At 51.9% G+C, this 57671-nt stretch carries 55 protein-coding genes (2 of these 55 cut by a window edge); 13 read left to right on the forward strand and 42 right to left on the reverse strand.

Annotation, left to right across the window (positions count from 1 at the left end):
- On the reverse strand, positions 1-1238 hold the 5' portion of the coding sequence (yfhM, locus tag A7Z29_RS12885) for an alpha2-macroglobulin (RefSeq protein WP_105290335.1). It extends 3724 nt beyond the left edge of the window; the window shows 1238 of its 4962 coding nt (coding positions 1-1238); it begins with the start codon at positions 1236-1238; the stop codon falls past the left edge of the window.
- 205 nt (positions 1239-1443) lie between these two features.
- Between yfhM and sseA the strand changes: the two genes are divergently transcribed.
- Positions 1444-2289, forward strand: a complete 846-nt coding sequence (sseA, locus tag A7Z29_RS12890; RefSeq protein WP_000108600.1) for a 3-mercaptopyruvate sulfurtransferase — start codon at positions 1444-1446, stop codon at positions 2287-2289.
- A 180-nt stretch (positions 2290-2469) separates the two neighbouring features.
- Positions 2470-2595 carry a small toxic inner membrane protein TimP gene (gene timP, locus A7Z29_RS23750; RefSeq protein WP_249940739.1) on the forward strand — a complete coding sequence of 42 codons (126 nt, stop codon included), beginning with the start codon at positions 2470-2472 and terminating at the stop codon, positions 2593-2595.
- 31 nt (positions 2596-2626) lie between these two features.
- On the opposite strand, the gene sseB is transcribed toward timP, so the two are convergent.
- The 11 genes from sseB to trmJ all read right to left on the reverse strand — a co-directional run bounded on the left by sseB (position 2627) and on the right by trmJ (position 11620).
- Entirely contained in the window at positions 2627-3403 is a 777-nt protein-coding gene (gene sseB / locus A7Z29_RS12895) for an enhanced serine sensitivity protein SseB (RefSeq protein ID WP_032225987.1), read from the reverse strand.
- Positions 3404-3543: 140 nt separating this feature from the next.
- Positions 3544-4827 carry an aminopeptidase PepB gene (gene pepB, locus A7Z29_RS12900; protein WP_032225961.1) on the reverse strand — a complete coding sequence of 428 codons (1284 nt, stop codon included), beginning with the start codon at positions 4825-4827 and terminating at the stop codon, positions 3544-3546.
- 57 nt (positions 4828-4884) lie between these two features.
- Complete coding sequence (iscX, locus tag A7Z29_RS12905; protein ID WP_000523619.1) at positions 4885-5085, reverse strand: Fe-S cluster assembly protein IscX; 201 nt, start codon at positions 5083-5085, stop codon at positions 4885-4887.
- A gap of 11 nt (positions 5086-5096) precedes the next feature.
- On the reverse strand, positions 5097-5432 hold the full coding sequence (gene fdx, locus A7Z29_RS12910; RefSeq protein ID WP_001124469.1) for an ISC system 2Fe-2S type ferredoxin: 336 nt from the start codon (positions 5430-5432) through the stop codon (positions 5097-5099).
- Position 5433: 1 nt separating this feature from the next.
- On the reverse strand, positions 5434-7284 hold the full coding sequence (gene hscA, locus A7Z29_RS12915) for a Fe-S protein assembly chaperone HscA (protein ID WP_001196584.1): 1851 nt from the start codon (positions 7282-7284) through the stop codon (positions 5434-5436).
- Between the two features lie 16 nt (positions 7285-7300).
- Entirely contained in the window at positions 7301-7816 is a 516-nt protein-coding gene (hscB, locus tag A7Z29_RS12920) for a co-chaperone HscB (RefSeq protein WP_000384413.1), read from the reverse strand.
- 95 nt (positions 7817-7911) lie between these two features.
- Entirely contained in the window at positions 7912-8235 is a 324-nt protein-coding gene (iscA, locus tag A7Z29_RS12925) for an iron-sulfur cluster assembly protein IscA (protein WP_000028953.1), read from the reverse strand.
- A gap of 16 nt (positions 8236-8251) precedes the next feature.
- Positions 8252-8638, reverse strand: a complete 387-nt coding sequence (gene iscU / locus A7Z29_RS12930) for a Fe-S cluster assembly scaffold IscU (RefSeq protein ID WP_000331707.1) — start codon at positions 8636-8638, stop codon at positions 8252-8254.
- 27 nt (positions 8639-8665) lie between these two features.
- Positions 8666-9880, reverse strand: a complete 1215-nt coding sequence (gene iscS / locus A7Z29_RS12935) for a cysteine desulfurase (protein WP_001295373.1) — start codon at positions 9878-9880, stop codon at positions 8666-8668.
- 240 nt (positions 9881-10120) lie between these two features.
- Positions 10121-10609 carry a Fe-S cluster assembly transcriptional regulator IscR gene (iscR, locus tag A7Z29_RS12940; RefSeq protein WP_001241355.1) on the reverse strand — a complete coding sequence of 163 codons (489 nt, stop codon included), beginning with the start codon at positions 10607-10609 and terminating at the stop codon, positions 10121-10123.
- Positions 10610-10879: 270 nt separating this feature from the next.
- Entirely contained in the window at positions 10880-11620 is a 741-nt protein-coding gene (gene trmJ, locus A7Z29_RS12945) for a tRNA (cytosine(32)/uridine(32)-2'-O)-methyltransferase TrmJ (protein ID WP_000940019.1), read from the reverse strand.
- Positions 11621-11738: 118 nt separating this feature from the next.
- Here trmJ and suhB point away from each other — a divergent pair, with 118 nt between their 5' ends.
- From suhB to csiE, 3 genes are all read left to right on the forward strand, one after another.
- On the forward strand, positions 11739-12542 hold the full coding sequence (suhB, locus tag A7Z29_RS12950; RefSeq protein ID WP_000553455.1) for an inositol-1-monophosphatase: 804 nt from the start codon (positions 11739-11741) through the stop codon (positions 12540-12542).
- 144 nt (positions 12543-12686) lie between these two features.
- Positions 12687-13547, forward strand: coding sequence for an alpha/beta hydrolase (locus tag A7Z29_RS12955; RefSeq protein ID WP_001207720.1), 861 nt, complete (start codon positions 12687-12689; stop codon positions 13545-13547).
- Between the two features lie 174 nt (positions 13548-13721).
- A complete protein-coding gene (csiE, locus tag A7Z29_RS12960; protein ID WP_000983033.1) occupies positions 13722-14996 on the forward strand; it encodes a stationary phase inducible protein CsiE in 1275 nt (424 codons plus the stop codon).
- Here the strand turns inward: csiE and A7Z29_RS12965 are convergent, their stop codons facing one another.
- Positions 14997-16136 carry a 3-phenylpropionate MFS transporter gene (locus A7Z29_RS12965; RefSeq protein ID WP_000244207.1) on the reverse strand — a complete coding sequence of 380 codons (1140 nt, stop codon included), beginning with the start codon at positions 16134-16136 and terminating at the stop codon, positions 14997-14999.
- 256 nt (positions 16137-16392) lie between these two features.
- Here A7Z29_RS12965 and A7Z29_RS12970 point away from each other — a divergent pair, with 256 nt between their 5' ends.
- Complete coding sequence (locus A7Z29_RS12970; protein WP_001094720.1) at positions 16393-16815, forward strand: DoxX family protein; 423 nt, start codon at positions 16393-16395, stop codon at positions 16813-16815.
- Between the two features lie 47 nt (positions 16816-16862).
- Here A7Z29_RS12970 and A7Z29_RS12975 read toward each other — a convergent pair whose 3' ends face one another.
- From A7Z29_RS12975 to A7Z29_RS13000, 6 genes are all read right to left on the reverse strand, one after another.
- A complete protein-coding gene (locus A7Z29_RS12975) occupies positions 16863-17735 on the reverse strand; it encodes an aldose 1-epimerase (RefSeq protein ID WP_105290336.1) in 873 nt (290 codons plus the stop codon).
- 11 nt (positions 17736-17746) lie between these two features.
- Positions 17747-18841: a zinc-dependent alcohol dehydrogenase family protein gene (locus tag A7Z29_RS12980; protein WP_171000940.1), complete on the reverse strand. Its 1095-nt coding sequence runs from the start codon at positions 18839-18841 to the stop codon at positions 17747-17749.
- A gap of 32 nt (positions 18842-18873) precedes the next feature.
- On the reverse strand, positions 18874-19872 hold the full coding sequence (locus A7Z29_RS12985; protein ID WP_001276660.1) for an ABC transporter permease: 999 nt from the start codon (positions 19870-19872) through the stop codon (positions 18874-18876).
- Between the two features lie 24 nt (positions 19873-19896).
- On the reverse strand, positions 19897-21408 hold the full coding sequence (locus tag A7Z29_RS12990; RefSeq protein WP_105290337.1) for a sugar ABC transporter ATP-binding protein: 1512 nt from the start codon (positions 21406-21408) through the stop codon (positions 19897-19899).
- 22 nt (positions 21409-21430) lie between these two features.
- Positions 21431-22414 (reverse strand): substrate-binding domain-containing protein, encoded by a 984-nt coding sequence (locus A7Z29_RS12995; protein ID WP_001124876.1) that lies wholly within the window; start codon positions 22412-22414, stop codon positions 21431-21433.
- A gap of 96 nt (positions 22415-22510) precedes the next feature.
- Positions 22511-25792, reverse strand: coding sequence for a DUF5107 domain-containing protein (locus A7Z29_RS13000; protein ID WP_105290338.1), 3282 nt, complete (start codon positions 25790-25792; stop codon positions 22511-22513).
- A 117-nt stretch (positions 25793-25909) separates the two neighbouring features.
- Here A7Z29_RS13000 and A7Z29_RS13005 point away from each other — a divergent pair, with 117 nt between their 5' ends.
- The gene (locus tag A7Z29_RS13005; RefSeq protein WP_105290339.1) at positions 25910-27103 is read left to right on the forward strand and encodes an ROK family protein; all 1194 of its coding nucleotides are present in this window, start codon (positions 25910-25912) and stop codon (positions 27101-27103) included.
- Positions 27104-27166: 63 nt separating this feature from the next.
- Here A7Z29_RS13005 and glyA read toward each other — a convergent pair whose 3' ends face one another.
- Positions 27167-28420, reverse strand: coding sequence for a serine hydroxymethyltransferase (gene glyA, locus A7Z29_RS13010; RefSeq protein ID WP_000919159.1), 1254 nt, complete (start codon positions 28418-28420; stop codon positions 27167-27169).
- Positions 28421-28747: 327 nt separating this feature from the next.
- On the opposite strand from glyA, the gene hmpA reads away from it, so the two are divergent.
- On the forward strand, positions 28748-29938 hold the full coding sequence (gene hmpA, locus A7Z29_RS13015) for an NO-inducible flavohemoprotein (protein WP_000883132.1): 1191 nt from the start codon (positions 28748-28750) through the stop codon (positions 29936-29938).
- Positions 29939-29981: 43 nt separating this feature from the next.
- Here hmpA and glnB read toward each other — a convergent pair whose 3' ends face one another.
- The 5 genes from glnB to purL all read right to left on the reverse strand — a co-directional run bounded on the left by glnB (position 29982) and on the right by purL (position 38548).
- On the reverse strand, positions 29982-30320 hold the full coding sequence (gene glnB, locus A7Z29_RS13020) for a nitrogen regulatory protein P-II (RefSeq protein ID WP_000717694.1): 339 nt from the start codon (positions 30318-30320) through the stop codon (positions 29982-29984).
- A 60-nt stretch (positions 30321-30380) separates the two neighbouring features.
- On the reverse strand, positions 30381-31715 hold the full coding sequence (gene glrR, locus A7Z29_RS13025; protein ID WP_000018522.1) for a two-component system response regulator GlrR: 1335 nt from the start codon (positions 31713-31715) through the stop codon (positions 30381-30383).
- Positions 31705-32418 carry a two-component system QseEF-associated lipoprotein QseG gene (qseG, locus tag A7Z29_RS13030; RefSeq protein WP_024212404.1) on the reverse strand — a complete coding sequence of 238 codons (714 nt, stop codon included), beginning with the start codon at positions 32416-32418 and terminating at the stop codon, positions 31705-31707. Before qseG ends, glrR begins: the two co-directional genes overlap by 11 nt.
- Positions 32419-32582: 164 nt before the next feature.
- A complete protein-coding gene (qseE, locus tag A7Z29_RS13040; protein WP_105290340.1) occupies positions 32583-34010 on the reverse strand; it encodes a two component system sensor histidine kinase QseE/GlrK in 1428 nt (475 codons plus the stop codon).
- A 650-nt stretch (positions 34011-34660) separates the two neighbouring features.
- Entirely contained in the window at positions 34661-38548 is a 3888-nt protein-coding gene (purL, locus tag A7Z29_RS13045) for a phosphoribosylformylglycinamidine synthase (RefSeq protein WP_105290341.1), read from the reverse strand.
- Between the two features lie 257 nt (positions 38549-38805).
- Here purL and mltF point away from each other — a divergent pair, with 257 nt between their 5' ends.
- A complete protein-coding gene (gene mltF, locus A7Z29_RS13055) occupies positions 38806-40362 on the forward strand; it encodes a membrane-bound lytic murein transglycosylase MltF (protein WP_032225974.1) in 1557 nt (518 codons plus the stop codon).
- Here the strand turns inward: mltF and tadA are convergent.
- Positions 40359-40862 (reverse strand): tRNA adenosine(34) deaminase TadA, encoded by a 504-nt coding sequence (gene tadA, locus A7Z29_RS13060; protein WP_024165055.1) that lies wholly within the window; start codon positions 40860-40862, stop codon positions 40359-40361. The two genes, mltF and tadA, sit on opposite strands and share 4 nt — an antisense overlap.
- Positions 40863-40919: 57 nt before the next feature.
- On the reverse strand, positions 40920-41555 hold the full coding sequence (gene yfhb, locus A7Z29_RS13065; protein WP_105290342.1) for a phosphatidylglycerophosphatase C: 636 nt from the start codon (positions 41553-41555) through the stop codon (positions 40920-40922).
- A gap of 208 nt (positions 41556-41763) precedes the next feature.
- On the opposite strand from yfhb, the gene A7Z29_RS13070 reads away from it, so the two are divergent.
- Together A7Z29_RS13070 and yfhL are read left to right on the forward strand one after the other, a co-directional pair.
- Positions 41764-42612: a MurR/RpiR family transcriptional regulator gene (locus A7Z29_RS13070; RefSeq protein WP_001013782.1), complete on the forward strand. Its 849-nt coding sequence runs from the start codon at positions 41764-41766 to the stop codon at positions 42610-42612.
- 55 nt (positions 42613-42667) lie between these two features.
- Positions 42668-42928: a 4Fe-4S dicluster ferredoxin YfhL gene (gene yfhL, locus A7Z29_RS13075; RefSeq protein ID WP_001196294.1), complete on the forward strand. Its 261-nt coding sequence runs from the start codon at positions 42668-42670 to the stop codon at positions 42926-42928.
- A gap of 193 nt (positions 42929-43121) precedes the next feature.
- Here yfhL and shoB read toward each other — a convergent pair whose 3' ends face one another.
- The 13 genes from shoB to rseD all read right to left on the reverse strand — a co-directional run bounded on the left by shoB (position 43122) and on the right by rseD (position 53189).
- Positions 43122-43202: a type I toxin-antitoxin system toxin ShoB gene (gene shoB, locus A7Z29_RS13080; protein WP_000128779.1), complete on the reverse strand. Its 81-nt coding sequence runs from the start codon at positions 43200-43202 to the stop codon at positions 43122-43124.
- A gap of 439 nt (positions 43203-43641) precedes the next feature.
- Complete coding sequence (gene acpS / locus A7Z29_RS13090; RefSeq protein ID WP_000986026.1) at positions 43642-44022, reverse strand: holo-ACP synthase; 381 nt, start codon at positions 44020-44022, stop codon at positions 43642-43644.
- The gene (gene pdxJ, locus A7Z29_RS13095; RefSeq protein WP_001297412.1) at positions 44022-44753 is read right to left on the reverse strand and encodes a pyridoxine 5'-phosphate synthase; all 732 of its coding nucleotides are present in this window, start codon (positions 44751-44753) and stop codon (positions 44022-44024) included. The genes acpS and pdxJ overlap by 1 nt, the downstream gene beginning before the upstream one ends.
- A gap of 11 nt (positions 44754-44764) precedes the next feature.
- On the reverse strand, positions 44765-45493 hold the full coding sequence (recO, locus tag A7Z29_RS13100) for a DNA repair protein RecO (RefSeq protein ID WP_000399395.1): 729 nt from the start codon (positions 45491-45493) through the stop codon (positions 44765-44767).
- An 11-nt stretch (positions 45494-45504) separates the two neighbouring features.
- On the reverse strand, positions 45505-46410 hold the full coding sequence (gene era / locus A7Z29_RS13105) for a GTPase Era (protein WP_000020737.1): 906 nt from the start codon (positions 46408-46410) through the stop codon (positions 45505-45507).
- A complete protein-coding gene (rnc, locus tag A7Z29_RS13110) occupies positions 46407-47087 on the reverse strand; it encodes a ribonuclease III (RefSeq protein ID WP_001068343.1) in 681 nt (226 codons plus the stop codon). Before rnc ends, era begins: the two co-directional genes overlap by 4 nt.
- Before the next feature lie 272 nt (positions 47088-47359).
- Positions 47360-48334: a signal peptidase I gene (gene lepB / locus A7Z29_RS13120; protein ID WP_105290344.1), complete on the reverse strand. Its 975-nt coding sequence runs from the start codon at positions 48332-48334 to the stop codon at positions 47360-47362.
- A 15-nt stretch (positions 48335-48349) separates the two neighbouring features.
- Complete coding sequence (lepA, locus tag A7Z29_RS13125) at positions 48350-50149, reverse strand: translation elongation factor 4 (protein ID WP_000790173.1); 1800 nt, start codon at positions 50147-50149, stop codon at positions 48350-48352.
- 197 nt (positions 50150-50346) lie between these two features.
- Positions 50347-50826, reverse strand: a complete 480-nt coding sequence (rseC, locus tag A7Z29_RS13130; RefSeq protein ID WP_000589060.1) for a SoxR-reducing system protein RseC — start codon at positions 50824-50826, stop codon at positions 50347-50349.
- Positions 50823-51779, reverse strand: coding sequence for a sigma-E factor regulatory protein RseB (gene rseB / locus A7Z29_RS13135; RefSeq protein WP_000812045.1), 957 nt, complete (start codon positions 51777-51779; stop codon positions 50823-50825). The genes rseC and rseB overlap by 4 nt, the downstream gene beginning before the upstream one ends.
- On the reverse strand, positions 51779-52429 hold the full coding sequence (rseA, locus tag A7Z29_RS13140) for an anti-sigma-E factor RseA (RefSeq protein WP_085461026.1): 651 nt from the start codon (positions 52427-52429) through the stop codon (positions 51779-51781). The genes rseB and rseA overlap by 1 nt, the downstream gene beginning before the upstream one ends.
- Before the next feature lie 32 nt (positions 52430-52461).
- On the reverse strand, positions 52462-53037 hold the full coding sequence (gene rpoE / locus A7Z29_RS13145; protein ID WP_001295364.1) for an RNA polymerase sigma factor RpoE: 576 nt from the start codon (positions 53035-53037) through the stop codon (positions 52462-52464).
- Positions 53034-53189 (reverse strand): rpoE leader peptide RseD, encoded by a 156-nt coding sequence (rseD, locus tag A7Z29_RS23240; RefSeq protein WP_032147913.1) that lies wholly within the window; start codon positions 53187-53189, stop codon positions 53034-53036. Before rseD ends, rpoE begins: the two co-directional genes overlap by 4 nt.
- 255 nt (positions 53190-53444) lie before the next feature.
- On the opposite strand from rseD, the gene nadB reads away from it, so the two are divergent.
- Positions 53445-55067 carry an L-aspartate oxidase gene (gene nadB / locus A7Z29_RS13150; protein ID WP_032225980.1) on the forward strand — a complete coding sequence of 541 codons (1623 nt, stop codon included), beginning with the start codon at positions 53445-53447 and terminating at the stop codon, positions 55065-55067.
- Here the strand turns inward: nadB and trmN are convergent.
- On the reverse strand, positions 55052-55789 hold the full coding sequence (trmN, locus tag A7Z29_RS13155; RefSeq protein ID WP_105290345.1) for a tRNA(1)(Val) (adenine(37)-N(6))-methyltransferase TrmN: 738 nt from the start codon (positions 55787-55789) through the stop codon (positions 55052-55054). The two genes, nadB and trmN, sit on opposite strands and share 16 nt — an antisense overlap.
- Before the next feature lie 131 nt (positions 55790-55920).
- Between trmN and srmB the strand changes: the two genes are divergently transcribed.
- A complete protein-coding gene (gene srmB / locus A7Z29_RS13160; RefSeq protein ID WP_000219193.1) occupies positions 55921-57255 on the forward strand; it encodes an ATP-dependent RNA helicase SrmB in 1335 nt (444 codons plus the stop codon).
- A 207-nt stretch (positions 57256-57462) separates the two neighbouring features.
- Here the strand turns inward: srmB and A7Z29_RS13165 are convergent, their stop codons facing one another.
- Positions 57463-57671, reverse strand: partial view of a LysR family transcriptional regulator gene (locus tag A7Z29_RS13165; RefSeq protein WP_105290348.1) — the final stretch only. Its footprint extends 673 nt past the window's final position; the window shows 209 of its 882 coding nt (coding positions 674-882); its start codon lies beyond the right edge, outside the window — the gene reads right to left on this strand; its stop codon occupies positions 57463-57465.

Raw genomic sequence — 57671 nt, forward strand, 5'->3', positions numbered from 1 at the left:
TCTGCATCACGCAGTAAGCCGTTGAGGATTACTGTTTCACCCGGGCGATAAAGATCGCGCGGGCCAAACATAAAGAACTGTTTGCTATAACCCGGTGCACCAGCAATGTTAAATTCCGCTAAGTCCAGCGCCGGAAGTTTTAAATCGAGCAGCGTTGTCTGACCGTCTTTACGCGCCAGCAGTAATGCCGCGTTTTTATCGTTTTCCAGCTGTACATGACCCTGTGCATTACTGGTCGCCTGAGTCAGAATCTGCCCTTTCTCATTTAATAAAGAGACTTCTATTCCTTGCTGGGCCGCGCCGTTTTCCAGACTTTGGGTAAAGATATCCAGACGATTGTGATAACGGTGAGCTGAAATGCCGATATCACTTAACGTAAACAGCGTCGCGGGATTACTGTAATCGTAACGTCCAGCCTGATTCATCACAGCAAGATACACGCCCGCCTGCTGAAGCGGTTTGATATCGCCCAGCGGCAGCAATAATTTTTCACGGGTGTTACGCGCAGGATTGAGATCAAACCGTCCGGTGTAGACCAGATCCGCCATCTGCAGGAGTTTGTCTGACTGCCAGTTCGCCAGCGAATTGCGGTATTCCCATTGGCTAATGAATGCTGGTAGAGATTCTGGCTTAACGCGGAAGAAGTTAACATCGACATTATTAACGTTGAGCGCCATTACCGGCAGCCCTTCAACGACTTTTCCAGGCAGCAGTGAACCACGGCTGGCAAAACCGACGCTGGGTTGAATATCGCGGGTGGTGATCGTTTTTTCGTAATCTTTACTGAAGGTTGCGTTATTGAGCGCCTTCATTTCCTGCCCAATAGTCACGATCAAATCACGTTTAGGTTCGAGGTGGCGTAAACGCAGCTCTTTAAGATTATCTGACAGCTCCCAGGCACCATCCACTTTACCGCTCTTTTTATCGACGACATGAACAACACGCGAGAAATCCTGATCCGGGTCGAGGGGGATAGAGAAAGTCAGCACCAGCGTGGCTGCACCATCGAGTTGAACCTCAGAGAGATCAAGCAATGTCAGTGTCTTACCGGCACTCTGTTGTGCCAGCTTTTGCCTCTCCGGTGCAGAGAGTTTTGCAGAACTCGCGTTTTCCGAAGATGTACCTTTAGCAGCTTCAGAAGGGGTATCTTTTTTCACCGCTGTTGGCGCGTTATCGTTGTTGTCGCACCCTGCCAGCGCCAGCATTAACATGCAGGCGGCTATGCGTAACTTTTTCATTTATCATCCCTGCCACAATGGCCCGTTAGCAACGTCGAATAATTATTATGCGTGAGAATTAGCGTTATGTAATTCAGTATCACGTCCACAGAATCTGAATTTTGGTGATAAATGTGGCTCAGGCAGCCAAATCAGCCTCTTTTGCTTGTCGCTTTTCACTAAACGTCCGACAATTTAGCCTACCCCGGCAAAAATGGAGATGCCTATGTCCACGACATGGTTTGTAGGAGCCGACTGGCTCGCCGAACATATTGATGATCCTGAAATTCAGATTATTGATGCCCGCATGGCACCGCCCGGACAGGAAGATCGTAACGTTGCCCAGGAGTATCTCAATGGGCATATCCCCGGCGCAGTATTTTTCGATATCGAAGCTCTTTCCGATCACACCTCCCCGTTTCCGCACATGCTGCCGCGCCCGGAAACGTTCGCCGTAGCGATGCGTGAGTTAGGTGTTAATCAGGACAAACATCTGATTGTCTATGACGAAGGTAATCTTTTCTCAGCCCCGCGAGCATGGTGGATGCTGCGCACCTTTGGCGTGGAGAAAGTGTCGATTCTTGGTGGTGGACTGGCGGGCTGGCAGCGTGATGACCTGCTGTTAGAAGAAGGCGAAGTAGAACTGCCAGAAGGAGAGTTTAACACCGCCTTTAACCCGGAAGCCGTGGTGAAAGTAACCGATGTATTGCTGGCAAGCCATGAAAAAACGGCACAAATTATTGATGCCCGTCCAGCTGCGCGTTTTAACGCTGAAATTGATGAACCTCGCCCTGGTTTACGTCGCGGGCATATTCCTGGTGCGCTAAATGTTCCCTGGACGGATCTGGTGCGTGAAGGTGAACTGAAGACGACAGATGAACTCGATGCGATATTTTTTGGTTACGGTATCAGCTATGACAAACCGATTATTGTCAGCTGCGGCTCTGGTGTAACGGCCGCCGTTGTGTTGCTGGCACTTGCTACGCTGGATGTGCCAAACGTGAAACTGTACGACGGCGCATGGAGTGAATGGGGCGCGCGAGCAGATTTACCAGTAGAACCAGTGAAATAAGCTTTTTACAGGCAACAAAAAACCGCCGAATTTGGCGGTTTTTTGTTGCTGGTCTGGTTCGCGGCCTTTCCAGCAGGTTGACTTGTGTTGCCGGAGCAACGCAGGCACCCCACAGTGCTTGCTATCGCGGCAATATCGCCAGTGGTGCTGTCGTGATGCGGTCTTCGCATGGACCGCACAATGAAGATACGGTGCTTTTGTATCGTACTTATTGTTTCTGGTGCGCTGTTTTCCGAAGTAAATAATAACCGGAGTCTCTCTGGTAATAATTTACTGGTGGCTAACATCCTTCAGAGCAGCAAGTAAGCCCGAATGCCGCCCTTTTGGGCGGCATATTTTAGATTATCCGATTCTGTTTAAAATCACGCAGAAATCCACCCCAGCGACGTTCATAGAATGGCGCAATATGTTCGGTAATAAAGTGGCTAATTCCTTTTTCCCCTTTTTTCACCTGGCAAATATCAATAGGTTCATCGCCAGGTAATGTATCGGTCGCTACACTTCCCGCCGCCTGAATAATTTCTTCGATATCACCATCGGCTTCAATGCCAATAAGCAAATTAGGCTGTGCCTCTTCGCTCTCTTTAATTGAACAAATGAAAGCGCGCTTCACCGGCTTAATGGTTTTAAATAAGGTAGTGAGTGAATCAATCATTTGTGCTGGCGGCTCTGCGACTTCCGATAATATCAGCGATTCACCACCTTCCAGTACTTCCTGACTGCTCAGCGGATTCCCTTCTTCACCGATCAACAAACTGATTTCACGCGGCATAAATTCTTTACCGGTAGGCAGTTTGGCATTGAGAAAGAGCGTTTCACCAAGGGTCATCTCAAACAGCGTGCGAACGGGCATTACGACAAATGCCTGTTCGCCGTCAACCGCCTGTTGAAGTGCTTCTAACGAGGTGAAAAAAGGAATGACGCTGGTGCCGTCTTCTTTTTCCCAATGTTGTAAATCAAGCGCGCTATCTTCCACCACAGCCTCGCCCTGCGCCGCTGTACCTGGCACCCAGACGGTGGATTCCAGTAGAGTACGGAAAAAAGCCGGGCGGTGTGCCGGTTCGGTTGCTGCTTTTTCCAGCAGGTCTTCAAGTTCGTTTTTAATTTCGGACATAAGAACCACAATCATTCAACGTTCGGGGCAAAAATGCCTGATGCGCTACGCTTATCAGGCCTACAAGGCATCACAATTTATTGAATTTTCGGTATTTTGTAGGCCGGATAAGGCGTTTACGCCGCATCCGGCATAAACGATTACGCCGTTAACAGATTAGCAATCGTGCGTACACCCAGCCCTGTTGCGCCAGCAGACCACTGTTCAACCGGTGCTTTACGGTAAGTCGCCGAGCAGTCGATATGCAACCAACCTTGCTGATAGTTCTCAACAAAGTGCGACAGGAAGCCCGCCGCCGTGCTTGCACCTGCCGGATACGCCGCGCTGCCGGTATTGTTCAGTTCAGCAAAGTTTGACGGCAACTGGCTGCGGTGGAATTCTGCCAACGGCAGACGCCAGAACGGTTCGTTCTCTTGTGAGGCACTCGCCAGCAAGCGAGCGGCAAGCGCATCGTCGAAACTGAACAGCGCGTGATAATCATTACCCAGCGCGGTTTTCGCCGCTCCGGTCAGGGTCGCGGCATCAATAATCAGTTCCGGTTTCTGCGCACTGGCGTCAATCAGGCCATCTGCCAGCACCAGGCGCCCTTCCGCATCGGTGTTCATTACTTCGACTTTTTTACCGTTGCGATAGGTAATGATATCGCCCAGCTTGAACGCGTTGCCGCTGATCAGGTTATCCGCACAACAGAGGAACAGTTTCACACGCTTGTTCAGACCACGCGTAATGGCAAATGCCAGTGCCCCAGAAACCGTTGCCGCACCGCCCATGTCTGACTTCATTGAGTCCATAAACGCGGTTTGTTTGATGCTGTAGCCACCGGAATCAAAGGTGATGCCCTTGCCTACCAGGCACGCGTACACCGGCGCTTCTTTATCGCCAGTCGGGTTGTAATCCAGCGCCAGCAATACCGGCGAACGTTCTGAACCGCGTCCGACGGTGTGCAGCCCCATATAGCCTTGTTCGCGTAGATCTTCGCCTTTGGTGATCCGATAAGTCACACGATCGCCTGCGACGTTGCTGATCAGATCAACAGCACGCTGTGCCAGTTGTGATGGCCCCAGTTCTTCCGCCGGTGCGTTGATGGTGTCACGCACCCAATCGATGATCATCAGGCGGTTATCCAGTTCCTGGCGTTGGGCATCGTCCAGATCCGGCCACTCTACTTTACGCGTGCCTTTCGGAGCTTTGTAACCTTGCCAGAATGCCCAACAACGATCCGCATCCCAGCCTTCACCGCTTAGCTGAACATGTTTGATGCCCAGACCGTCAATTTTGCGCGCTGCACGTTGGATAAGGCCCGGATCGTCAGCCCCGTTCAAATGCAGGGTAATGCCATCATTATTAATGCTGTAAGTCGCTTTTTCTCCCCAGCGCGCGTCGGCAGGTTGGGTAGAGAGGGTAATTTTCATCGCTTCTGTCATTTTAGTTATCCTTATTTGTTTAACAGCAAAACGGGCTACCCCAGGCAGCCCGTTTATTCACTCAGCTTCGTCCAGCCAGACTAACAAAATCGCTTCGAGGATTTTCTCGTTAGATGCCTGCGGGTCGTCGTCGAAATCTTCCAGCTCGCAAATCCACTGATGCATATCGGTGAATCGAACCGTTTTCGGGTCGAGATCGGGATACGCATCGTACAGTGCTTCGCCAATTTCGCGGCTATCGGTCCACTTAAGTCCCATACTAACCTCTGTTAATGCTCACGCGCATGGTTGATAGTGTAACGCGGAATTTCGACCACTAAATCTTCGTCAGTGACACGCGCCTGGCAGCTTAAACGGCTTTCCGGCTCCAGTCCCCAGGCTTTGTCCAGCATGTCGTCTTCCTGCTCAGAACTTTCCGGCAGCGAGTCAAAACCTTCACGAACGATGCAGTGGCAGGTGGTGCAAGCGCAGGATTTTTCACAGGCGTGTTCAATCTCGATACCGTTACGCAACGCAGCATCAAGAATAGTTTCACCGCTATTCGCTTCCAGAACAGCGCCATCAGGGCAGAGATCCTGATGAGGCAAAATAACAATCTTTGGCATATTAAACCTCGTCCACGGAATGGCCTTTCAGCGCACGACGAACCGACTGGTCCATGCGGCGAGCGGCGAAATCCTGGGTTTGTTTGTCTACGTTTTTAATCGCTTGTTCGATGGCGTCAACGTCATCGCCCTGCGCCACTTCACTCAGGTGAGCGGCAGCATCGTCAATGACCTGACGCTCTGCGGCGCTTAACAGCGCGGCATCAGCAGCCAGCGCGCCGTTCAGGCTTTCCAGCACGCGCGCCGCTTCGACTTTTTGTTCTGCCAGCATACGGGCCTTTACGTCCTGCTCGGCATAGCTCATTGAGTCTTTGATCATCGAGGCGATTTCACTGTCGGTCAGACCATAAGACGGTTTGACCTGAATAGACGCCTCAACGCCGGTCGATTTCTCCATCGCCGTCACGCTTAAAAGACCGTCGGCATCGACCTGGAAAGTCACGCGAATATGCGCGCCGCCAGCCGGTAACGCCGGGATACCACGCAGCGCAAAACGCGCCAGTGAACGGCAGTCCTGCACCAGTTCACGCTCACCCTGCATCACATGGATAGACATCGCGGTCTGGCCATCTTTAAAGGTGGTGAAATCCTGTGCGCGAGCCACCGGAATAGTGGTATTACGCGGGATCACTTTCTCCACCAGGCCGCCCATGGTTTCAAGCCCCAGCGACAGTGGAATTACGTCGAGCAGCAGCATTTCGCTATCCGGCTTGTTACCCACCAGAATATCCGCCTGAATCGCCGCACCAATGGCGACGACTTTATCCGGATCGATGGAAGTCAGCGGCGGACGACCGAAAAATTCGCCTACCCGTTCACGCACCAGCGGCACGCGAGTAGAACCGCCAACCATCACCACTTCCAGCACTTCATCAGCTTCAACACCTGCATCTTTCAGTGCCCGACGACAGGCCAACAAGGTACGTTTTACCAGCGGTGCGATCAGTTCGTTGAATTGTTCACGGCTGATTTCGCCCTGCCAGCCCGCGACGTTAACGGTCACAGAGTCCGCATCGCTCAGCGCGATTTTGGCTGCAATGGCGGCATCCAGCAGTTCACGCTGAACGCGGTTATCGCTACGATCAGGAATGCCCGCTTGCTCGCGAATGTAATCCGCCAGCAGATGGTCGAAATCATCGCCGCCGAGCGCGGAATCACCGCCGGTCGCCAGCACTTCAAACACGCCGCGACTTAAGCGCAGAATGGAAATATCAAACGTCCCGCCGCCAAGGTCATAAACGGCGATCACGCCTTCCTGACCGGAATCCAGCCCGTAGGCGATAGCCGCAGCGGTCGGTTCGTTAAGTAAGCGCAGAACATGCAACCCTGCCAGACGCGCCGCGTCTTTGGTGCCCTGACGCTGGGCATCGTCAAAGTACGCCGGAACGGTGATAACTACACCGTCCAGCTCGCCTGCCAGGGCTTCAGTTGCCCGCGCCGCCAGTGCTTTGAGGATGTCCGCAGAAACGCGCACCGGGTTCAGCAGCCCCGCCGCCGTTTCAATCATCGGCAGGCCGTTTTCGCTGGCCTGGAATTGATAAGGCAGATGTGGATAGCGTTGCTGGATATCAGCCAGCGAGCGCCCCATCAGGCGTTTAACAGAACTAATGGTGTTGGCGGTGTCACACGCTGCGTTAGTACGCGCGTCATAACCCACCGAATGCCCTTGCTGTTGATAGTGAACAACAGACGGCAGCAGGTGACGGCCTTCATGGTCGGCTAACGTTTCGGCCTGACCGCTGCGTACTGTCGCCACCAGCGAGTTGGTTGTGCCCAGGTCGATACCAGCCGCCAGACGACGCTGATGCGGCGCAGCACTCAAACCAGGTTCACTAATTTGTAATAAGGCCATGTTTAGCTTCCAGAAATTAAAAATCGAGCAGTTTTTCTTCGAGTTGTTCGGCACTGCTTCGCAGTTTATCGAGAAAACGCAGCTTACGCACGGTATCCGCCGCCGCGTCCCACGTCTCGTTGTCTAACTGTTCAACCATCAACTGATGGCGCGTATCAAACATCTTTTTAACGCGTTTGATAAAGCTTTCCAGCCGCGCTTCGTCTTTCGCCTGTTCGATCTCGTCCAGTTCTTCACGCAGTTCCAACTGTTCCATCAGGAACGCGGTGTCGCGCACAGTATGCTGCTCGCTGGCGAGATCAAAACCGTGCAATGAAAGCAGGTATTCTGCCCGCATCAATGGATGACGCAGCGTTTGCCATGCCTGGTTAATGGTTGCGGATTGCTGTACGGCGGCGAGTTGTTCCGCCTGGCTTCCGCTGGCGAATTTATCAGGATGATACTGACGTTGTAGATCCTGAAAACGCAGGCTCAGTGCCTGGGTATCGAGTTGATAACGGGCAGGCAAGCCAAAGAGGGTGAAGTAATCCATAACATTCTCAGGGCTGCGATCCGCCGCGATGGCGGCGAATCAGGTAAAACAAACCCCACGCGCAGGCGACCACGGTGGGGTTATCGGTATGCGCATCAGACGTGGAAGCTTTCGCCGCAACCACATTCATCTTTTACGTTCGGGTTGGTGAATTTAAACCCTTCGTTCAGGCCTTCTTTTACGAAGTCCAGTTGCGTACCGTCCAGAAATTGCAGGCTTTTGCCATCGACCACAACTTTCACGCCTTTGTCTTCAAACACGATGTCTTCCGGCGTCGGTTCGTCAACAAATTCCAGTACATAAGCCATACCTGAACACCCGGAGGTTCTCACGCCCAGACGCAGGCCAAACCCTTTACCACGGTTAGCCAGAAAGGTATTTACTCGCGCTGCTGCACTGTCGCTCAGTGTAATCGACATAACCAAACCTCAACTCTTATTTTGCTTCACGTTTGCTTTTATAGTCCGCAATGGCGGCTTTGATCGCGTCTTCTGCCAGAATAGAACAGTGAATTTTCACCGGCGGCAGTTCAAGTTCTTCAGCAATATCGGTGTTTTTGATCGCCTGTGCTTCGTCGAGAGACTTCCCTTTCACCCATTCGGTGACCAGGGAGCTGGAAGCGATAGCGGAACCGCAGCCATAAGTTTTAAAACGCGCGTCCTCAATGATACCTTCATCGTTGACTTTAATCTGCAACTTCATCACGTCGCCACAGGCCGGTGCACCCACCATGCCGCTGCCCACGTTCTCGTCGTTGTTGTCAAAGGAACCCACGTTACGCGGATTCTCGTAATGGTCGATAACTTTTTCGCTGTAAGCCATTATAAATTCTCCTGATTCCGATACCGATTAATGATGAGCCCATTCGATGCTGTTCAGATCCACGCCCTGCTTGTACATTTCCCACAGCGGAGAAAGGTCACGCAGACGACCGATGGATTTACGAACTAACTCGATGGTGTAGTCGATCTCTTCTTCAGTAGTAAAACGACCTAAAGAGAAACGGATAGAGCTATGTGCCAGCTCGTCGTTCAGCCCCAGCGCGCGCAGCACGTAGGACGGTTCGAGGCTTGCCGACGTACAGGCGGACCCTGAAGAAACCGCGAGGTCTTTCAGCGCCATAATCAGCGACTCACCTTCAACGTAGTTAAAGCTGACATTGAGAATGTTCGGCGCGCCGTGTTCCAGGTCACCGTTCAGGTAAACTTCTTCGATATCTTTGATGCCGTTCCACAGACGGTTACGCAGACCGCGCAGACGTTCCATCTCGGTCGCCATCTCTTCTTTTGCGATGCGATAGGCTTCGCCCATACCGACGATCTGATGAACAGGCAGTGTACCGGAACGCATACCACGCTCGTGACCACCGCCGTGCATTTGCGCTTCGATGCGTACACGCGGTTTACGACGCACATACAGCGCACCGATACCTTTCGGGCCGTAGATTTTGTGGCCGGAGAAAGACATCAGGTCAACTTTCAACTGGCTCAGATCGATAGGCAGTTTACCTACGCTCTGGGTTGCATCAACGTGATAGATAATGCCACGAGCACGGCACATTTCGCCGATAGCCGCGATATCCTGCACCACGCCGATTTCGTTATTTACGTGCATGATGGAAACGAGAATAGTGTCGTCACGCATCGCCGCTTCGAGTTCTTTCAGGTCGATAATGCCGTTACGCTGCGGTGCCAGGTAGGTGACTTCGAAACCTTCGCGCTCCAGCTGACGGCAGGTATCCAGTACCGCTTTATGTTCGGTTTTGCTGGTGATGATGTGCTTGCCTTTTTTCTGATAAAAGTTGGCTGCACCTTTGATCGCCAGGTTGTCAGATTCGGTTGCACCAGAGGTAAAGACGATTTCACGCGGGTCAGCGCCGACCAGATCGGCAATCTGATTACGGGCGATATCTACGGCTTCTTCAGCCTGCCAGCCGAAACGGTGAGAACGGGAGGCCGGGTTACCAAAGGTTCCGTCCATCGTCATAAACTGCATCATTTTCTCGGCAACACGCGGATCCACCGGCGTGGTTGCGGAGTAGTCGAGATAAATCGGTAATTTCATTGCTCTATAAACTCCGTACATCACTCAATGCAAGGAATCAGGCTACCGGCTGGATGTACGACCGTGTTTACGGAGCGCGATACGCCCCGGCCTGATTCTAATATCTTGTTATCTTTAACCTAACTGTTTCGGGTTTCAGCAAGTTGACAAACTTACGAATCTCCGGGAGCTTACATAAGTAAGTGACCGGAGTGAGTATGTGCAGTCAACGCAGATGCAACACGAAACAGGACGGTTAAATTAAGCGCGTAACTTAACGTCGATCGCGTCTTGTGTGCGGCTGCGTGGCGCGTCGTGAGTATGCTGACGACCAGACACATCCAGCACTTCCTGGTTATTAACCAGTTCGCCTAAAGTAATGTTGTTGAGAAAACCGGTGAGACGGTCGCTCAAATCACGCCACAGCGCGTGGGTCAGGCATTTATCGCCGCCCTGGCAGCCGCCTTTACCCTGACAACGGGTAGCATCTACAGATTCGTCAACGGCGCTAATCACTTCGCCAACGGCGATGCTGCTGGCATCTTTGCCTAACAGATAACCACCGCCTGGTCCACGTACGCTGGAAACCAGACCATTTTTACGCAGACGGGAAAACAGTTGTTCCAGATAAGAAAGGGAAATTCCCTGACGTTCGGAAATATCAGCCAACGGTACCGGGCCTGCTTCGGAGTTGAGCGCAACGTCCAGCATTGCGGTCACAGCATAGCGCCCTTTAGATGTCAGTCTCATGTCTTACTTCACCTCAAACTCGCCCCTGCCCGGGGTTTTTTATTGTAAAAGTGGGGGTATTGCATAGCAGGGTCAAGTCTGACATTCCCGAGTAATTTGGTCAACTATTTACTTGACTGATTTAGTCAGGTATTTAACCTTCAGTGCCATTTTACTATCGCGGTATTTGTACCCATTGTCGGATGCGGCGTGAACGCCTTATCCGACCTACGGTTCTGTACACTTCCAGGACTGATAAGACGCGTTAAACGTCGCATCAGGCGACGGCTGTTATTCGGCCTTGTTACCTTTATTCTGCTGCTCAATAGAAGCCAGAATCCCGCGCAGGATATTCAACTCCTGACTCTCCGGGCGCGCACGGGTAAACAGACGGCGCAGCTTATTCATCACCTGTCCCGGATGGTTTTCACGGATAAAACCAGTTGCCAACAGCGTTTGTTCCAGATGACCATAAAAACGCTCCAGATCATCGACCAGCGGATACGGCGTCTCTTCATGCTCAACTTGCTCACCGTTTTCCTGAGTCGCCAGCCAGGCCATACGCACTTCATAGGCGATAACCTGAACCGCCATCGCCAGGTTCAGCGAACTGTATTCCGGGTTCGCGGCAATGGCGACATGATAATGGCATTTCTGCAACTCTTCATTGGTCAAACCGACACGCTCGCGACCAAAAACCAGCGCCACCGGCGTATTTGCCGCTTCAGCGACGCTTTTCAGACCACATTCGCGCGGGTCGAGCATCGGCCACGGCAGCGTGCGGGAACGTGCGCTGGTGCCAACCACCAGGCTACAACCGGCTAACGCTTCGTCGAGCGTATCGACGATGTGAGCATTACCAATCACATCACTGGCACCCGCTGCCAGCGCGATGGCCTGAGAGTCAGGTTTCACCAGTGGATTAACCAACCACAGATTGGTTAATCCCATTGTTTTCATGGCACGGGCAACGGAACCCATATTGCCGGTGTGTGACGTCTCCACCAGCACAATTCGAATATTTTGCAGCATTGTCTTTCTTCGTCTAAAGATTATTTGCGCATCTTATCATAAAACGAAGACAGATGCCGATCTCGCTGCTATACTCTGCGCCGTTTTCCCGTTCTTTAACATCCAGTGAGAGAGACCGATGCATCCGATGCTGAACATCGCCGTGCGCGCAGCGCGCAAGGCGGGTAATTTAATTGCCAAAAACTATGAAACCCCGGACGCTGTAGAAGCGAGCCAGAAAGGCAGTAACGATTTCGTGACCAACGTAGATAAAGCTGCCGAAGCGGTGATTATCGACACGATTCGTAAATCTTACCCACAGCACACCATCATCACCGAAGAAAGCGGTGAACTTGAGGGTACTGATCAGGATGTTCAATGGGTTATCGATCCACTGGATGGCACCACCAACTTTATCAAACGTCTGCCGCACTTCGCGGTATCTATCGCTGTTCGTATCAAAGGCCGCACCGAAGTTGCTGTGGTTTATGATCCTATGCGTAACGAACTGTTCACCGCGACTCGCGGTCAGGGCGCACAGTTAAACGGCTATCGTCTGCGCGGCAGCACCGCTCGCGATCTCGACGGTACTATTCTGGCAACCGGCTTCCCTTTCAAAGCGAAACAGTACGCAACCACCTACATCAATATCGTTGGCAAACTGTTTAGCGAATGCGCTGACTTCCGTCGTACCGGTTCTGCGGCGCTGGATCTGGCTTACGTAGCCGCTGGTCGCGTTGACGGTTTCTTCGAAATTGGTCTGCGCCCGTGGGACTTCGCCGCAGGCGAACTGCTGGTTCGTGAAGCAGGCGGGATCGTTAGCGATTTCACCGGTGGTCATAACTACATGCTGACCGGTAACATCGTTGCAGGTAACCCGCGCGTAGTAAAAGCCATGCTGTCAAATATGCGTGACGAGTTAAGCGACGCTCTGAAGCGTTAATGACTCTGGCGGGTGGTATCACTCACCCGCCCTCGCCTTTCAGGCGCTATTCCGAAATACTTCCTCACCACTTTACTTTCTTTCGCCACTCTCCCACCATCTTCCGCCGATTAATGGATTATAAAGAAGTCGCAAGGAAAGGTTATGGCACTGCCCGTGAACAAACGCGTTCTCAAAATTCTGTTTATCCTCTTTGTTGTTGCCTTCTGTATTTATTTAGTACCACGCGTAGCCATCAACTTCTTCTATTATCCTGACGACAAAATTTACGGCCCTGAACCCTGGTCTGCAGAATCCGTCGAATTTACGGCTAAGGACGGTACTCGTCTGCAAGGCTGGTTTATCCCCTCTTCGACGGGTTCCGCTGACAACGCCATCGCAACCATCATTCATGCTCACGGCAATGCCGGAAACATGTCCGCCCACTGGCCGCTGGTCAGTTGGTTACCCGAGCGCAATTTCAATGTTTTTATGTTTGACTATCGCGGGTTTGGTAAATCAAAAGGCACGCCGTCCCAGGCTGGATTACTGGACGATACGCTAAGCGCCATCAGCGTGGTGCGCCATCGCAGTGATGTAAACCCACAACGGCTGGTGCTGTTCGGGCAGAGTATTGGCGGGGCAAATATTCTGGATGTTATTGGTCAGGGAGAACGTGAGGGCATACGTGCGGTGATCCTCGACTCCACGTTTGCCTCTTATTCGACCATCGCCAACCAAATGATCCCTGGCAGTGGCTATTTACTTGATGAGAGTTATAGCGGCGAAAATTACATCGCCAGCGTCAGCCCGATCCCGCTTTTACTGATTCACGGTAAAGCCGATCATGTTATCCCGTGGCAGCACAGTGAAAAATTGTATGGCCTGGCGAAAGAGCCAAAACGCCTGATTCTAATCCCTGACGGCGAACACATTGATGCCTTTTCGGAACGTCATGGTGATGTTTACCGCGAGCAGATGGTGGATTTTATTCTCAGTGCATTGAATCCCGGGAATTCCCACTAAGAATAAAACAGCAATAAATCACATTAACACATGGTATTAAACTGATCATATCGGTTTAAATCGATAAAAATTCTGTGATGTCTGCCAGCATTTCTGATAATTAGCATTCCATTCACCATTTCCCTAAGCAAACTTTAGCTATTCTTATCAATTATGCTTATGGGAGATCTACAGATGATGCCTACACTTGCTCCACCATCTGTCCTTTCTGCTCCCCAGCGCCGCTGCCAGATCTTGCTGACACTATTTCAGCCGTGGTTGACCGCCACCACGGCCACTCTCAGCGAGCTTAATGGTGTGGATGATAATATTGCGGTTCGCGATATCAGCGAAACAGGACGGGAAATCCTCCGCTATCACCAGCTCACGCTCACCACTGGCTATGACGGTAGCTACCGGGTCGAAGGTACAGTACTTAACCAACGTTTATGTTTATTTCACTGGCTACGACGCGGTTTCCGTTTATGTCCATCATTCATCACTAACCGTTTCACTCCGGCCTTAAAGGAAGAACTGAAGCGCCGTGGGATTGCTCGTAACTTTTACGACGATACCAACCTGCAAGCTTTAGTTAATCTCTGTGCACGACGGTTGCAAAAATGCTTTGAAGCACGTGATGTTCATTTTCTGTGCCTGTATCTGCAATATTGCCTGCTACAACATCACGCCGGGATCTCGCCACATTTTAACCCGCTGCAACGTCGATGGGCTGAGTCCTGTCTTGAGTTTCAGGTAGCACAGGAAATTGGTCGCCACTGGCAACGCCGGGCACGCCAGCCTGTTCCACCAGATGAACCGTTGTTTATGGCGTTGCTCTTTTCCATGTTGCAAGTTCCCAACCCGCTGCAGGATGCTCATCAGCGCGATCGGCAATTACGTCTGGCCATTGTTCGTTTGGTACAACGTTTTCGTGAGCAGGGAAATGTTCGTTTCTATGATGAACAGGGGTTATGCGATCAGCTTTATACTCATCTCGCTCAGGCATTACGTCGTAGTTTGTTTGCCATCGGTATTGATAACACCTTGCCAGAAGAGTTCAGCCGACTTTACCCACGCCTGGTTCGTACAACTCGCGCGGCGCTAACCGGGTTTGAAAATGAATACAATGTCCGTTTTTCCGATGAGGAAAGTGGCCTGGTAGCGGTGATTTTCGGCGCATGGCTGATGCAAGCAAATGAAATTAACGAAAAAAAGATTATTTTGTTGACGGGCAATGACAGTGAAAGAGAAGCGAATATTGAGCAGCAATTGCGCGAACTTACACTATTGCCACTCAATATTAAGCATATATCGGTGAAGACATTTTTACGAAATGGCGCCCCGAAAAATACGGTGCTGATTATTACCCCTTATACCATCCCTTTGCCGCTCTTTTCGCCGCCGCTGATTCATACGAATCAGATCCTGACCGCACACCAACAGGAGCAGATCCGTAAAATGCTGGAATAATCAGCATGAGGGAACCACTTTCGGGCGCAAAAAAATTGCCGGAAGCGCCACCAGCGCCATCACCCAAAACACGCCATGTCCGAGATATTGATACAGGAAACCGGCGAAAACGGTCATGATAGCGATACTGCCGCCCATCGCGACGGCAGAATAAACCGCCTGTAAACGGATAACCTCGCTTCCCTGACGAGCGGCAATGTAGCGCATGGCGGCCAGGTGGCACACGGTAAAGGTGCCGCAATGCAGAATTTGCACCACTATCAGCCACGGTAGCTCAGTGCTTGCCCCCATAATGCCCCAACGTACTACCCCGCAAATCGCCGAAATCAACAACATATCGCGGGCGCTACAGCGACGGAAAAGTTTGTTACTCAGCGCAAAGATAATGACTTCCGCCACCACACCAAGCGACCATAAATAGCCCACCGCCGAAGCCGAGTAACCCGCCGCCTGCCAGTATATGGCGCTAAAACCGTAATATGCTGCGTGCGCCCCCTGCAATAGACAAACGCAGGCCAGAAAGCGCCAGTTCTGGCGAACCAGCGCCAGCCAGGCCGGCCACCCCGTGCTCTCCTGCTGGCGGCTCTCCCCTTGCGGTTGAATGGTCGGGCGAATCAGAAAACCAAGTAGCATGGATGCCACGCCCAGCGTCAACATCGCGAGAATCACCCGATAATCAAACACGCTGACCAGTTTGCCCGTCAGCGCCGAACCAATGACAAACGCCACTGAGCCCCAAAGTCGCACTTTGCCGTAATCAAGCGGAAACTGCTTTTGCCAGGTATTCGCCAGCGCGTCAGTTAACGGCACCAGCGGTGAGAAAAAGAGGTTAAAACCGACCATCACAAGCATCAGCCACGCCACATGTGCGCCAGCCCAGAAGGCGACGGCGAACAGCAGTGTCAACAACGCCAGTACACGAAGTGCAGAAATCAGGCGAGAAGGATCGCTGACGCGGGGCGCGATGAGCAAACTACCGAGAAAACGGGCAACCAGCCCTGCCCCCAACAACAGGCCGATAGTTTCTGGCGTTAAGCCAATCCCCTTAAGCCAGACGCTCCAGAAAGGTAGAAAAATACCGTAGCTAAAAAAGTATGTGAAATAACCGAGCGCCAGCCAGCGCGTGGATTGCAAAACCATGAGTCCCTCCCGTCAGGAGGCGTAAGTCTGAGGTTAATCGAATGTTGTTGCAAGTTGAAAAATAAGAAAATCAGGGCCACTTCCAGTACACCATTCTGGAAAAAATTATCGTTAATACCGCTAACAAAATATCACCTACAGAAAATGCGCTGGATGCTGACCTGGATAATTACCAAATTTCTCATCTGCTGAGGCGTGGCGAGGTGCGAGTGTGTGTATTACGTTTAAATCACATTATCTTGCAAAGGGATTGGTTATGAACACACTACGTTATTTTGATTTTGGCGCCGCCCGCCCCGTTTTGTTATTAATTGCCCGTATCGCCGTCATCTTAATTTTCATTATTTTTGGTTTTCCCAAAATGATGGGCTTTGACGGTACGGTACAATATATGGCCTCGCTGGGCGCACCGATGCCGATGCTGGCAGCGATTATTGCGGTAGTTATGGAAGTGCCTGCCGCGATATTAATCGTGCTTGGCTTTTTCACCCGTCCGCTGGCGGTACTGTTTATTTTCTACACGCTGGGCACGGCGGTGATTGGTCACCATTACTGGGATATGACCGGAGATGCGGTCGGACCAAATATGATTAATTTCTGGAAGAATATCAGTATCGCTGGCGCATTCCTGCTGCTGGCAATTACCGGGCCGGGGGCGATTTCTCTCGATCGACGTTAGAAAAGATGCCGGATGCGGCGTGAACGCCTTATCCGGCATTTTATAAATTACAGCAACGCCACCCGCAACGACATCGCTGAGGTTGTCGATTCCCCCGGTGCAAGCGCAATGAGGTCACCACCGTCCTGGCGATGATGGTCATCTGGCGCATGACTCATTGGTTCCAGACAGAAGAAATCAAACGCATAACCTTTATCAAACGCCGGGTCGGAAACAAAGATGAAATAGCATGGCGCGGGTGGCGTCGTTTCCATGATGATGGCGTAACCCTCCTGCGGCTGCTCAATGCGTGCCTGACCATTCCAGCCGGCAAAACCATTGTTCACCCACTGGCGCGGCAGCGGCGCGAGCTGGTTGAAATCCAGTTCCTGCGGTAACTGCGCACAAAACTCGCCCGCCAGCCACTGTTCCCGCTCCAGCCAATAACCGCTCGCCTGTGCCTGAATCCGCGTTTGCGGCGACAACGGAAAATAAGGATGCCAGCCCGTACCAAACGGCAAAGATTCTGCCCCTTGATTGGTGACTGAGAACGTGACCGTCAGCGTATCCGCCGTCAAATGAAACGCCTGACTTGCCCGATAGTGATAAACACCACTGCGATGTTCATACACCAGGCACAAGCTATCATCACTGCGCGTTACACATTGCCACTCGCCCAGCCAGCCATCGCCGTGCAGATAGTGCGCATCCCACTCAACATTCGGTTGCAGTTGATGCTCACGCCCCTGCCAGACAAAACGGTTGCCGCTCACCCGGTTTGCAAACGGCACCAGCGGAAAACAGGAGGCATCGGTTGCCACACCGCTTTTTTTACCGGGACGTAGCAGTGGCGTCGTATCGCGCCAGAAACCTTCTATGACACCTCCCTGGTCAGAAACGTCCAGCTTTAGCGCCCCGTGAGATAAGGTATAGATGGTCATTCGCTAACTCCTTAATCCGGGAAGTTAATCACGACTTTGCCGCATTTGCCGCTTGCCATCAGCGCATAGGCATCACCAGCCTGTTCCAGCGAGAAGCGGTGGGTAATGGCGTTACGCGGCCATAGTTTCCAGTCGGTCAAATCGTGGGCGCATTTTTCCATATGGAATAAACTGGTTACCCAGGAGCCAATAATCCGCCGTTGATGATGCATCAGGTCGGCGCTAACCTCGAACTCCACTTTTCCGGTTTCTCCGATGTAGACCACGCGTCCCCAGTCGGCAGTGGATTGCAATGCCAGCAAACGACCTGCGGCATTACCGGAACAATCGAGCGCAACATCTGCGCCGCCGTGGGTGAGTTCAGCAATAATCTGCGGCAGACCTTCGGTGGTTGCTAAATAACCATGATCCATCACGCCTAACTGTTTCGCCATCGCCAGACGTTCCGGCAGCATATCAACGCCGATGATCCGTTTCGCACCACGACCTTTCGCCAGCATCATCGCCATCATGCCGACAGGCCCCAGACCGACCACCAGCACGTTATCGCTGCCAGAGACTTCGCCGCGCAAGATCCCTTCATACGCCGTGCCAACGCCGCAACTGATAAACGCACCATCTTCGTAGCTCAACGCGTCCGGCAGGAGAATCAGGTCTTTTTCTTCCGCCAACAGATATTCGGCATGACCACCGTCACGCTGCCAGCCGTAAGCGGCTTTTCCTTCTCCAGTACAAGAGATAGGAAAACCGCGACGGCAGTTCGGGCAAAAACCACAGCCAGAAATGTGATACACCAGCACGCGATCGCCCTCTTTAAAATGGCGACAGCCTTGCCCCATCGCTACAATCTGCCCGCACGGTTCATGACCGTTGATAAATCCCTGGTATAACGGTTTATCGGGCGCCGCCGCCGTGGCGCGGTGTTGATGATAGATATAGTGGACATCGCTCCCGCAAATTCCGGAGGATTTCATTTTGAGCAGTACCTGGTTAATCCCCGGCGTTGGCACCGCAACTTCCCGCAGATCGACGGTGGAATTTCCTGGTAAATAAGCTGCCAGCATCGTTTTCATAAATCCCTCATTAACAATACGATTAATTTTCATCCCTGCCGCACCCGCGCCAGGGGCGTTAAGGTTTAGCGTTTCGCTTTAGTGCTTCGCTGGGTCAGCAAGATATTCGCCAGCACCGCCACCACGATGATGACGCCGCGCACCACCTGCTGGAAAAAGGAGTTAATCCCGAGCAGCACCAGACCGTTACCGATTAGCGTAATCACCAGTACGCCAAGCAGCGTACCGAACAGCGAGCCACGACCGCCGGAAAGTGCCGTACCGCCGACCACGACCGCAGCAATGACATCAAACTCCAGACCGTTTGCGGCGCCTGCGTTACCGGAACCGAGGCGGGCTGCCAACAAAATCCCGGTGACTGCCGCCAATACTCCCGAAAGAGTAAAGATAAGAATGCGCACCCGACGAACGTTAATGCCGCACAACTGTGCCGCTGTGGCATTACCGCCAACAGCAAACACCGAGCGTCCGAAAGCGGTTTTACGGCTGATGAACACAAACAGCGCAAACAACACCATCATGATCAGCGCGGATACCGGCACGCCGAGAAATTGCCCGCCCAGCCAGTCCAGCACCTCGTTTTCGTCAATTGGCACGGGCAGGGCGTTCGTCATAAACAAGCCCATTCCGCGCAGGGCGCTCCACAGCCCCAGCGTGGCAACGAAACTTGGCACGTTAAACACGCCGCGTAGCACCCCGGCCAGCGTTCCCATCAGCGCGCCTAACAGCAACACCAGCAGACACGCCACCGCCAGCGGAACGTCAAATTGCAGCAAAAATGCCAGGCACACCGAGACAAAGGCCACCATTGGCCCAACGCTGACATCAATTTCACCGGAGATAATAATCAGCGTCATCGCCCAGGCGGCGATCCCGATGGTGGCGGCATCACGCAGCACGTTCATTTGGTTATTCAATGAGATAAAGCCAGGCGCGTTCAGGGAGAAGACCAGATAAAGAATGGCAATCACCACCAGCAAACCGATCTCATTAATATGGCGACTGACAAATTGTTTGAGCGAGACGCTCTTGCCCTGCGGCAATGGTAATGACGAAGCAGACATCTTCAGGTTCCTCGGTAAAATTCATCAGTGCACAGACAGAATGGCGGACATCAGCTCATCCACATTGACCGGCGAGTGAAACTCCTGCGAGAACGTACCGTGCTGTAATAACAAGATGCGGTCGCACACCAGCGGCAATTCCTCCACTTCACTGGAGATAAACACCACGCTTTTCCCTTCGGCGGCCAGCTCGCGGACAATCCGGTAGATCTGCTGTTTGGCTTCGATATCGACGCCGCGCGTTGGCTCGTCGAGCAATAAAATCTGGCTGGCGGCATAGACCCAACGACCAATCACCACTTTTTGCTGATTGCCGCCAGAAAGCGTGCCAATAGGCGTTTCGCTACTGGCAGCCTTGACCGTCATCCGCTGCATCACCTCTTCGGTCAGGCGACGGATGGTGGACCATTGCAGCACGCCGTTCGCGCTGATTTTTTGCCGATTGGTCAGCACCGTATTTTCATCAACGCCCAGCCAGGGAATGATCCCCGCTTCTTTGCGATTTTCTGGGGTATAGCCAATGCCGCGTTTCAGCATGTCACCGTAATCGGGGCGCGTGATTTTCTCGCCGTTGATAACAATTTCGCCCTGCTCATACGCTTCCAGCCCAACAATCGCTTTCAGCAACTCACTGCGCCCAGCCCCCAGCAGGCCAGCAATGCCAAGCACTTCGCCACGACGCAGGGAAAAACTGATCTCCGTAAGTTTGGGTCTGTGGCGTAACGCGCGGACTTCCAGCACGGCCTGCTCTGCAATGTCCTGAGCGACAACCGGCGCAATATCAACGTGATCGCGCCCGAGCATCAGCGACACAATATGACGCGTGGAGGTATTTTCGAGCATTACATCGCCCGCCACCTGACCATCGCGCATGACTATGGCACAGGAAGCGATGCGGCGAATTTCTTCCATCCGGTGGCTGACATAAATCACCGCCACGCCCAGTGCCGACATCTTTTTCACGGCGCTGATCACCAGTTCAACTTCCGCACTGGCAAGTGAACTGGTAGGTTCATCAAGAATGACCACGCGCGGCTCACCCTTCATCACCCGCGCAATTTCCACCAGTTGCTTTTGCGCCGGGCTTAGCGTTGAAACAAGTTGTTCAGGGCTAACATCAACACCCAGCGCCTGTAAGCAACGTTGGGCATCCCGCGCCATTTGCAGGTAATCAATCATGCCGTTGCGGCGAGGCCACTGACCGAGGCAGAGGTTTTCCGCCACCGTCAGCCCTTCAACCAGACTTAATTCCTGATAAACCGCACGTACCCCCAGTTCAGCGGCACGGCGAGTCAGCGTAGCTTCGTCACCTTCCAGTCGCGTCTCGCCAATCCAGATATCACCGCTGTCCGGACGTTCGCTGCCGGTAAGCATTCGAATGAGGGTCGATTTGCCCGCGCCGTTTTTACCTAACAGCGCGCGAACTTCGCCTTTATTGAGCGTGAAGTTAACGTTATCCAACGCAACGACGCCGGGATAACGCTTATTTCCTGCCACCATTTTTGCTACCGGAACTGCCTCTGTTGCCGTGAACATAGGAACCTCTGCGAATCAGCTATTAGGGCAGACCATCAACGTGCGTTGCCAGCCACTGTTTACCGTCTTCCGTTTTGGTATAGAGGTCGATAGGCACCTGAATCACTTTTTCACCGTCGGCTTGTTTATTGATAACTTTCAATGTTTGCGCGAAAACAGCATTGCCCATTTTCTTACCGGAAATATCCACCACCGCTTTCAGCACCTGGTTGTTTTCCAGTTCCTGAGCAATTTCAGTGGTCATATCCGAACCGAAAACAGCAATTTTTCCGGTCTGATTTTGATTACGCACCGCTTTTACCGCACCGAGTGTCGCACCGCCCGATTCCCCCATAATGGCGTTCAGATCCGGCGTGGAGATAATCAGTTTTTCACCAACGGAAATCGCTTTATCTAAAACAGTCCCTTCCTGATTAGCGACAATTTGTGCGCCGGGAACCCGGGCTTTTAATACTTCTTCAAATCCTTTACGACGTTGCACACAAACTTCAAAGGCTTCGCAATTGATGACGGCAATTTTTGGCTGGTCAATTTTATTGGCAATAAAATAATCGGCGGCAGCGTTACCCAGTTTTTTACCAAATTCCAGCGGATCACCGACCAGATACGCCGAGACATATTTATCGACACCTTTTTGATTAATACAGGTGTTGTAGCAAATCACCGGAATACCCGCCTCACTGGCGCGACGAACGGTGCGACTGCTGCCATTTTCAGAAACAGCAGACAAAATAATGGCATCGACATTACGCGCCACAAGCGTATCAACAAATGTACTTTCTTTCGAAATATCGCCCTGGGCGTTAGTTTCTATTAACTGAACCTGTACTGAAGAATCTTTTGCTGCATCCTGAACACCCTGACGCACACCGGCATAATATCCCTGAGTATCAAGATATATTGCGCCAATGGTCATTTCTTTTTCCGCAGCCCTGGCAAATAGGGCGCTACCTAATAGCGTAGCCATTAAAATTATATTACGGGTTGTTCTCATTTTTTTAGGCATAGAGCCTCCTGTAGGGTTTTTATTTACAACAGCTTATTTTAATTATTTAGTGATGAGCGGCAGCGCGTGCCGCTCAAAGATTACAGTTAATAGGGTTTAGTGAACGTAGTTAAAAATAAAAGGCATCACGGTAGTGAATAATGCTGCTTTCGGCCAGGCCGGATTAATCGCCGTCAATTCAGCGCGAACAGATTCATATTGCGCAATCTCCCCTAATCCCGCTGCCGCCAGCATCGCCACCATCAGGCATTTTTCTTTATGCTGCTGTTGTAAATCGCCATACAGCGACAATAAATCAGGTTGTGAAACAGCGAAGAAATCCGCTTCGATACTGGTTTTCGCCATCTCTTGCGCCCACTGTTTCATTTCAGTAAACAGTTGCTGTGCAGTTTGCTTTTCACCCAGCAGTCGCAGCGCCATCCCTTGCCAGAAGAGATAATCAACTGGCTGATCGTTGTAATAACTGTGGATATTGATGGTGCGATCGCCGGTCGCCGCCAGGCGTAAACAACACGTCGCCTCAACTTCATCACCCTGTGCTTTGGCGCATACTGCCTGCCAGAACCAGATGTCGTTATCAGTCTGCCCCGGTAGTCGGCCTTCGCTCAAATTCTCCGGGTAATGCAGCGCGGCATGAAGCAGTTCGCTGGCCTGCTGCGGCTCTCTGGCATCAAGATGTTGCCAGGCGCGTAACAACTGGTTGAGGATAAACTGACTGGTCACCTTCCCTTCCCCGCCTTCCCACGGGTGGAATTTGCGCGTGGCGAGAATGTCCGCCGCTTTGTTTGCCTGACCGGTGAGATGCCACAAATTGAGCAGTTCTGCGGTCATGTCGTCGCGTTTCAGGGCAATTGCCAGATTATTTTCCAGACGCGCCAGCCGTTTCTCCGGTGCGGCTCCGATTAACTTATCCAGCAAATCCCGTTCGAAAAGCAGACGTGCATCCTGCGGCGCAAGTTGATAAGCATTATCAAGATAACGGGCGGCCTGTTCATAATCATGCTGCTTATTCCACGCATGGATCGCCAACCCGCGCCAGCCGTCGGCAAACTCCGGCGACATCTCTACGCAACGTTGCCATAACGCTATCGCTTTGCCATAACTGCACTTGTTGTAGTGGAAACAGGCCAGTAAATGACGGGCGAACCAGCACTCTTCAATACTCTCCAGCGCCGCGACTTCTTCCAGCGTATTAGGGAAACGAACAAACTTCGGGAACACGTCAATGGCTTTCGCAATCAATTCGCCGCGCTCAGCTTTCGGCAACAAACTGGCTTGCAGATAAAGCGGCAGCGTTCGCTGGCAGTCCAGAGCGTTCAGCATCTCTGCCGCCAGAGCGGGCATTCCCCAGTTAATCAGTTGCCCGGCGGTCATCAGGGCGTTAACGTCACGCCCCTGACACAGACCACGCCACTGCGTGAGGGCAGACTCGGTACGACCATCGAACCAGTTCAGCCACCACAAGGTGGCGTTCAGCGGGTAATCGCGCAGCAGTTTCTCACGCTGTAAACGCGCATTGTCCTGACGACCGCTTAATACCAGCAGCAGGTTATGCAGGCACAGCACTTGCTGATTGGTTGGGCAGACGCGCAGACTTTGTTGGCAAAAATCCAGCCCTGCATCGAAGTTGCCATTACGCGCCGCCAGCCGTGCCAGACCGTAATAGCCCCCCGCTTTACTGTTGCCGCTCCAGACCGCTCGCCAGAAATCCTCTTCGGCTTGTTGATATTGTGCCTGACGCTCATACGCACTGGCGCGGATCAAACTGGCTTGCCCACACTGCGGGTTTTTGTTCAGCGCATGTGCGCGTTTCAGCGCCTGAGTGGCATACGCCACCGCTTGCAGGAAATCGGCACGGTTATATTCCAGCATCGCCAGCGCCAGGTTACAGCGATAATCCAGCGGGTCCAGCGCCACGCCGCGCAGATAGTAATCGAACGGTGAACGGCTGGCGTGATGATATTGTTCCAGATGCTGACCGATAAACCAGGCTTCATCTGTACTGGTAATGTCTTGTGCTGCCAGTGGTGCTTTGGCGACGTCCGGCAGCGGCAACTCTTGTGGCTGATGTTCCTGATAACTCAGTACAATATTGCCATCCGCATCGGAAAGCTCGATGGTCATTCTGTCCGGATCAATACCGTGCAACCCCCCCTGGATGGCGGTCGCTGGCGTCAGGGCAACGGCATCATCAAGTAACGCTTCGCGCTTGCCTATTTCACGGATCGCCAGTCGGTATCCGTTCAACGGGGAGATGGCATACAGCCCCCACTCAATCCCCCGCTCGCTACGCTGTAATTTAATTACCGCATCGCGGGAGGCGTTTTGCACCATGCCTAAAGAATGGTAAGGCAGGAAATACTGCTCAAAACGCTTCTCTTCGTAAGCATCAAGCCAGGTAAAATCGGGCTGGTTATCGGCAAAAATGCCGGTCATCAGCTCGATATACGGGCCGTTATTGTCGGTCAGACTCTTATCCCACGCCTGACCAAATTCACTGTGTCCCCAGCTCCACTGTTTTTTACCCGGCGCAATGTGGTGGTTGGCAATGTGTAATAAACCGCCATCTTCATCGTGACACCACGCGCCAACAAAATCGTACTGCGATTTTTCAGCCATATATGAGGTAGGAACAGGCACGTTTTTATAACGCGAAATGTCCACGCCGGCGGAGTAGTCCACTTTGTAGTAGGTGCCAGTGGCGATGGGGAAAGCGGAAACTGCGCGTTTGCCGTGATCAAACACCGCTGTCACATCGGGCGGGAAAACGCTCTGATGCCCTTCCCCCCCTTTCACTGCCGGGTTGGCCCACCACAAGAAATGACGCGGCGTGGCGTTGCCGTTATAGACGCGGCTGGCGATTTCCAGCGCCGCACGGTCAGGGCGCAGCGTGAAGCCGGTCATCACCTGTAGACCGTGCATCGGCTCCGTTTCGCCAACCCATACAGTCTGTGCGCCGTCTTCATGGGCTTCGAGGGTGAAATCGACGGGCATAAAGGTCGTCGGGCGATGGTGTTGCGGCCAGTTAAACTCAATCCCGCCGGAAATCCACGGCCCCAGCAGCCCCACCAGCGCAGGTTTAATGACTTCATTGTGATAGACAAAATCGCGCTGTTTCACTTTATCCCACGCGCGATGCACACGACCGCCCAGTTCCGGCAGAATCATCACTTTGATGTAGTCGTTTTCCAGCCACACTGCCTGCCAGGATTTCAGGGTTTTCTGCTCATTCAACGTATCGGTCACGCCGTAGGGATAAACCGCGCCGGACGATCCCTGATAAACGCGATTTTCCAGGAACATGGGATGTATATCCTGCGGCCCGGTTTCATAGGTCGGGATCTCAACGCGCTCTTGCCACACTTTTACTGGAGTCATGGTGCCCTCAATATTAACAAGACATACTGAATTAAAAGATTTGTGGCAGTGTATTGAACAATCTGGCAATGTTTTCGCGGAATAATCACGCAATTAACTAAACAAGGTTTAGTGAAGATGAGAGCCTGCATTAACAATCAACAGATCCGCCACCATAACAAATGCGTGATTCTGGAACTGCTGTACCGGCAAAAACGCGCCAATAAATCGACGCTCGCCCGGCTGGCGCAAATTTCGATTCCGGCGGTCAGTAACATTTTGCAGGAGCTGGAAAACGAAAAGCGGGTGGTGAATATCGACGATGAAAGCCAGACGCGCGGGCATAGTAGCGGCACATGGCTGATTGCGCCGGATGGCGACTGGACGCTGTGCCTGAACGTTACGCCCACCAGCATTGAGTGCCAGGTCGCTAATGCCTGTTTAAGTCCGAAAGGTGTATTTGAATATTTACAGATTGATGCACCGACGCCGCAGGCTCTGCTGTCCGAAATCGAAAAATGCTGGCATCGCCACCGTAAATTGTGGCCGGGTCGTACCATCAATCTGGCGCTGGCAATCCACGGTCAGGTTGATCCAGTGACCGGTGTGTCGCAAACCATGCCGCAAGCGCCGTGGACAACGCCTGTTGAGGTAAAGTATCTGCTGGAAGAGAAGCTCGGCATTCGGGTGATGGTCGATAATGACTGTGTGATGCTGGCGCTGGCGGAGAAATGGCAAAATAATTCGCAGGGACGGGATTTCTGCGTAATCAACGTTGATTACGGCATTGGCTCGTCGTTCGTGATTAACGAGCAAATTTATCGCGGCAGTCTGTATGGCAGCGGACAGATTGGTCACACCATCGTTAACCCGGATGGCGTCGCCTGCGACTGCGGGCGTTATGGCTGTCTGGAAACCGTTGCCTCGTTAAGCGCCTTAAAAAAGCAGGCGCGGGTATGGCTAAAATCACAACCGGTTAATACTCAGCTTGATCCCGAAAAACTGACTACCGCGCAATTAATCGCTGCCTGGCAGAGCGGAGAACCGTGGGTCACCAGTTGGGTTGACCGCTCTGCCAACGCTATAGGATTGAGTCTGTATAACTTCCTCAACATCCTCAATATTAATCAGATTTGGTTGTATGGTCGCAGTTGCGCCTTTGGCGAGAACTGGCTTAATACCATAATTCGCCAGACGGGATTTAACCCGTTCGACCGCGACGAAGGGCCGAGCGTAAAAGCGACACAGATTGGCTTCGGGCAATTAAGCCGCGCACAACAGGTGCTGGGGATTGGCTATTTGTATGTTGAGGCGCAGTTACGACAGATTTGATGGTGTGATAACGTAAAAAGGCTTCCCGGAGGAAGCCTTTTTTCAACAGATTAACCGTTTCGCTTATGCGTAAACCGGGTAACGTGCGCAGATGTCGAGAACTTTACCTTTGATACGCTCGATAACCGCTTCATCATTGATGCTGTCCAGTACGTCACACATCCAGCCAGCCAGTTCTTTCGCTTCTGCTTCTTTAAAGCCACGACGGGTAATCGCCGGAGTACCTACACGAATACCGGAAGTGACAAACGGGCTCTTCGGATCGTTCGGTACGCTGTTTTTGTTCACGGTGATGTTAGCACGACCCAGAGCGGCGTCAGCTTCTTTACCGGTCAGGTTTTTATCAACCAGATCAACCAGGAACAGGTGGTTATCAGTACCGCCGGAAACCACTTTGTAGCCGCGTTCCAGGAACACTTCTACCATCGCTTTAGCGTTTTTCGCGACCTGCTGCTGGTAAGTTTTGAACTCAGGCTCCATCGCTTCTTTCAGAGCAACCGCTTTACCGGCGATTACGTGCATCAACGGACCACCCTGACCACCAGGGAAAACGGCAGAGTTCAGTTTTTTGTACAGCTCTTCGCTACCACCTTTCGCCAGGATCAGGCCGCCGCGCGGACCCGCCAGGGTTTTGTGAGTGGTTGTAGTCACTACGTGCGCATGAGGAACCGGGTTCGGGTAGACGCCAGCAGCAACCAGGCCCGCAACGTGCGCCATATCAACGAACAGGTAAGCACCGATGCTGTCAGCGATTTCACGCATTTTCGCCCAGTCCACCACGCCGGAATATGCAGAGAAGCCACCGATAATCATTTTCGGTTTGTGTTCTTTGGCTTGTTTTTCCAGATCGGCGTAGTCGATATGACCGGTAGCATCGATACCGTAAGGAACGATGTTGTACAGTTTACCGGAGAAGTTAACCGGAGAACCGTGAGTCAGGTGACCGCCATGCGCCAGGTTCATACCCAGAACGGTATCACCTGGTTCCAGCAGCGCGGTGTAGACCGCAAAGTTAGCCTGGGAGCCGGAGTGCGGCTGGACGTTAGCGTAGTCAGCGCCGAACAGTTCTTTCGCACGATCGATCGCCAGTTGTTCAACGATATCAACATACTCGCAACCGCCGTAGTAGCGTTTGCCCGGATAACCTTCAGCATATTTGTTGGTCAGCTGAGAACCCTGCGCCTGCATTACGCGCGGGCTGGTGTAGTTTTCGGAGGCGATCAGTTCGATGTGCTCTTCCTGACGTACTTTTTCCTGCTCCATAGCCTGCCACAGTTCGGCATCATAATCGGCAATGTTCATTTCACGCTTTAACATCCGCATCTCCTGACTCAGCTAACAATAAAATTTTTGGCCTTTATAGGCGGTCCTGATGGACAACGGCGAACAGTATAACCGAATCATTGTGCGATAACAGGTCTTGACAAAGGAATTTACGCAAACGATTACCTTCAGGCTGTGCAAGGCTTTGGAGAATAAAGAGCTTGCAACCGGAAACGGATTTCTTTTCAGGTTTGTGATGCAAATTTTTCACTTCATCACATTCTTAATGAAAAACCCCAAAGAACCATTTACATTGCAGGGCTATTTTTTATAAGATGCATTTGAGATACATCAATTAAGATGCAAAAAAAGGAAGACCATATGCTTGACGCTCAAACCATCGCTACAGTAAAAGCCACCATCCCTTTACTGGTGGAAACGGGGCCAAAGTTAACCGCCCATTTCTACGACCGTATGTTTACTCATAACCCAGAACTCAAAGAAATTTTTAACATGAGTAACCAGCGTAATGGCGATCAACGTGAAGCCCTGTTTAACGCCATTGCCGCCTACGCCAGTAATATTGAAAACCTGCCTGCGCTGCTGCCAGCCGTAGAAAAAATCGCTCAGAAGCACACCAGCTTCCAGATCAAACCGGAACAGTACAACATCGTCGGTGAACACCTGTTGGCGACCCTGGACGAAATGTTCAGCCCGGGGCAGGAAGTGCTGGACGCGTGGGGGAAAGCCTATGGCGTACTGGCTAATGTATTTATCAATCGCGAGGCGGAAATCTATAACGAAAACGCCAGCAAAGCCGGTGGCTGGGAAGGTACTCGCGATTTCCGCATTGTGGCTAAAACACCGCGCAGCGCGCTTATCACCAGCTTCGAACTGGAGCCGGTCGACGGTGGCGCAGTGGCAGAGTATCGTCCGGGGCAATATCTCGGTGTCTGGCTGAAACCGGAAGGTTTCCCGCATCAGGAAATTCGCCAATACTCTTTGACCCGCAAGCCGGATGGCAAAGGCTATCGTATTGCGGTGAAACGCGAAGAGGGTGGGCAGGTATCCAACTGGCTGCACAATCACGCCAATGTTGGCGATGTCGTGAAGCTGGTGGCTCCGGCGGGTGATTTCTTTATGGATGTGACAAATGACACACCGGTAACCTTAATCTCTGCCGGTGTCGGTCAAACGCCAATGCTGGCTATGCTCGATACGCTGGCAAAAGCAGGCCACACAGCACAAGTGAACTGGTTCCATGCGGCAGAAAATGGCGATGTTCACGCCTTTGCTGATGAAGTTAAGGAGCTGGGGCAATCACTGCCGCGCTTTACCGCACACACCTGGTATCGTCAGCCGAGTGAGGCCGATCGCGCGAAAGGTCAGTTTGATAGCGAAGGTCTGATGGATTTGAGCAAACTGGAAGGTGCGTTCAGCGATCCGACAATGCAGTTCTATCTCTGCGGCCCGGTTGGCTTCATGCAGTTTGCCGCGAAACAGTTAGTGGATCTGGGCGTGAAGCAGGAAAACATTCATTACGAATGCTTTGGCCCGCATAAGGTGCTGTGATTTGATATTGCCGGATGGAAACATCCGGCAACCCTGACGCGGTTTAAATCGCCGCGTCGTCCTCTTCACCGGTACGGATACGAATAACCCGTGCCACGTCAAAGACGAAAATTTTACCGTCACCGATTTTGCCGGTTTGCGCAGTGCGAATAATGGTATCTACACAGGTATCGACAATGTCGTCTGGTACGACAATCTCAATTTTCACCTTCGGCAGAAAATCCACCATATATTCCGCGCCGCGATACAGCTCGGTATGGCCTTTCTGGCGGCCAAAACCTTTCACCTCGGTGACCGTCATGCCGGTAATGCCGACTTCAGCCAGTGCCTCGCGGACATCGTCCAGCTTGAAGGGTTTAATAATCGCATCAATCTTTTTCATGCTATTCCTTGAAAAGGTCGCCTGTCTTCTGATCTGCTAAACGTAACACATTACGCCGACTCATTCCTTGAAATCGTTTGCATCCAGCTCGTGTCGGGAAAGCAGTTTATAAAATTCTGTCCGGTTGCGCCCCGCCATTCTCGCCGCGTGGGTGACGTTGCCTTTAGTGATTTGCAGCAGCTTACGCAAATAGTTGAGTTCAAACTGATTACGCGCCTCAACAAAGGTGGGCAGCGCCGTGTTTTCGCCCTCCAGCGCCTGTTCCACCAGCGCATCACTAATTACCGGGGATGAGGTCAGCGCCACGCACTGTTCAATCACGTTGACCAACTGACGCACATTGCCTGGCCAGCTCGCGGTCATCAGGCGTTTCATTGCATCAGTGGAGAACGCGCGGACAAACGGTTTATGTCGCTCTGCCGCCTGGCGCAACAAGTGATTTGCCAGTAGCGGAATATCTTCCGTGCGCTCCGCCAGTGCCGGTATTTTCAGGCTGACAACGTTGAGGCGGTAATAGAGATCTTCGCGGAACTCCCCGCGCGCCATCGCTTTTGGCAGGTCGCGGTGAGTGGCGGAAATAATCCGCACGTCGATATCAATATCGCGGTTGCTGCCCAGCGGGCGTACTTTGCGCTCCTGCAACACGCGCAGCAGTTTGACCTGCAAAGGCGCGGGCATATCGCCAATCTCATCGAGAAATAACGTACCGCCTTCCGCCGCCTGGAATAAGCCCTCGCGATTGCTGACAGCGCCGGTAAACGCGCCGCGTGCATGACCAAACAGCTCCGACTCCAGCAACTGCTCGGGCAATGCGCCACAGTTAATAGCAATAAATGGTTTGCTGTTGCGCGGGCTTGCGTTGTGGATAGCCTGGGCGAAAATCTCTTTCCCGGTGCCGCTCTGACCGTTAATCAAAACGCTAACATCTGATTGCGCCACCAGCCGCGCCTGTTCCAGCAAACGCAACATCAGTGGACTGCGGGTAACAATCGCCTCACTCCAGCGTTCGTCTGTGGCTGGCGCGGATTGTTCCAGTGCATCGTCAATTGCCTGATACAACGCGTCTTTATCAACAGGTTTGGTGAGGAAACTGAACACGCCCTGCTGTGTCGCGGCAACGGCATCGGGAATGGAACCATGCGCGGTAAGAATAATTACTGGCATTCCCGGCTGCACTTTCTGGATTTCAGCAAACAGTTGCATACCGTCCATTTCATCCATCCGCAAGTCGCTGATGACTAAATCTACTTTTTCGCGATTCAGTACCCGTAATCCTTCAGCGCCACTCTCCGCCGTGACCACGCTGTAGCCTTCGCTGGTCAGGCGCAGGCCAAGCAGTTTCAGCAATCCCGGATCGTCATCGACCAATAATAAATGCGCAGGTTTATGGCTCATCAGGGGTGACCTCACTGGTAGATGGTGCGGGCGTTTCGCTCTCGTGCGGTGTGTCCGGCGCGAAATTTCCGGCCGGTTTGCGGGTCGAGAGCTGACGTTCAATATCGGTCAGGTTTTCCAGCTTGCGAGTGGTGAGTTCCAGTTGTTGCTGTAGAAAGTGATGCTGCTGGCGCAAGGTATCCAGTTCGCTGTCGCTGGACTGCTGGAGTTTACTGTAGCGTTGACGCTCTTGTGCCAGTTGCAATTGTAACGCCTGATCGTCGCGCCAGAGTTGATACAGCGGGCGAACCTGCGCCGGGATCTCAGTACTTAACGCGTCTATGCGCGCGACCATCTGGCGACGCTCATACGGCGTAATTTTAGCGTCGGCGAGCAAAATCCCCTGTTTAAAGGTATTTTGCCAGCTGCCATCGCCATACTTACGGGCTTGCTGGCGCGACTGCGCTGGCATTAAACGGTTGGCGCAATCCATCGCCCGTAGCCAGTAAAGAGGATTAGTTTCGGTTGATTTACCTTGCAACGCCCAGATGTCGCTACATTCGGTAGAAAGATAATCAGCCAGTTGATAAACCGGAATTTTTTCTTGTGCTGACGTATCTATGGCTGGCTTATCGTGACTCTGCACACAACCCAGCAACGCCAGACAAGGCAACCCCGCCAGCCACAGCCGTCGGGGCAATAATCGTTGAAAAATGTGTCGCATATTCACCAGACTTAGAGCCTTTCCCAGTAGGCGTAATCGTTGCAGGCAGTTTGGACACGGACAGCGCGGAGAAACCGGAGCGTACACGTAGTACGTGAGGATTTCGAGCACCGCCCGGAGCCAAACTGGCAAATAAAATAGCCTAATGGGATAGGCTCTTAACATTATTTCGTGTTTTTCGACGACGGTAATTCAATGCGGAAACAAACATCTTGCCCGCTCTCGTCGACCAGATACAGTTCCCCCTGCATACGGCGAATACAATCCCTGGCAATGCTTAATCCCAGACCGCTGCCCTTCACCGCCCCTTTTCGCTGGTGGCTTCCCTGAAAAAAGGGTTCGAAGATCATGGCGCGCTCCTCTTGCGGAATGGGCGTGCCTGTATTGATGACATCAATATAAACCCGCGCACCATGTAAACTACTGCGAAGGCAAATGTTACCGGATTCAGCCCCGTAGTGCACCGCATTGGAGTAAAGATTATCCAGTACGCTCATCAGCAGCATTGGCGCCGCCAGGCAAGTTGTTGCTTTGAGATCGACGTCGGTATGCATCATTTTAGCCCGTGCTGGCAAGCTGTGAGCGGAAACCACCATCTCTACCAGCGGTGCCAGCTCTACGTTCTCCAGCTCCACCGCGCCGTCCGCCTGTTTACGGTTGTAATCAAGCAGTTGTTCGATCAGTTTTTGCAAATTGCGGCTACTGCTATCAAGAATGCTCACCACCTCTTTTTGCTCTGGCGTAAGCGGCCCGACAACCTGGTCAGCCAGTAATTCCGTGCCCTCGCGCATACTCGCCAGCGGCGTTTTTAATTCATGAGATAAATGTCTTAAAAATTGATGGCGTTGGGATTCCAGCCATGACAGGCGCTCACTTAACCAAAGAATACGTTGCCCAACCGAGCGTAACTCGCTCGGTCCACTGAACGAGACGCTATTGCCCAAGGAACGCCCCTCCCCCAGCCGATTGATCATGCGCTCGATATTTTTCACCGGCCCGATAATCATCCGCGTGAAAAGCAGTACCATCACCAGACTCACCAGAAATAGCACCAGCGATTGCCAACCAAAATATTGCCCACGTTCGGCAATTTCACGCTGAAGTTGCTGTCCACGAGAGAACACCACTGTGCGCGTGGCCTGCACCATTTCGGTATTGGCACTGGCAAAGGCTTCAAGACGCGCGGCGGCGGCAGCATCGGGACCACTGTTGTTACACTGAAGTTGAGCCAGATTGTTCAAATCCTGACGCAATGCCTGGTAAAGTTTATCGTCTGGCAGTACGCCTGCGTGGGCATCGAGCATTTCGCTGTAACGCTTGCGCTGGCTTTGATAAACCTTCGCAAGCGTAGGGTCGTCCAGCACGCAATACTGACGGTAGCTACGCTCCATCTCCAGCGCCGCGTTGGTCATCGCTTCACTGCGCCGGGCATCGATAAGCGTAGTGCGGTTAACCAGCGCCGCCTGATCGCTAAGCGCATTCAGGCTTTGCCAGGCTTGCCATGCCAGTACCAACAGAGGGAGCAAAATGAGCAAGAATGCCAGCATTACCAGTTGTCGTAATGAGCGGGGAAAAACGGGCCAGCGTTTCAAGGTGTTACTCTCGTCAGACGCGAATAGAGTGATGCTAACCGAGGGGACGTTCAGATACAACAAAGCCGGGAATTACCCGGCTTTGTTGTGGAATAAGGCGGTGCCTAACTCGACGTTTCGCCCGATGGTTGATATAGCTAAGCTGATATCAGAAGTTGGACGGCAGGCACCTTGTTGTGCGTCATTCTAATTTTATGTAGCACGTCCCGAAGGGGCTGACATAAGCGGATGAATGAGCCACTGGTTATTATTATGCAGTAACTGTGCCAATAAATAAAATGGTTTGATAACGTACTGATAAAGCGTGAGTTTGATGGATTAATGGCTGCCCCACTGTTTGGCTATAAATCAGCCACTGTGTCGCTTAAAAGAGACATCTGAAGCTAAAATTATTCGTTTTAAATTAAATCAATAAGTTAAGTGTCACCTATAAGCGACACGATAACTCACACATTGTCGTGATTTACAGACACAAAAAAGCTCCCGGAGCTGGGAGCTTATAACTGTTAGCTAAGTGGTTGTGTAATGCCGGATGCGGCGTAAACGCTTTATCCGGCCTACAAAATCTTGCGAATTCAATATATTGCAAAACTAACCGAGCCAACCAGGTAAGCATAGCGCATCAGGCGATGCGCATATTGCCCGATACCTTAACCCAGCTGCTTACGCGCATTGCGGAAAATACGCATCCACGGACCATCCTCGCCCCAGTTTTCCGGATGCCAGGAGTTGCTGACAGTACGGAAAACACGCTCCGGGTGCGGCATCATAATGGTGACACGCCCGCTTTCAGTCGTGACCGCCGTAATACCGTTCGGGGAACCGTTCGGGTTAGCCGGGTAAGTTTCGGTGACCTTGCCGAAGTTATCGACATAACGCAGCGCCACCAGCCCTTTGCTTTCCAGTGCTGCCAGATGCGCCGCATCGCGTACTTCAACACGCCCTTCACCGTGAGAAACGGCAATCGGCATCTGTGAACCCACCATCCCCTGCAACAGCAGCGACGGGCTTTGGGTTACTTCTACCAGGCTGAAACGCGCTTCAAAGCGATCGGAGGTGTTACGCACAAAACGTGGCCACAACTCGCTACCCGGGATCAGTTCACGCAGATTAGACATCATTTGGCAACCGTTACATACCCCCAGCGCCAGCGTTTGCGGACGGTGGAAGAAGGTTGCAAACTCATCGCGTACACGATTATTGAACAGGATAGACTTCGCCCAACCTTCACCGGCACCCAGCACATCACCGTAGGAGAAACCACCGCACGCGACCAGGGCGTGGAAATCCTCCAGGCCCGTGCGTCCAGTCAGCAGGTCACTCATATGCACGTCGATAGCATCGAAGCCTGCACGGTGGAACGCTGCCGCCATTTCAACATGCGAGTTCACGCCCTGCTCACGCAGTACGGCAACTTTCGGGCGCGCGCCAGTAGCAATAAACGGTGCCGCCACATCTTCGTTGATATCGAACGACAATTTCACATTCAGACCCGGATCGGCGTCATTAGATTTCGCCTGATGCTCCTGATCGGCACACTCCGGGTTGTCACGCAGGCGCTGCATCTGCCAGGTGGTTTCTGCCCACCAGACACGCAACGTAGTACGGCTTTCGCTGAATACAGCCTGCCCGTTGGCGGTAATCACAAAACGGTCGCCAGATACCGCCTGGCCGACATAATGGACGCAATCAGCAAGGCCATACTGTGCCAGTACGGCTTCGACCGCTTCACGGTCAGCGGCACGTACCTGAATCACTGCCCCCAGCTCTTCGTTAAACAACGCCGCCAGGCGATCGTCACCCAGAGTGGCGATATCCGCTTCAATACCGCAATGACCAGCAAACGCCATTTCCGCCAGCGTCACCAGCAGGCCACCGTCAGAGCGGTCGTGGTACGCAAGCAGTTTACGCTGTGCAACCAGCGCCTGAATCGCGTCATAGAAGCCTTTCAGTTGCGCGACGTCACGTACATCTGCCGGTTTGTCGCCAAGCTGACGATAAACCTGCGCCAGCGCCGTTGCGCCCAGCGCGTTATTGCCTTTGCCCAAATCAATCAACAATAGTGCGTTATCTTCGGTAGAAAGCTGCGGCGTGATGGTGTGACGCACATCTTCCACGCGGGCAAATGCAGAAATGACCAGTGACAGCGGCGACGTCATTTCGCGCTCTTCGTTACCTTCCTGCCAGCGGGTTTTCATCGACATGGAGTCTTTACCCACCGGAATAGTCAGGCCGAGCGCCGGGCAAAGCTCTTCACCCACCGCTTTTACGGCTTCATACAGACCCGCATCTTCGCCAGGATGACCTGCAGCCGCCATCCAGTTGGCGGAAAGTTTGATGCGTTTGATATCGCCAATCTGCGTAGCGGCGATGTTGGTTAACGCTTCACCAACTGCCAGACGGGCAGAGGCGGCGAAATCCAGCAGCGCAACCGGCGCACGTTCGCCAATTGCCATCGCTTCACCGTAATAGCTGTCGAGGCTGGCGGTAGTGACCGCGCAGTTAGCGACCGGCACCTGCCACGGACCCACCATCTGATCGCGCGCCACCATGCCGGTTACGCTGCGGTCGCCAATGGTCACAAGGAAGGTTTTCTCTGCCACAGTCGGCAGATGCAGCACGCGTTTCACCGCGTCAGCAATGGTGATCCCTTCACGAGCCAGCGCATCGCCCTTCGCTTTCAGCGTTTGTACATCGCGGGTCATCTTCGGCGTTTTGCCAAGCAGCACGTCCAGCGGCAGATCGATTGGCTGATTATCAAAATGACGATCGTGCAGAGAAAGATGCAGTTCTTCGGTCGCTTCACCAATCACCGCGTATGGCGCACGTTCACGTTTACACAATTCGTCAAACAGCGGTAACTGATCGGCTGCAACCGCCAGCACGTAGCGTTCCTGGGATTCGTTACACCAGATTTCCAGCGGGCTCATGCCCGGTTCATCGCTCAGAATATCGCGCAGTTCGAATTTACCGCCGCGTCCGCCGTCGCTCACCAGTTCCGGCATGGCGTTAGAAAGACCGCCCGCGCCAACGTCATGGATAAACAGAATTGGGTTGGCATCACCCAACTGCCAGCAACGGTCGATCACTTCCTGGCAACGACGCTCCATCTCCGGGTTATCGCGCTGTACGGAAGCAAAATCGAGGTCGGCATCAGACTGACCAGACGCCATGGAAGACGCCGCGCCGCCGCCAAGGCCGATGTTCATTGCCGGGCCGCCGAGAACGACCAGCTTCGCGCCGACGTTGATCTCACCTTTTTGTACGTGATCGGCGCGAATATTGCCGATCCCGCCCGCCAGCATGATCGGTTTGTGATAACCGCGCAGCTCTTCGCCGTTGTGGCTGTTCACTTTTTCTTCATACGTACGGAAATAGCCGTTCAGTGCCGGACGACCAAATTCATTGTTAAACGCCGCGCCGCCCAGCGGGCCTTCGGTCATGATATCCAGTGCAGTAACAATACGTTCAGGCTTACCGAAATCTTCTTCCCACGGCTGTTCAAAGCCAGGGATACGCAGGTTGGATACGGAGAAACCGACCAGGCCGGCTTTCGGCTTCGCGCCGCGTCCGGTTGCGCCTTCATCACGGATTTCGCCGCCGGAACCAGTCGCCGCGCCCGGCCACGGAGAAATCGCCGTCGGGTGGTTGTGGGTTTCTACTTTCATCAGGATGTGCGCCGGTTCCTGATGATAGTCGTAGCGACCTGTTTCGTGGTCAGCAAAGTAGCGGCCCACTTCAGAACCTTCCATTACGGCGGCGTTATCTTTATAAGCAGAGAGAACGTGATCCGGTGTGGTTTCGAAGGTGTTTTTGATCATCTTGAACAGCGATTTCGGTTGCTGTTCACCGTCGATAATCCAGTCGGCGTTAAAAATCTTATGACGGCAGTGCTCAGAGTTCGCCTGGGCGAACATATAAAGCTCTATGTCGTTCGGGTTACGACCAAGCTTCGTGAAAGCATCCTGCAGATAGTCAATTTCATCTTCCGCCAGTGCCAGGCCAAGACGCAGGTTAGCGTCGATTAGCGCCTGACGCCCCTGCCCCAGCAAATCAACGCTGGTAACCGGAGTCGGTTGATGATGAGCAAACAGTTGCTCTGCATCATCTAAAGCAAAAAAGACCGTTTCCATCATGCGGTCATGCAGTTCAGCGGTGACCTGCTGCCATTGTTCATTGGTCAGCGTACCGGCTTCTACATAGTAAGCAACGCCGCGCTCAAGGCGGTTTACCTGTTGCAGCCCGCAGTTATGGGCGATATCGGTCGCTTTCGAAGACCAGGGAGAGATGGTGCCTGGACGCGGGGTCACCAGCAGGAGTTTACCTTGCGGGGCGTGGCTGGCGAGTGCCGGGCCATATTTCAGCAGGCGTTCAAGTTGTGCGTGCTCATCATCGTTTAACGGCGCATTGAGGTCAGCAAAATGGACATACTCGGCGTAAATGTTGTGAACCGGGAGCCTGGCAGCCTGAAAACGTGCCAGCAGTTTGTTGATTCGGAATGCCGACAATGCAGGCGAACCACGCAGAATTTCCATCATAAGTCTCTCGTCTTCTAAGCTTTCGGTGTACCCAAGGGGGGGAAACGGGCGTCATTATAAAGAATCTGATGCGCTGACGAAACCGTTTGCGTGGAAATAAAATCGCCCTCATGAATTAGCAACGCGTGCCGCCAATCTCTGTAATAAGTTGCCAACTGGCGCAAGTTTACGCAAAATGCCGCTCATTTATGAGTAAACCTTTCAATAGCATTACGATCTTTCAGGCTGGGACGCGCACGACACAGAGAATTAACTAATTGAAAAAATTAAAGATTAATTATCTGTTCATCGGCATTCTGGCACTGCTTCTCGCGGTCGCTCTCTGGCCATCCATTCCCTGGTTTGGTAAAGCCGACAATCGTATCGCCGCCATTCAAGCGCGGGGAGAGTTGCGCGTGAGCACCATTCATACTCCCCTGACATATAACGAAATCAACGGTAAACCTTTTGGTCTGGATTACGAACTGGCAAAACAGTTTGCCGATTACCTCGGCGTAAAACTGAAAGTCACTGTACGGCAGAACATCAGCCAGTTGTTTGACGATCTCGATAACGGTGATGCCGATCTGCTGGCGGCGGGACTGGTCTATAACAGCGCAAGGGTTAAAAATTATCAACCAGGCCCAACCTATTATTCCGTTTCACAACAACTGGTCTATAAAGTAGGTCAGTATCGACCACGGACGCTGGGCAATCTGACGGCGGAACAGTTGTCCGTCGCTCCCGGGCATGTTGTCATTAACGATCTGCAAAAACTGAAAGAGACTAAGTTCCCGGAATTAAGCTGGAAAGTGGACGACAGAAAAGGTTCTGTGGAGTTAATGGAAGATGTTATCGAAGGTAAGCTGGATTACACCATTGCCGATTCTGTCGCTATCAGCCTGTTTCAGCGCGTTCACCCGGAACTTGCTGTGGCACTGGATATCACCGATGAACAACCGGTAACCTGGTTTAGTCAATTAGATAACGATAATACGCTTTCTGCGGCTCTGCTCGACTTCTTCAATGAAATGAATGAGGACGGCACACTGGCGCGTATTGAAGAGAAATATCTCGGACATGGCGATGATTTTGATTACGTTGATACGCGCACATTTTTACGCGCCGTTGATGCAGTACTGCCGCAGTTAAAGCCGCTGTTTGAGAAATACGCCGAAGAAATTGACTGGCGTTTGCTGGCCGCGATTGCTTATCAGGAATCGCACTGGGATGCACAGGCCACTTCGCCGACCGGTGTACGCGGCATGATGATGTTAACCAAAAATACCGCGCAAAGCCTGGGCATTACCGACCGCACTGATGCCGAACAAAGCATCAGCGGCGGCGCACGTTACTTACAGAATATGATGAGTAAAGTGCCAGAGAGCGTGCCAGAAAATGAGCGGATCTGGTTTGCGCTCGCCGCCTATAATATGGGCTATGCACATATGCTGGACGCCCGCGCCCTGACGGCAAAAACCAAAGGCAATCCTGACAGTTGGGCCGACGTAAAACAGCGTCTGCCTTTACTTAGCCAGAAACCCTATTACAGCAAGCTGACTTACGGCTACGCGCGTGGGCATGAAGCCTATGCTTATGTCGAAAATATTCGTAAGTATCAGATTAGCCTGGTGGGTTATCTGCAAGAGAAAGAGAAGCAGGCTACAGAAGCGGCGATGCAACTGGCGCAGGATTATCCGGCGGTATCACCTGCTGAATTAGGAAAGGGAAAATTTCCCTTTCTCTCGTTTCTTTCGCAGTCGTCATCTAATTATCTGACGCACTCCCCTTCTCTACTGTTTTCCAGGAAGGGAAGTGAAGAGAAACGAAATTAATCTGTAGCAGGTTGCGCTTTTTTCTGCGCTTTGATTTCCTGGCGGCGCATTCGGAAAAAATCGCTGAGTAGCGCCGCGCACTCATCTGCCAGTATTCCTTCCGTAATTTCCACTCGATGATTCATACCAGGATGGTGCAGCACATCCATTAATGATCCGGCGGCACCAGTTTTCGCATCACGAGCGCCAAAGACTACGCGACCAATGCGGCTGTGAATCATCGCTCCGGCGCACATCACGCATGGCTCCAGCGTGACATACAACGTGGCGTCGATCAGGCGATAATTCTGCAACACCAGCCCTCCTTGCCGCAGCGCCATGATTTCTGCATGTGCAGTAGGATCATGACGGCCAATCGGACGATTCCATCCTTCGCCGATTACGCGATTGTTATGCACTAATACCGCGCCGACCGGCACTTCTCGCTCGTCCCAGGCACGTTTCGCCAGCGTCAGCGCATGACGCATCCAGTATTCGTGGCTAAATTCGACTTCAGACAAAAAGAAAACTCCGGTTATAAAAGCGCGGCGCATTATACACGGACGCTATGCTTTACTCTATTCCAGTTGCTGGAGTTCACCGCGAGGCGTTACCCGCCAGCGATGCTGACAAAAATAGAGTAGCGGATTGTCCTGATTACTGTCGCTATAGCCACTGTACAGCCGCAGCGGTGTGCCGATTTTGCGTTCCAGTTGCGCGACTTTTTCATAACCGAGACAGCGCATGGTCAGCACCCAGCCACCATAGCCGCGCTGGATCTGACTGGCGATAAGATTAACGCGTGGCAGCCACGGCGTATCGAAATAAACCGCTTCGACCAAAGCCTGAGGGGAACCGGTAATCAACCAAATATCAGCATCGGAGCTTAGCAGATAGCTGGTCAGACGTTCCTGCACTAGCGGGAAAGCAGTGACATTGTCGCGAAACCAATGCACGAAATCGGCTTGTAACGCCTGTAAACGTGCTTCGCTATGACCAACGGTACAACCCCATAGCAGCAGACTCATCGGCCAACGTGCCGCTCGCCCCTTGATTAATAATGCAATGACAATGACCGGCAACAGCGGCAGAACAAGTAACGCATTCAGCGGCTGTCGGCGCAGTAAGTAGCGCAGAAAACTGCCAAACATATCCTGTTGATGCAATGTTCCATCTAAGTCAAAAAACACCACACGACGCTCGTGAGTTGCCAAACCACACCCCTCTGGACTGATACATCCTGATTAATTTTCACTACCAGATAGCCTAACAGATAGATCATCACTTTTCCGGCAACAATCTATCGCATAATGGTTGACTGGAATTTTTAATTCATGGCAATTAACTTTGATGGAATATAATATTCTCTCGCTTGTGTCTCATATTGCCTGTTGTCGCCATTAATTCATCGCGAGGAAAGATATGAACGGCCTACTTCGTATCCGTCAGCGTTACCAGGGGCTTGCCCAGAGTGATAAAAAGCTGGCGGATTATCTCCTGCTACAACCGGACACTGCCCGCCACCTTAGTTCCCAACAACTGGCCAACGAAGCCGGAGTCAGTCAGTCAAGCGTAGTGAAGTTCGCGCAAAAACTTGGCTATAAAGGTTTTCCGGCACTTAAATTGGCGTTAAGCGAAGCTCTGGCAAGCCAACCGGAATCACCTTCCGTACCCATTCATAACCAAATTCGCGGTAATGATCCGTTACGACTGGTTGGCGAAAAACTGATTAAAGAAAACACGGCTGCCATGTACGCAACACTGAACGTCAATAGTGAGGAGAAGCTACATGAATGCGTGTCGATGCTTCGTTCTGCGCGACGGGTTATTCTGACTGGTATCGGCGCTTCCGGTCTGGTGGCGCAGAATTTTGCCTGGAAGCTGATGAAGATTGGTTTTAATGCTGCCGCTGAGCGTGATATGCACGCGTTGCTTGCTACAGTGCAAGCTTCGTCACCGGACGATTTGTTATTAGCCATCTCATACACAGGTGTACGGCGCGAGTTAAACCTGGCAGCAGATGAAATGCTACGAGTGGGTGGAAAAGTGCTGGCAATCACCGGTTTTACCCCCAACGCCCTGCAACAGCGCGCTTCTCATTGCCTGTATACCATTGCCGAAGAACAAGCGACAAACAGTGCTTCGATCTCCGCATGTCATGCTCAGGGAATGTTAACGGATTTGCTGTTCATTGCGCTGATCCAGCAGGATCTGGAACTAGCACCTGAACGTATTCGTCATAGTGAGGCGCTGGTGAAAAAACTGGTTTGAGTAAAGAATGCGCGTATAATGCCCGCCCGGTTTGTGTTGTTTTGAGAGTTTCCTTATGGCGCTGTTAATCACTAAAAAATGCATCAATTGTGATATGTGTGAACCCGAATGCCCGAATGAGGCGATTTCGATGGGTGAACATATCTACGAGATTAACAGCGATAAGTGTACCGAATGCGTAGGTCACTACGAGACGCCAACCTGCCAGAAAGTGTGCCCGATCCCCAATACTATTGTGAAAGATCCGGCGCATGTTGAAACAGAAGAACAGTTGTGGGACAAATTTGTGCTGATGCATCATGCGGATAAGATTTAGTATTTTGCCTCTGGAGCAGGATATTACTTATTCACTCGTGTAAAAACGAAATTATTATATTTATTTTCATGATGTCATTAATAAAAACATTCGTTGAATGAATTTCTATAATATCTGCGCAGACACTTAATTATCATTATTAAAGGCGCGTCAGACTGGTTAAGCCGACGCGCCTTAAGTACGTTTCCTGATGTTATAAGAACAGAAGGATCAGCTGTAAAACAGCAATGACGACTTTAATTACCCGTTTAATAAGGTATCGACAATCAGTCATTCGTTTTTCCTTAAACAAGGAATGCAGCCGTTCAGATTAGCCCTTACATCTCCCCAAAACTGAACGTGCGAGTTATTGGAATCGAGTGCTGCACTCCACACCAGAGCTTTGACGACACCACTCGTTTCAATGGGGGAATTCAGTGGTATGGTGTAGAACACAGCAAAATCGCCAATAACGATGTCGATTCTAATGTACTTATGAAAAAGCGGTCACGTTAATCTTCTCATCAATATTAAATTCTTCGTCCCGGCTCGAATTTTTTATGTCAGAGATTGCAAGTTGCTTGTACAGGTCAGATAAATTGATCCATAATCATTTTCGTTGGAATCGTGTGCTGCAAAATTTTAAAGTTGTAAAGCAAACCCCCCGTTCCTTACCAGTTCGGGGGTTTTACTTTTTAAAAGAACGGTATTATTTAGGTGTTCGAGAAAGGGTTTTAACTTTCAATTATTACCGTGGCACAAGCATAGTGGCGTTCATCAGCCAGCGTCACATGCATATGTGCGACACCCAGCTTTTCTGCCAGTTTTAACGCCTCGCCCCATAACCGCAGCCGTGGCTTGCCGAGTTCATCGTTGAACACTTCAAACTGATTAAATGCCAGGCCATTGCGGATCCCTGTACCAAACGCTTTTGCCGCCGCTTCTTTCACGGCAAAACGCTTCGCCAGAAAACGCACCGGCTGATGGTGCGTTTTCCAGATCTCCCATTCATTATCGCTTAATACGCGTCGTGCCAGGCGATCGCCGGATCGGGCGATCACCGCTTCAATACGGGCAATCTCCACGATATCCGTGCCTAAACCTAATATTGCCATTAGCCACGCGCTTCCAGCATCAGACGCTTCATTTCTGCCACCGCATCTTTCAGTCCGGTCATCACCGCACGACCGATAATGGCATGTCCAATATTCAGTTCGTGCATTTCAGGGATGGCAGCAATGGCTTTCACGTTGTGATAGGTCAGGCCGTGACCGGCATTAACTTTCAGACCGAGGCTTGCGGCAAAGGTCGCAGCTTTGGCAATACGCGCCAGTTCTTGCGCCTGTTCAGCATCAGTTTTGGCATCAGCGTAACAACCGGTGTGAATCTCAATAAACGGTGCGCCAACCTCAGCGGCAGCTTTAATTTGTTCTTCATCGGCGTCGATAAACAGAGAAACCTGAATCCCGGCATCTGCCAGACGTTTGCAAGCATCGCGCATTTTGTCACGCTGACCTGCAACGTCCAGGCCGCCTTCGGTTGTCACTTCCTGACGCTTTTCCGGCACCAGGCAGCAAAAATGCGGCTTCGTCTCAACGGCAATCGCCAGCATCTCTTCGGTCACCGCCATTTCCAGATTCATGCGGGTATCCAGCGTCTGACGCAGGATTCGCACATCGCGGTCGGTAATGTGGCGACGATCTTCGCGCAAATGCACGGTAATGCCATCCGCACCCGCCTGCTCGGCAATAAACGCCGCCTGCACCGGATCCGGGTAAGCAGTACCACGCGCATTACGCAACGTTGCGATATGGTCAATGTTGACGCCTAACAGTAATTCAGCCATGACAATCCTCATCAGTCATTATGTGTTTTCACTGTTCGCTTAGGCATAAACTGCCGGAACAGTTCCCTGCTTTTTAAAGGTTTACCGCCAAGATAAGGCTTAAGCGCCATGCGGGTAAAGCGTTTCGCGGCACGCAATGTGTCGGCGTCAGGAAACTCCCGCTCGTATAACGCTTTCAACTGCCTCCCGGTGAAAGTTTTATTGTCGATAACTACGCTGGCGATAAATCCTTTTTCTTCGCGATAACGATACGTCATGGTGTCATCTACCGGCTCACCGCTACCCGCACAATGGGTAAAGTTGACGCCATAACCCAGATGCCCCAACAACGCCAGCTCAAAGCGACGCAACGCCGGTTCTGGCGTACCAGTGGCACCAGCCAGAGACTGAATGCAGTGCAAGTAATCGAAAAAGAGTTCAGAGAAGCGCGTCTCGTATTCCAGTACGCGAGAGAGAAGTTCGTTGATGTACAGACCGCTGTAAAGCGTAATACCACTTAATGGCAGCGCCAGCGAGACGGCTTCGGCACTGCGCAGCGTTTTGACTTCACCGCGCCCGCCAAAACGAAGCAAGAGAGGCGTGAAAGGCTGCAATGCGCCTTTCAGGGTAGAACGTTTTGAACGTGCGCCTTTAGCAACCAGACGCACGCGACCCGATTCCTCCGTGAAGACATCCAGCATCAGGCTGGTTTCGCTCCACGGGCGACTATGCAGGACAAATGCGCGCTGCCAGCCTTCCATCGGAGTAACTCTTAGAGATCGTCAACGTAACCGAGACTACGCAGCGCACGTTCGTCATCGGCCCAGCCGGATTTCACTTTCACCCACAGCTCAAGGTGGACAGGCGCTTCGAACATTTCCTGCATGTCTTTACGCGCTTCAATCCCGATGGTTTTGATCTTGGCCCCTTTGTTGCCAATCACCATCTTCTTCTGCCCTTCACGCTCAACGAGAATCAAACCATTGATGTCATAACCGCCGCGTTCGTTAGAGACGAAACGTTCGATCTCCACGGTCACGGAGTACGGCAGTTCAGCACCGAGGAAACGCATCAGTTTTTCACGGATGATTTCAGACGCCATAAACCGCTGCGAGCGATCAGTGATGTAATCTTCCGGGAAGTGATGGGTCGCTTCCGGCAAATGCTTACGCACGATTGCTGCGATAGTGTCGACATTCAGCCCGGTTTCGGCAGAGATCGGTACGATATCGAGAAAATTCATCTGGCTTGCCAGGAACTGCAGATGCGGCAGCAGATCGGCTTTCTCCTGCACGTTGTCCACTTTGTTCACCGCGAGGATCACCGGCGCTTTACCGTCACGCAGCTTATTGAGCACCATTTCATCGTCCGGCGTCCAGCGGGTGCCTTCAACGACAAAAATCACCAGCTCAACGTCGCCAATGGAGCTGCTCGCCGCTTTGTTCATCAGGCGGTTAATGGCGCGTTTTTCTTCCATATGCAGACCCGGAGTATCGACGTAGATCGCCTGATACGCGCCTTCAGTATGGATACCCACAATGCGGTGACGGGTTGTCTGCGCTTTGCGGGAAGTGATGGAGATTTTCTGCCCCAACAGTTTGTTCAGCAATGTGGATTTGCCAACGTTCGGACGTCCGACGATAGCAATAAATCCGCAGTAACTTTTATCGATGCTCATTCCAGCTCCAGTTTTTTCAACGCCTGTTCGGCGGCAGCCTGCTCAGCCTTACGACGGCTTGAACCTGTGCCAACCACCGGTTCGCTCAGGCCGCTAACCTGGCAGTGGATAGTAAATTCCTGATCGTGCGCTTCGCCACGTACCTGAACTACCAGATAAGTTGGCAGAGGCAGATGGCGCCCCTGCAAATATTCTTGCAAGCGCGTTTTCGGATCTTTTTGTTTATCGCCTGGGCTAATTTCGTCCAGACGGGTTTGATACCAGTTAAGGATTAATTTCTCGACGGTCTGAATATCGCTGTCGAGGAATACGCCGCCAATTAATGCTTCAACGGTGTCAGCAAGAATCGACTCACGACGAAATCCACCGCTTTTAAGTTCACCTGGCCCTAAACGCAAGCACTCACCTAACTCAAATTCACGCGCCAGTTCTGCCAGCGTATTGCCACGAACCAGCGTGGCGCGCATCCGGCTCATATCGCCTTCATCCACACGAGGGAAACGGTGATACAGCGCATTGGCGATAACGTAGCTCAAAATAGAGTCGCCTAAAAATTCTAAACGCTCGTTATGTTTGCTGCTGGCACTACGATGGGTTAATGCCTGCTGCAACAGCTCCTGATGATTAAAAGTGTAGCCCAGCTTCCGTTGAAGCCGATTAATTACGATGGGGTTCATGCGATACCAATAAATAAATGCGTCAACAATTCAGCACACGAAACAGACCTGATATGCAGGGTTCTGCTAACAGCTTTGCAGCAGTTTCAGTTGACCTGTACATGGGGACCAACGCTGTTTCGTGTGCCGTGGCGACCTGGAGGTGCCAACCTTAAACTTCGGGGGAATATTCTATACACAACGACGGGGGATGTCGTTAGTCACGGGAGATTTATCTCATAAATAATTCACGTTGTCGCCATAACGGCGACAACGTGAACGAAGATAAGCTATTAATGGATGCCGCCAATACGACTTAAGCGCACACCAGTCGGCCATTCGCCTTCTTGCTTATCGAAACTCATCCAGATAGCCGTTGCCCGACCGACCAGATTCGCTTCCGGCACAAAGCCCCAGTAACGGCTGTCCGCGCTGTTGTCGCGGTTGTCACCCATCATGAAGTATTGGCCCGGCGGAACAATCCAGGTTGCCAGTTGTTGTCCTGGCTGCTGGTAATACATCCCCACCTGATCCTGCGCAATCGGCACGGTCAGGATACGATGCGTTACATCGCCCAGTGTCTCTTTACGTTCAGAAAGACGAATTCCATTTTCTTTGGTTTCGTTTTTCGGCACCTCAAAGAATCCGCTGGTTGCTTCTCCGCCGTTACGACGCGAGAAGGTCTGAACGAAATCGCTCGGTTCCACGTTTGAGTAGGTGACCGGCAGCGCGTTTTCACACGCCTGACCGGAACTGCATCCCGGTTGAATAGTCAACTCTTTCGCAACCGGATCGTAAGTGACTTTATCGCCCGGTAAACCCACCGCACGCTTGATGTAATCAAGCTTTGGATCTTCCGGGTATTTAAAGACCACGATATCGCCACGTTTCGGATGACCGGTTTCGATCAGCGTTTTCTGGTAGATAGGATCTTTAATGCCGTAAGCAAACTTCTCTACCAGAATAAAGTCACCGATTAACAGAGTCGGCATCATCGAACCTGACGGGATCTGGAACGGTTCATAAATAAACGAACGCACAATCAATACGATAGCCAGCACCGGAAATACAGAAGCGCCGGTTTCGAGCCAACCTGGCTTCGGCGCAACTTTTTTCAGCGTTGCTTTATCCAGTGAGTCCCCGGCAGCTGCTTGCGCTGCTGCCTGACGTTCCCGCCGTTTAGGTGCGAAAAAGAATTTATCCACGCACCACAAAATGCCCGTCACCAGTGTGGCAATCACCAGAATCAGGGCAAACATATTCGCCATGCCAACTCCTAATGGTTATTTGTTGTCTTTGCCGACGTGCAGAATGGCGAGGAACGCTTCCTGCGGCAGTTCGACGTTACCGATCTGCTTCATGCGTTTCTTACCTTCTTTCTGCTTCTGCAGCAGCTTTTTCTTACGGCTGATATCGCCGCCATAACATTTAGCCAGTACGTTTTTACGCAGCTGTTTCACGGTGGAACGCGCAATGATGTGCGTTCCAATCGCAGCCTGAATGGCGATATCAAACTGCTGGCGGGGGATCAGATCTTTCATCTTCTCCACCAGCTCGCGACCACGGTTTTGCGAATTATCACGGTGGGTGATCAACGCCAGCGCATCAACACGTTCACCGTTGATTAAAACGTCAACACGCACCATGTCGGACGCCTGGAAGCGTTTGAAGTTGTAATCCAAAGACGCATAACCACGCGAGGTAGATTTCAGGCGATCGAAGAAGTCGAGTACCACTTCCGCCATAGGGATCTCATACGTCAGTGCCACCTGGTTACCGTGATAAACCATGTTGGTCTGTACGCCGCGTTTTTCTACGCATAGCGTAATGACGTTACCAAGATACGCCTGCGGCAGCAGCATGTGACACTCTGCTATCGGTTCGCGCAATTCATAGATGTTATTCACCGCTGGCAGCTTGGATGGGCTGTCGACGTAGATAACTTCTTTCGCCGTAGTTTCTACTTCATACACTACTGTCGGAGCGGTAGTAATCAGGTCAAGGTCGTACTCGCGTTCCAGCCGTTCCTGAATGATCTCCATGTGCAGCAGGCCGAGGAAGCCGCAGCGGAAACCAAAGCCCAGCGCCGTGGAGCTTTCTGGCTCATAGAACAATGAGGCATCGTTCAGGCTAAGTTTGCCCAGCGCATCGCGGAAGGCTTCATAGTCGTCAGAACTTACCGGGAACAAACCGGCGTAAACCTGCGGTTTGACTTTTTTAAATCCTGGCAGCGCCTTTTCTGCCGGATTACGTGCCAGCGTTAAGGTGTCACCGACTGGTGCGCCGTGGATATCTTTAATAGCACATACCAACCAGCCTACTTCGCCACATTTCAGTTCTGTACGATCAACTTGCTTCGGCGTGAAAATACCCAGACGGTCGGCGTTATAAGTCTGCCCGGTACTCATGACTTTCACTTTGTCGCCCTTACGCAGGGTGCCGTTTTTAATACGGATAAGTGAGACAACGCCCAGGTAGTTGTCGAACCAGGAGTCGATAATCAGAGCCTGCAACGGGCCTTCCGGATCGCCTTCCGGCGGTGGGATGTCGCGCACCAGGCGTTCAAGAACGTCCTGCACACCAACGCCGGTTTTCGCCGAGCAACGCACTGCGTCGGTGGCGTCGATACCAACGATATCTTCAATTTCTTCCGCCACGCGTTCCGGATCGGCTGCCGGTAAGTCAATCTTATTCAGTACCGGCACCACTTCAAGATCCATTTCCATTGCGGTGTAGCAGTTTGCCAGGGTTTGCGCTTCTACGCCCTGCCCGGCGTCAACCACCAGCAATGCACCTTCACAAGCGGCCAGCGAACGCGATACTTCATAAGAGAAGTCCACATGACCCGGGGTGTCGATAAAGTTAAGTTGATAGGTTTCGCCATCGGACGCTTTATAGTCCAGCGTCACGCTCTGCGCTTTGATAGTTATGCCACGCTCACGCTCAAGATCCATGGAATCGAGAACCTGTGCCTCCATTTCACGGTCAGACAGGCCACCGCAGATCTGGATAATACGGTCAGACAGCGTCGATTTACCGTGGTCAATGTGAGCTATGATCGAAAAGTTACGTATATTCTTCATAAAGTATGATTATTGTGCCTTAATGCCCGGTTAACCAGGCTTTTAGAAGTCGCTGTTCTGAGCTTAACGTCTGTATTAATAGAAACGCCGCATTCTACACTACAACATTGAGGCGAGGAAATGTTCATACCGTATGGATTGTGGTATCTGGAAACGTCCTCGCATTTGTTATGCAAAATACAACAAAGCCAGTGAAATCACTGGCTCGCGTCTTCCGAAGATGTTTCAAATCGCACAAGGCCAGGCGGCAATGCCACACTTAAAATGACAGGTTGCCACTCTGCCCGGGCAGCAAACTTACGTGAGAATCCACGCGCAATGAGGAATCCGCCAACGCCGCCGAGAATCGCACCACATAATGCTGCAATATCTGAAGCAAAGAGTAGCTGAAATAACGAAGCGATGAAGAATAATCCCACCAACGGCGACATATAAACCAGTAATGCGGAGCTGAGCAGGCTGCCTTCGGCGATTCCTAATTCCACTTTTTGCCCCGGCACTAACGGTTCATCACAGGGTACGACGATGGTATGCGTGGTTTGCGGGCCAAGTTTATTTAACACGCGGCTACCGCAACCAGCACGGGAAGCACAGCTGCTACATGAGGCTTTGACATCACAACTGACCAGCGCCTGCCCGTTTTTCCAGGAGACGACAGTGGCCCACTCTTTAATCATTGCCCTGCCCCAAACTTAATATTCTCGGCAATGCGCTTCGCCGTTTGCGGTGGCAGTTCACCAACAATGGTGATTTCGGCGTTATCACGTACGCTGGTACTGACGGTTCTGCGTCCGGTGCGCAACATCTGGTCGGTGCTCGATGGCGTAGCGCGGTTAACGTTTACCGAGAAGCTGAATAATCCGTCGGAATAGAGACGTGATTCGATAGGCATGTTGTCCATCGTCGGTAACGGACGCCGACTGCTGGAGACTTCACTAAAGCCCTGCGGCAACCAGGTTGGAGTCCAGTTAAATTTGGCTTTTTCACCCACAGGTACAGAAAGCAGCGGTGGCAAGTTCGCTTTCGCCAGCGTCTGCATACTGCTGCTGATATCCTGATTGACGTTGAAAGCAATCACACGGAATTGTTCCAGCGTTTCACCATCGCGATCAAGGAGATCTACCCGCATCGGTAATTTCGATTCGGTGTCCATCCATACGATGTAGCTGTAGCGTGTGCCATCACGAGCTACTACGCGGATTACCTCACATAAGCGGTCGGCAATACGCGTACGCCCCACGGAGATAAAGTCGTAGTATGGAGAAAGACGTTTGAAATCGGTATAGATGAGCGATGGCAGAGAATCAACAATGTAATCGCCATTAAGTGTGAACGGTTCAAGACCCGGTTCAAAATAGCTGATTTCATTGCCGCGCTGTACCACTTCCCGGCGCGGGCCATCCATTTGCAACAACTGTGCAAGAGGACGGTTATCGAGGCGTGCATGTCGATAACGCAGAGACTCAACACCTTGTTTATTGATGCTGATGAATGACAGCTCGTAATTCAGTGACTGGCTAGCCAGGTTCATCTGCTGTAATAACGCCCCGGACGCAGGGGTGGCCGAGGCGTTAGCAGAGAATAACAGGCTACCTGTCACTAATGACATGGCAAACCAAAGTTGCTTCATTACTGCGATTGCGTTCCTAAAGTTTGAATTCCTGGCACCTGTACAGCGGCTTGCTGTGTCTGGGCCTGCTCAAACTGAAGCTGTTCGGAGTGGAGTCGACGTTGCAGTTCGTAATCCTGCAACATGGCATTAATGCGACGACGCTGCTCCTGTACCTGCTGCTGTTGACCATTGTTCGTAGTCGCTTCAGAAGGCACTCCCAGACTTACCGGACTGGCTTTACCCATCATCGGCAGAGTATTAAATACCGGAGTTTCGGGCTGCTGGGACGTTTCAGATTGTCCATTATAGTGCTGGACGCCAACGATAACTGCAAGCGATACACACGCCGCTACGCCCATTTGGGTAAGCTGTGCCGCCCACGGACGGACTTTCTGCCAGAATGGCATTTTCTGCCATTGATGCGGTGCAGGCTGAGCCTCTGGGATCAATGTCGTCGGTTGACGTACTGGCTCTTCTTCAATGGCAGCCATCACGCGGGAAGAGATATCGAAATGAAGTACCTCGGGAGTATCACCCCGCATAGAGTCACGGATTAAGTGATAGTTTTCCCAGGTTTTCTGCATTTCCGGGTTGTGAGCCAGTTCGTTAAGCAGCTCACTATCCAGCGTTTCGCCATCCATTAAAGCGGAAAGTTGTTCTTTCTGCATGCCTAATACCCTTATCCAGTATCCCGCTATCGTCAACGCCTGATAAGCGGTTGAACTTTATTATCAATAGCTTCCCTCGCACGGAAGATACGTGAACGCACCGTACCCACCGGACAATCCATGATAGCGGCTATCTCTTCATAGCTCAGGCCATCCAGCTCCCGCAAGGTTATTGCCATGCGTAAATCTTCCGGGAGGGACTCAATAGTTCGGAAAACTATCTGTCTCAGTTCTTCTGACAACATTAAGTTCTCAGGGTTCGAAATTTCTTTCAGCGCGCCGCCACTTTCGAAGTTTTCAGCTTCAATGGCATCCACATCACTGGAAGGTGGACGACGCCCCTGAGCAACCAGGTAATTTTTTGCCGTATTAACAGCAATCCGATACAGCCATGTATAAAAAGCACTATCTCCCCGGAACGAATCCAGCGCACGATAGGCTTTAATAAAAGCTTCTTGTACCACATCGGGAACATCACCCGACGGCACATAGCGGGAAACCAGACTCGCCACCTTATGCTGATAGCGCACTACCAGTAAGTTAAAGGCTTTCTGATCTCCCTTCTGGACCCGCTCAACCAGGACCTGGTCCGTTAACTGCTCGCTCATCCGAGGTAAAATCTCCCCAAACCAAATTTCCACGCGCTATCGAAACGCCACTCCATTAGCTGCAATTTGAGCAAGCAAAGGGTTAGAGTGTCTCGTTTTTGTAAAGTTCCGTAACGCATCTGTTTTTGTTTGTCATGCTGTAGACGGATCATTATCTATCATTATAAGTCTACAGAATCTGAATAACGCATTATCTGTGTAGAAATGCCCATTTAACTGCCTGAAGAGTAACCCAACGGCCTTTTTATTTCACCACCTAATCCTCCGCCGACGAGCAACTTCTCTTTTTCCCGTCTTCCTGAATCAACATGTTTAGCCCTTGTAACAAACATCAAAATAACAGATGTTTAATTGTACAACATGATGCTATGCTGGCCGAACGGTGTTTAGTAAATTAAACAATCAAAATGAATATTTTCCCTGAACATTCTTGTGATGTGTTGATTATTGGTAGCGGTGCCGCCGGGCTTTCACTGGCGCTACGTCTGGCGGATAAGCATCAAGTCATCGTTCTAAGTAAAGGTCAAGTTACAGAAGGCTCGACGTTTTACGCCCAGGGCGGAATTGCCGCCGTGTTTGATGAAACTGACAGCATCGATTCCCATGTGGAAGATACCTTAATTGCTGGTGCCGGAATTTGCGATCGCCATGCAGTTGAATTTGTTGCCAGCAATGCGCGTTCCTGCGTGCAATGGTTGATCGACCAGGGGGTGTTGTTTGATACCCACGTTCGGCCAAATGGCGAAGAGAGCTACCATCTGACCCGTGAAGGTGGACATAGTCACCGTCGTATTCTTCATGCCGCCGACGCCACTGGTAAAGAAGTAGAAACCACGCTGGTGAGCAAGGCGCAGAACCATCCGAATATTCGCGTGCTGGAACGCAGCAACGCAGTCGATCTGATTATTTCTGACAAAATTGGTCTGCCGGGTACGCGGCGGGTTGTTGGCGCGTGGGTATGGAATCGCAATAAAGAAGCGGTAGAAACCTGCCACGCAAAAGCGGTAGTGCTGGCAACCGGAGGCGCATCGAAAGTTTATCAGTATACCACCAATCCTGATATATCCTCCGGCGATGGTATTGCCATGGCCTGGCGCGCGGGTTGCCGGGTTGCTAATCTTGAATTTAATCAGTTCCACCCTACCGCACTGTATCATCCACAGGCTCGAAATTTCCTGTTAACGGAAGCTTTACGTGGCGAAGGCGCTTATTTGAAACGCCCGGACGGTACACGATTTATGCCCGATTTTGATGATCGCGGCGAACTGGCACCGCGCGATATTGTTGCTCGTGCTATTGATCACGAAATGAAGCGCCTCGGCGCGGATTGTATGTTCCTCGATATCAGCCATAAACCTGCGGATTTTATTCGTCAGCATTTCCCGATGATTTATGAAAAGTTATTGGGACTGGGTATTGATCTCACGAAAGAGCCTGTCCCAATAGTGCCCGCTGCGCACTACACCTGCGGTGGCGTGATGGTAGATGATTATGGGCGTACCGACGTTGATGGCCTGTATGCCATTGGTGAAGTCAGCTATACAGGATTACATGGCGCTAACCGAATGGCCTCTAACTCATTGCTGGAGTGTCTGGTCTACGGCTGGTCGGCAGCGGAAGATATTGCAAAGCGTATGCCCTATGTGCGCGGCGTCAGTACGTTACCGCCGTGGGATGAAAGCCGCGTTGAGAATCCTGATGAACTGGTGGTGATTCAACATAACTGGCATGAGTTACGCCTGTTTATGTGGGATTACGTGGGCATTGTACGCACAACAAAGCGCCTGGAGCGCGCCCTGCGGCGGATCAATATGTTGCAGCAGGAGATAGATGAATATTATGCTCACTTCCGTGTGTCGAATAATTTGCTGGAGCTGCGTAATCTGGTGCAGGTTGCCGAGTTGATTGTTCGCTGCGCGATAATGCGCAAAGAGAGTCGGGGCTTGCATTACACGCTGGATTACCCGGAGCTACTCGCGCATTCCGGTCCGTCGATTCTCACCCCCGGCAATCATTACATAAACAGATAAAAAGCCTGGGTCAGCGCCGTATACGCTTCGGAATAGTTCTGGTCTGGCCCACGAATCACTAAGCGATCGCTAAAACACTCCCCCGCCTGTGGGGAGAATGCCAGCAGCACCCGATGCGGCAGTCGCGCTTCGTTTTCCGCCACATCCGTCCGTAAACGTAAATGCCAGCCCATATTTAACGCCAGTTCAGTAAAACCATTACCGACCTGTTCTGGCAGCACCACGCAGAAAAATCCTTCTTCGGTAATGCATTCTGCCGCGCAAGTGAGCAACGTCTGGTGATCAAGCGTAGTGGTATAGCGCGCCTGCTCCCGCTGTGGTGTTGCGCACTCTACTCCCTGCTGATAATACGGCGGGTTGCTGATAATTAAATCAAAACGCCCAGACTGCTGGGTAATCCACTGCTGAATATCCACCGTATGGACGTTAATCCGCTCTGCCCACGGGGACTGCGCGATATTTTCCTGCGCCTGGGCAGCCGCTTCATTTTCAATTTCAACCGCATCGATTATCACGCCATCATCGGTGCGCTGCGCCAGCATCAAAGCCAATAAGCCGCTACCGCTGCCGATATCAAGGCAGCGTTTTACCCCAGCCACAGGAGCCCATGCGCCCAGCAAAATTCCATCCGTTCCCACTTTCATTGCACAGCGATCGTGTGCGACAAAAAACTGTTTAAAAGTAAATCCATTACGACGAAGCACGGATGTAGACTGTGACATGAAAATAAAACCTTGCTGGAAAAACGGCGATAGCGCCGGGTAAGAACAATACCTGAGAAGCGATATCCATACAAACAGATGAAGATTGCAGCCGTAACGTCTATAATCAGCGCCCCACACAGAGGTAGAACATGACTGTAACGACTTTTTCCGAACTTGAACTCGACGAAAGCCTGCTGGAAGCACTCCAGGATAAAGGTTTCACTCGCCCGACCGCCATTCAGGCTGCCGCCATTCCGCCTGCGCTCGATGGCCGTGATGTACTCGGTTCTGCGCCGACAGGCACCGGTAAAACGGCGGCGTATCTGCTGCCAGCGTTGCAGCACCTGCTCGATTTCCCGCGTAAGAAATCCGGTCCGCCGCGTATTTTGATCCTCACCCCAACTCGCGAACTGGCGATGCAGGTGGCCGATCATGCCCGCGAACTGGCGAAACATACGCATCTGGATATTGCCACCATCACCGGTGGCGTGGCTTATATGAACCACGCAGAAGTGTTCAGCGAAAACCAGGACATCGTGGTCGCCACAACTGGTCGTCTGCTGCAGTATATAAAAGAAGAGAACTTCGATTGCCGCGCGGTTGAAACGCTGATCCTCGATGAAGCAGACCGTATGCTGGATATGGGTTTCGCCCAGGATATCGAACATATTGCTGGCGAAACTCGCTGGCGTAAACAAACCCTGCTCTTCTCGGCAACGCTGGAAGGCGATGCTATTCAGGATTTTGCTGAGCGTCTGCTCGAAGATCCGGTGGAAGTTTCTGCGAATCCGTCCACCCGTGAGCGCAAAAAGATTCATCAGTGGTATTACCGCGCCGATGATCTTGAGCATAAAACTGCGTTGCTGGTGCATCTGTTAAAACAGCCGGAAGCGACTCGCTCAATTGTCTTTGTGCGTAAGCGTGAGCGTGTGCATGAACTGGCAAACTGGCTGCGCGAAGCGGGCATCAACAACTGCTATCTCGAAGGTGAGATGGTGCAAGGCAAACGCAACGAAGCGATCAAACGCCTGACCGAAGGCCGCGTTAACGTACTGGTTGCAACTGATGTTGCCGCGCGTGGTATCGACATTCCGGATGTCAGCCACGTCTTTAACTTCGATATGCCGCGCAGTGGCGATACTTATTTGCACCGTATCGGGCGTACCGCTCGCGCTGGCCGTAAAGGCACCGCAATTTCACTGGTTGAAGCTCATGACCATCTGCTGCTGGGCAAAGTTGGCCGTTATATTGAAGAGCCAATTAAAGCTCGCGTAATTGATGAGTTACGCCCGAAAACGCGTGCGCCAAGCGAGAAACAGACCGGCAAGCCATCGAAAAAAGTGTTGGCAAAACGCGCCGAGAAGAAAAAGGCTAAAGAGAAAGAGAAGCCACGGGTGAAAAAACGCCATCGCGATACCAAAAATATTGGTAAGCGCCGCAAACCAAGCGGAACGGGCGTGCCGCCGCAAACGACAGAAGAGTAATCATAATGCCGGGTTTAAGCCCGGTATTAAAAGTGCAGGCAAACGCAAAATTGCCTGATGCGCTACGCTTATCAGGCCTACGAAACTCATGCAATGTATTGAATTTGCACAATTTTGTAGGCCGGATAAGGCGTTCACGCCGCATCCGGCATGAACAAAGCGCATTTGTCGACAAGTTGAATGCAGGGTTTAATCCCAGCATTATTTTTATCCCGGCAAAAAACACTCTTCAACACACTGAATAAAAGTATGCATCGCCGGGCTAACCGCTTTTCCGGCATGGTGAGCGCACATTGCCGTAATGGTCTGCGACGGTTCGCCGAAGGGTAATTCAATTAATTCTCCGCACTCCAGCTCTTTTGCTACCGCAAAGCGCGGTAAGTAGCTGACTCCGATATTTGCTGCGACACATCGCT

The organism is Escherichia sp. MOD1-EC6842 (assembly GCF_002965705.1).
Lineage (GTDB): Bacteria > Pseudomonadota > Gammaproteobacteria > Enterobacterales > Enterobacteriaceae > Escherichia > Escherichia ruysiae.

What these genes read in the sequence shown, in the direction of transcription:
- iscS (WP_001295373.1), bottom strand. Translation starts at nt 9,880, where the DNA reads ATGAAATTACCGATTTATCTCGACTACTCCGCAACCACGCCGGTGGAT.
- fdx (WP_001124469.1), bottom strand. Translation starts at nt 5,432, where the DNA reads ATGCCAAAGATTGTTATTTTGCCTCATCAGGATCTCTGCCCTGATGGC.
- glrR (WP_000018522.1), bottom strand. Translation starts at nt 31,715, where the DNA reads ATGAGCCATAAACCTGCGCATTTATTATTGGTCGATGACGATCCGGGA.
- qseG (WP_024212404.1), bottom strand. Translation starts at nt 32,418, where the DNA reads ATGCGACACATTTTTCAACGATTATTGCCCCGACGGCTGTGGCTGGCG.
- pdxJ (WP_001297412.1), bottom strand. Translation starts at nt 44,753, where the DNA reads ATGGCTGAATTACTGTTAGGCGTCAACATTGACCATATCGCAACGTTG.
- sseA (WP_000108600.1), top strand. Translation starts at nt 1,444, where the DNA reads ATGTCCACGACATGGTTTGTAGGAGCCGACTGGCTCGCCGAACATATT.
- iscX (WP_000523619.1), bottom strand. Translation starts at nt 5,085, where the DNA reads ATGGGACTTAAGTGGACCGATAGCCGCGAAATTGGCGAAGCACTGTAC.
- hscA (WP_001196584.1), bottom strand. Translation starts at nt 7,284, where the DNA reads ATGGCCTTATTACAAATTAGTGAACCTGGTTTGAGTGCTGCGCCGCAT.
- nadB (WP_032225980.1), top strand. Translation starts at nt 53,445, where the DNA reads ATGAATATTTTCCCTGAACATTCTTGTGATGTGTTGATTATTGGTAGC.
- hscB (WP_000384413.1), bottom strand. Translation starts at nt 7,816, where the DNA reads ATGGATTACTTCACCCTCTTTGGCTTGCCTGCCCGTTATCAACTCGAT.
- srmB (WP_000219193.1), top strand. Translation starts at nt 55,921, where the DNA reads ATGACTGTAACGACTTTTTCCGAACTTGAACTCGACGAAAGCCTGCTG.
- A7Z29_RS12995 (WP_001124876.1), bottom strand. Translation starts at nt 22,414, where the DNA reads ATGCCTAAAAAAATGAGAACAACCCGTAATATAATTTTAATGGCTACG.
- rseB (WP_000812045.1), bottom strand. Translation starts at nt 51,779, where the DNA reads ATGAAGCAACTTTGGTTTGCCATGTCATTAGTGACAGGTAGCCTGTTA.
- A7Z29_RS12965 (WP_000244207.1), bottom strand. Translation starts at nt 16,136, where the DNA reads ATGGTTTTGCAATCCACGCGCTGGCTGGCGCTCGGTTATTTCACATAC.
- rseA (WP_085461026.1), bottom strand. Translation starts at nt 52,429, where the DNA reads ATGCAGAAAGAACAACTTTCCGCTTTAATGGATGGCGAAACGCTGGAT.
- recO (WP_000399395.1), bottom strand. Translation starts at nt 45,493, where the DNA reads ATGGAAGGCTGGCAGCGCGCATTTGTCCTGCATAGTCGCCCGTGGAGC.
- A7Z29_RS13005 (WP_105290339.1), top strand. Translation starts at nt 25,910, where the DNA reads ATGAGAGCCTGCATTAACAATCAACAGATCCGCCACCATAACAAATGC.
- iscR (WP_001241355.1), bottom strand. Translation starts at nt 10,609, where the DNA reads ATGAGACTGACATCTAAAGGGCGCTATGCTGTGACCGCAATGCTGGAC.
- A7Z29_RS13070 (WP_001013782.1), top strand. Translation starts at nt 41,764, where the DNA reads ATGAACGGCCTACTTCGTATCCGTCAGCGTTACCAGGGGCTTGCCCAG.
- hmpA (WP_000883132.1), top strand. Translation starts at nt 28,748, where the DNA reads ATGCTTGACGCTCAAACCATCGCTACAGTAAAAGCCACCATCCCTTTA.
- iscU (WP_000331707.1), bottom strand. Translation starts at nt 8,638, where the DNA reads ATGGCTTACAGCGAAAAAGTTATCGACCATTACGAGAATCCGCGTAAC.
- rpoE (WP_001295364.1), bottom strand. Translation starts at nt 53,037, where the DNA reads ATGAGCGAGCAGTTAACGGACCAGGTCCTGGTTGAGCGGGTCCAGAAG.
- pepB (WP_032225961.1), bottom strand. Translation starts at nt 4,827, where the DNA reads ATGACAGAAGCGATGAAAATTACCCTCTCTACCCAACCTGCCGACGCG.
- suhB (WP_000553455.1), top strand. Translation starts at nt 11,739, where the DNA reads ATGCATCCGATGCTGAACATCGCCGTGCGCGCAGCGCGCAAGGCGGGT.
- csiE (WP_000983033.1), top strand. Translation starts at nt 13,722, where the DNA reads ATGATGCCTACACTTGCTCCACCATCTGTCCTTTCTGCTCCCCAGCGC.
- glyA (WP_000919159.1), bottom strand. Translation starts at nt 28,420, where the DNA reads ATGTTAAAGCGTGAAATGAACATTGCCGATTATGATGCCGAACTGTGG.
- trmJ (WP_000940019.1), bottom strand. Translation starts at nt 11,620, where the DNA reads ATGCTGCAAAATATTCGAATTGTGCTGGTGGAGACGTCACACACCGGC.
- A7Z29_RS12980 (WP_171000940.1), bottom strand. Translation starts at nt 18,841, where the DNA reads ATGAAAATTAATCGTATTGTTAATGAGGGATTTATGAAAACGATGCTG.
- yfhL (WP_001196294.1), top strand. Translation starts at nt 42,668, where the DNA reads ATGGCGCTGTTAATCACTAAAAAATGCATCAATTGTGATATGTGTGAA.
- shoB (WP_000128779.1), bottom strand. Translation starts at nt 43,202, where the DNA reads ATGACTGATTGTCGATACCTTATTAAACGGGTAATTAAAGTCGTCATT.
- lepA (WP_000790173.1), bottom strand. Translation starts at nt 50,149, where the DNA reads ATGAAGAATATACGTAACTTTTCGATCATAGCTCACATTGACCACGGT.
- A7Z29_RS12985 (WP_001276660.1), bottom strand. Translation starts at nt 19,872, where the DNA reads ATGTCTGCTTCGTCATTACCATTGCCGCAGGGCAAGAGCGTCTCGCTC.
- sseB (WP_032225987.1), bottom strand. Translation starts at nt 3,403, where the DNA reads ATGTCCGAAATTAAAAACGAACTTGAAGACCTGCTGGAAAAAGCAGCA.
- lepB (WP_105290344.1), bottom strand. Translation starts at nt 48,334, where the DNA reads ATGGCGAATATGTTTGCCCTGATTCTGGTGATTGCCACACTGGTGACG.
- rseD (WP_032147913.1), bottom strand. Translation starts at nt 53,189, where the DNA reads ATGATCCGTCTACAGCATGACAAACAAAAACAGATGCGTTACGGAACT.
- glnB (WP_000717694.1), bottom strand. Translation starts at nt 30,320, where the DNA reads ATGAAAAAGATTGATGCGATTATTAAACCCTTCAAGCTGGACGATGTC.
- acpS (WP_000986026.1), bottom strand. Translation starts at nt 44,022, where the DNA reads ATGGCAATATTAGGTTTAGGCACGGATATCGTGGAGATTGCCCGTATT.
- A7Z29_RS12990 (WP_105290337.1), bottom strand. Translation starts at nt 21,408, where the DNA reads ATGTTCACGGCAACAGAGGCAGTTCCGGTAGCAAAAATGGTGGCAGGA.
- A7Z29_RS12975 (WP_105290336.1), bottom strand. Translation starts at nt 17,735, where the DNA reads ATGACCATCTATACCTTATCTCACGGGGCGCTAAAGCTGGACGTTTCT.
- purL (WP_105290341.1), bottom strand. Translation starts at nt 38,548, where the DNA reads ATGATGGAAATTCTGCGTGGTTCGCCTGCATTGTCGGCATTCCGAATC.
- A7Z29_RS12970 (WP_001094720.1), top strand. Translation starts at nt 16,393, where the DNA reads ATGAACACACTACGTTATTTTGATTTTGGCGCCGCCCGCCCCGTTTTG.
- rseC (WP_000589060.1), bottom strand. Translation starts at nt 50,826, where the DNA reads ATGATTAAAGAGTGGGCCACTGTCGTCTCCTGGAAAAACGGGCAGGCG.
- timP (WP_249940739.1), top strand. Translation starts at nt 2,470, where the DNA reads ATGAAGATACGGTGCTTTTGTATCGTACTTATTGTTTCTGGTGCGCTG.
- A7Z29_RS12955 (WP_001207720.1), top strand. Translation starts at nt 12,687, where the DNA reads ATGGCACTGCCCGTGAACAAACGCGTTCTCAAAATTCTGTTTATCCTC.
- trmN (WP_105290345.1), bottom strand. Translation starts at nt 55,789, where the DNA reads ATGTCACAGTCTACATCCGTGCTTCGTCGTAATGGATTTACTTTTAAA.
- A7Z29_RS13000 (WP_105290338.1), bottom strand. Translation starts at nt 25,792, where the DNA reads ATGACTCCAGTAAAAGTGTGGCAAGAGCGCGTTGAGATCCCGACCTAT.
- iscA (WP_000028953.1), bottom strand. Translation starts at nt 8,235, where the DNA reads ATGTCGATTACACTGAGCGACAGTGCAGCAGCGCGAGTAAATACCTTT.
- era (WP_000020737.1), bottom strand. Translation starts at nt 46,410, where the DNA reads ATGAGCATCGATAAAAGTTACTGCGGATTTATTGCTATCGTCGGACGT.
- rnc (WP_001068343.1), bottom strand. Translation starts at nt 47,087, where the DNA reads ATGAACCCCATCGTAATTAATCGGCTTCAACGGAAGCTGGGCTACACT.